The organism is Amycolatopsis keratiniphila subsp. keratiniphila (assembly GCF_001620365.2).
Taxonomy (GTDB): Bacteria; Actinomycetota; Actinomycetes; order Mycobacteriales; family Pseudonocardiaceae; genus Amycolatopsis; species Amycolatopsis keratiniphila.
In genome coordinates this window covers 171,112-227,420 of record NZ_LQMT02000019.1, presented here as the reverse complement: position 1 = coordinate 227,420, position 56,309 = coordinate 171,112, and the positions used below count along the sequence as shown (strand labels likewise).

Genomic DNA, 56,309 nt, shown 5'->3' with positions numbered 1-56,309 from the left:
GGCCGATGTGCCCGCTCTCCCGCATTTCCTCGATACCGGCCCTGGACCTGACGTTGCCATTGCTCCAGCAGTTGCTTCGTGACCGCCTGCGCGGCGGGAGTGTGCCTGCCGATCTCGGTGATCAACACCCCGAGCGGGCAGTGCACGCCCTGCCGCCGGTAGCGCCGGACCACCACGTCGCGCCATTTCCCCCACGCGTCCCACGAGGTCAACCGCCCGAGATAGGGCTGCTGATCCTCGATCACCTGCCCGGCTTCCCATTCGGCCACGGCGAGGAGCAGTTGTTCCTTGCCCTCGGGGAAGTAGTGGAACAGCTGACTCTTGCCCGTTCCGCTACGGCGGCAGATATCGTCGAGGGTCGCCGTGGCTACGCCGTGCTCGCGGATCTCGTCCGCCGCGGCTTCGATGATCCGCTGCCGCGTCGCGGCGCCCTTCTTCGTGAGCACGAAAGCCTCCTGGAATGTACTCGGCGGTCCATTGTCCCTCGTCGGCATCAAGGCATCAGCAGCAGCTTCCCCGAGGTACGACGGGACTCGATGTCGCGTTGCGCCTGTGCCGCGTCGGCGAGGGCGTAGCGACCCCCGATATACGGCGTCACCTGCCCCTTCCGGATGAACTCGAACAGCTCGTTCGCCCGCCGCACCAGTGCCTCGCGAGTGGGCACGTGGTCGACGACGGACGGATAGGACAGCAGGATGCTGTTCGGCAGATCCGCCGGGCGGAACGGGGGATTGCCGTTCACCACGCCGTAGTAGGCGTGCACGCCGTGGCGGCGCAACGCCAGCTGGGACGAGTGGAACGTCGCCGAGCCGCCGCCGTCGTACACGACCTGCGCGCCTTCACCGCCGGTCAGCTCTCGAACCTGTCGCTCGAAGCCACTCCCGGCGGACACCAGCACATGGTCCGCACCGGCCTTCTTCGCCACCGGGATCTTCTCCTCGCGTGACACGAGCCCGATCACGGTGCCGCCGCGAGCCTTGATCAGCTGGGTCAGGATCACTCCGACCCCGCCCGCGGCCGAATGCACGACGGCCGTGTCGCCCGGCTGGATCGCGTACGTCTCCGTCGTGAAATGGTTCGCGGTCAAGCCCTGCATCAGGATGGCGGCCGCGGTCTCGTCGTCGATGTCGTCGGGCACCCGCACCAGCGACCGCGCCGGGATGGCGAGCCGTTCGGCATAGCTGCCCTTGTGATAGCGCCAAGCGACGCGGTCGCCGACGGCGAAATCTTCGACGCCCGACCCCAGCGCCGTGACGATGCCCATACCTTCGACACCCAGCACGGTCGGGACCGACCAAGTGGGCAGCGGCATCTTGCGGGCGCCGGTGTCCATGAAGTTCACCCCGGCCACCCCCAGCCGCACGGCGACCTCGCCGTCGTTCGGCACCGGATCCGGGAACTCCGTCCAGGTCATGACTTCCGGGCCGCCGTATTCGCTGATGTGGATCGCGTGCATGAGGGCAACGTAGGTCCGAAAAAATGGACCGGCAAGTACAGAAGTGATGCCGCGAGACTGTACTTGCCGGTACATTTTTTCGTCGGCATCCTCGGCCGGGTCAACCTCCCCGAACGAAGGAAAGCCGATGGACGACCTCGCCCGGCTGGTGGCGGTGGAGGACGTGCGACGCGTGATGGCTCGCTACGTCTACAGCGCCGACCATCATCGATGGGACGACCTCGCGGCCCTGTTCACGCCCGACGCGCCGTTCGTCGCCTCCACAGTGGACGGATCGATCCAGGCGCGGATGACCGGCCGCGCCGAGATCGCCGACCGGCTCAAAGCCCGCAATCAGGCCGATTCCGTGCTGATACACCACCTGTTCTCCAGCGAGATCGACATCGAGTCGCCGGATTCGGCGGCCGGTGTCTGGGCCATGGAGGACATCGTCACCACACCGCACGACGGCGAAATGCACGGCTACGGCCATTACCGGGTGCGCTTCACCCGCTCTGACGGCCGATGGCTCATCACCGAACTTCACATCACCAGGCTCCGCCTGGACTGGTCCCACCCGGACAAGGAGAACCGATCATGACCCTCGACCCGTTCGTCATCGACGTCCAACAGGACGTCCTGGACGACCTCCGGAGCCGACTCAAAGCCACCAGGTTCGCACCCGACCTGGACAACGAAGATGAAGCTTTCGGGCTGAGTACCGCCTATCTCAAGCCGATCGTGGAGTACTGGGCCGACAGTTTCGACTGGCGAGCCGTCGAAGCCCGGCTGAACGAGTACTCGCACCATCGCATAGACGTCGACGGCACCCCGGTGCACTTCATCCGCGAGCCGGGGAAAGGTCCCGCGCCGATCCCGTTGCTGCTCATGCACGGCTGGCCGTGGACCTTCTGGGACTGGAGCAAGGTCATCCGCCCGCTCGCCGACCCGGCCTCGCACGGCGGCGACCCCGCGGACGCCTTCGACGTCATCGTCCCTTCGTTGCCCGGTTTCGCGTTCTCCACTCCGCTGACGAACGGCAAGGAGAACTTCGTCAGCATGGCCGATCGGTTCCACACGCTGATGACCGATGTGCTCGGCCACCGGCGCTTCGGGGTCGGTGCGGCCGATTACGGCGCACTGGTCGGAGCGCAGCTCGGCCACAAATACGCCGGCTCGCTCCACGGCATCCACCTCGGCAACGAGATGCCGCTGACGATCTTCCAGGGCGAGCGCCACTGGGATCTCACCGGCGGTGCGCCGATCGACGGCCTGCCCGACATGGTCAACTTCGTCGACACCTACGTTTCCCATGTCGCGACGCATATGCTCGACGCGCAGACGATCACGCACGGCCTGAACGACTCCCCGATCGGGATGCTCGCGTGGATTCTCAAGCGGTGGAAGAAGTGGAGCGACCAGAACGGGGTCTTCGAAGACTCCTATCCGGTCGACCACATCCTCACCAACGCGACGATCTACTGGGTCAACCAAGCCATCGGCTCGTCGATCCGCGCCTACAAGAACGTCAACCGGCATCCGTGGCGGCCCTCGCACGACCGCACGCCGGCGGTCGAGGCGCCTGCCGGGTTCACCTTCCATCTCGGCGACGCCGCGCCGCCGGGAGCCCACGACCGCGAACGCCGCGTCGCCGCGTTCAAGGAAGCGGCCGGTCCCGTCTACGCGGACGTCCGGCAGGTCAACGTCCACGAAAAGGGTGGCCACTTCGGCCCGTGGGAAAACCCGGAAGCGTGGATCGAAGACCTGCGCGCCACGTTCCGCCCGCTGCGCTGAGCGGGCGGTCTCACGGCCGCGGGATGTTGCGGAGGTTCGCCCTGGCGAGGTCGATCATCCGGCCGACCCCGCCTTCGAGCACGACCTTGCTCGCGGCCAAGGCGAATCCGCCGAGCTGACCGGCGGTGATGTGCGGCGGGACGGACAGGGCGTTCGCATCCGTCACGACATCCACCAGCGCGGGGCCGTCGTGGCTCAGCGCCTCCTTGAGTGCCGCGCGCAGCCGGGTCGGGTCGGTCACCCGCTCGGCACGCAGTCCCGCGCCACTGGCGATCGCGGCGAAGTCCACCGGACGATGGTCGGTCTGGTAGTCGGGAAGGCCGTCCACCAGCATCTCCAGCTTCACCATGCCGAGCGAGGAGTTGTTGAACGTCACGATCTTGACCGGAAGGTCGTGCAAAGCCACGGTGAGCAGTTCGCCGAGCAGCATGCCCAGTCCCCCGTCGCCGGACATCGAGACGACCTGGCGCCCCGGGTAGGCGAACTGCGCACCGATGGCGTGCGGCAGGGCATTGGCCATCGTGCCGTGCAGGAACGACCCGATCACCCGGCGGCGCCCGTTCGGGGTGAGATACCTGGCCGCCCACACGTTGCACATGCCGGTGTCGACGGTGAAGATCGCGTCGTCCGCGGCGAGTTCGTCGAGGAGGTCCGCGGCGAACTCCGGATGGATGGGCACATGCCGTTCGACGTTGCGGGTGTAGGCGTCGACGACCTGTTCCAGTGTCTTGCAGTGATCGCGCAACATCCGGTCAAGGAAGGTGCGGTCGGTCTTGCGCCGCAGGAGCGGCAGCACGGCCCGCAGGGTCTCCCGCACGTCACCGTGCACCGCCAGCTCCAGCGGGGTACGGCGACCCAGGCGGGTCGCGTCGTGGTCGACCTGCACGGTCCGCGCCTGAGGAAGGAAGGAGTCATAAGGGAAATCGGTGCCGAGCAGGACCAGCAGATCCGCGTCGTTCATGGCCCGATAGCAGGCGCCGTAGCCGAGCAAACCGCTCATTCCGACGTCGAACGGATTGTCGTACTGGATCCACTCCTTGCCGCGCAGGCTGTGGCCGATTGGCGCCTGCACGGTCTCGGCCAGCTCCATCACCTCGGCATGCGCGCCGCGCACCCCGGCACCGGCGAACAAGGTGACGGTTTCGGCGTCGTTGATCAGCTGGGCGAGCCGTGCCACCTGCGGCTCGGGTGGCACGACCGTCCCGTGCTCCGTGACCGGCACGCCGCTCCCGGTGGGCGCCACAGCGTCGAGGTGCGCGACGTCCCCGGGCAACACCAGCACCGACACCTCGCCGCGGGACAAGGCGTGCTGCATGGCGATCCGCAGCACCCTCGGCATCTGGGCGGGCCTGCTGATCTGCTCGCAATAGCCACTGCAGTCGACGAACAGCCGCTCGGGATGGGTCTCCTGGAAGAACCCGGTCCCGATCTGGCCGGACGGGATATGCGAGGCGAGCGCGAGAACCGGGGCTCCCGTGCGGTGCGCGTCGTAAAGCCCCTGCACCAGATGGGTGTTGCCGGGACCGCAGCTGCCGGCGCACACCGCGAGCCGTCCGGTCAGCTGGGCCTCGGCCGCCGCCGCGAACGCGCCGGCCTCCTCGTTGCGAACATGCACCCAATCGATGCCCGGAGTACGGCGGATGGCGTCGACGATGGGGTTGAGGCTGTCTCCGACCACGCCGTAGATCCGCTCCACCCCGGCCTGAACCAGGACTTGGACGAACTGCTCGGCGACGTTGGGCTTGGCCATCAGGACCCCTTCGATGCTTCGGCGGCGGGAACACCTTCATGATCCACGCGCGAGCGCGGCCGCGCAGGTCCTAACCGAGCTCGGCCGCCGTGTCGACCACCACCGCGTAGAGATCACCGATCGTGGCGAGCGCCGCGCGATGCTGTTCCGCGGCGGTCACCGGGCCGTCGACGGACGGGAGCGGCCGCGTGGCACAGGCTGCGGCCACCACTGTCGGGCTGTTCCCGCGCAGGAACGCGCCCTCCGCGGTGAACGTGACACACATATGGGTCATGAACCCGGCCACGACGACGTCCCGGTGTCCGGCGGCGTCGACCAGTTCCCCCAGCCGGGTTCCGACGAACGAGTTCGGCGCGGTCTTCACCACGACCTCCTCGCCAGGGTCCGGGGCGACCCGCTCGTGAATCCGGCCGATGTCCTGCCCGAGGTCATAAGGGCTGCCCTCGCCCCCGTCGTGCATGACGTGAATGACCGTCGCGCCCGCTGCCCGGGCGCGCGCCAGCAACGTAGCCGCCTCGTCGAGCGCCGCTTCCCAGCCGTCGAGTTCCATCACGCCGCGCGTGTAGGTGTTCTGGTAGTCGACGAGGATCACCGTCGCGTCCGAGAGCGCCGCGGGAGTCGTCGGCAGGGTGCTGATTTCGCGGAGAGTGGTGCTGGTCATCGTGTTCCTTCGCTTTCCGTCGGTACGGCTACCATCCTGGCTGACCCGATTCGATGTCGAGATATGTAATCGGGTCAGCCATCGTCGAGATCGGCCGATATCCGTGGGAAGAGGGATCGATGCGTGCTCCGAGAGTGGCCGTCCTGGCGTTCGAGGGGATCAGCCCGTTCCACCTCGCCGTGCCGTCGCTCGTATGGGGCCCGGAATCCCCGGCGGGCGACATGGAGCCGTGGCCGCTCACGGTCGTCGCTGTCGAACCCGGCGCCCTCGCCACGAGCGCCGGATACACCATCGACGTCTCAGCAGGGCTCGATGCCCTCGTGGACGCCGACATCGTCGTCGTGCCGTGGTGGTCCGACCCGGAAACTTCGACGCCCGCGCCGGTCTCCGCCGCGCTGCGGGCCGCGCACGAACGCGGGGCCCTCGTCGTCGGGCTCTGCCTGGGGGTCTTCGCCCTCGCGGACGCCGGTGTCCTCGACGGCCGCGCCGCGACGACCCACTGGAAATGGGTCGAGACGTTCCGGCGTCGCTTCTCCTCGGTCGAGCTGCGCCCCGAGGAGCTGTACGTCGACGAAGGCGACGTCGTGACCGGAGCCGGTGCGACCGCCGGGATCGACACCTGCCTTCATCTGCTCGCCCGCACGGCGGGACAGGTCGTCGCCAACCGTGTCGCCCGCCGGATCGTCGCGGCACCACATCGTCCCGGCGGGCAGGCCCAGTTCATCGAGCTTCCGGTGCCCGCCGTGGACGAGGATCCGCTCACCGAGGTGATGAACTGGGCGCGATCCCATCTGGGCATCCAGCACAGCATCGACGGTCTGGCCGCCCGAGCGCATATGAGCCGCAGCACGTTCACCCGCTCGTTCCGCGCCCGCACCGGGACCACCGTCCACCAGTGGCTTGTCGCCCAACGGCTCGCGCGGGCGCGGCACCTGCTCGAGACGACCGCTCTCGGCGTCGACGCCGTGGCCGCGCAGTCCGGCTTCGGCACGCCCGCCCGGCTTCGCGAGCACTTCGCCACCGCACTGGGCACGACACCGACCCGCTATCGGACCGAGTTCTCCGCCCCGCGCTGACCAGCCACGAGACGCATGAGCAATCCTTTTCCCGCCGCAAAGGACAAGCGGAATCATTATTTCCGCAAAACCCGGCGACACCGCCGAAAGAGCCGTGTCCTACACTTCGTTTTTCACATCGATGAATAGCTCACCCCGGAGGGTGAGCTCAATCGAGTGCATTGCGCGGCGGAACTGGATCGAAGAAGCCGTTCCGGGGCAAGATGATCGGGCACGAGGACCGGCGCGACGGAGGACCATGTGGAGCTGTGCGGAACCCCCATCTTCGACTCTCTCGTCGAGGAGACACGGCGGACCCGGGACGGCGAGGACCATTCCGAATTGAATGGGAAGCACGCCGATTCCGACCAGGAAAACAAATGACGGCCGCCGCGAGGCCATGAATATCCGAATTTGCTTTTTATCCTGATCCAGGTGAATCCGCACGGGTGGAACTCTGCAAATCGTCGAGCAGCTCCAACTGCCCGGCAATGACCCCGGTCAGGATCCCGCGCGCGACGGCGAGCAGTTCGGCGACCGACGGACTGGTCAGGGAGTAGGAGACGGTCGTCCCTTCCTTGCTCGGCACCACCAGGTTGGCCCGGCGCAGGACGGCGAGCTGCTGGGACAGGTTGGCCGGCTCGATACCCAGGTCGGCCAGCAGCTCGGAGACGTGATGGTCCCGCTCGCTGAGCAGTTCGAGCACGCGGATCCGGACGGGATGCCCCAGCGTTTTGAAGAACTCCGCCGTCGCCTGATACAGAGGGCTGTTCATCGGCATCCCTTCCCCGCAGAGCCGGCCGTCCGCACATCCCTAATCGTGCCCGACGACAAGGGCAGCCGAACGTCACCTCACACAGAACGGTCGCGACCACACCCGATCAGGGCACAAATCCCGGTTCTTCCGCGCCAGCGCACATCCATAAATTGCATATTTATGCAAGTTTGCATATCAGGAAGGTGAGAACACCTGTGAGTCACGGCATGCGGGAATCCGCGAGCCTCTTGCCGAGCGCCCGGCCTGTCACGAGGAGCGGACGGTGACCACACGCCACTCCATCCCCGCCGCGGCGACCCGGGCCCATCTGGCCCTCGCCGCGCATGCGGCGGAACTGGCCGATCTCGCGGCGAACGCCGCCAGGGAGGACGAGGGCTCCCCGCCGGACCACGCCGGCCTGATCGGGATGGCGCAGCAGATCGTCGAAGCGGCGGTGGTCGCCGCACGGCTCGACGGAAAGACCTGGCAGGAGATCGCGTGCGGGCTCGACGGGGAGACACCGAAGTCCGCGCGCGCCCGGTATTGGCCCTCGGTCGCGCGGTTCCGGGCGGATCCCTTCCCCGCGCAGGGCTCTCGTCACGAGGGCGCGCCGCTCCGTCTTCGGCGGCTGCCCACCCCGGAGCAGCGATCGGAAACGCCCGCCGAGCCCGCGGCTCCCTCGCCGACCGGGCACCTCGCCCTGGTCACGATCCCGGCCGAGCAGAGCGACCCCGAACCGGCGGCCGTGGACGCCCGGCTGAAGATCGCGGAGCGGCTCGTCGCCGCCTACGAGCGGATCGCGACCAACGACCGGCAGCCGCCGCAATGGATTCTCGACGGCCTGGCCCACGCGCGCCGAACGGCCGCTGATCTCCGCGGTCACGCCGGTGCACCGCCTGAATGATCTGCCGCAGCGGGAAGCTACACCGAGGTCGCGAGATCGGCTTCGCGGTCGAAGTCGTGCTCATCCTCGCTCCGCGTCCGCGACACCATCTTCGCGACCAGGTCGAAGATCGGCGTAGCTTCCTGCGGGAAGGTCACGCTCTGCTGGTTCGCGCTCTCGGCGATCATGAACTGCTACTCCTCAGGGGTGACAACTACAGCGACTGTTCACTCTAACGGCCGGATGTCGATCACGGGCCGTATTCGTCGTTTTGGTCACCGCGCGACGTGATTGAAGGCGTGACTCGCGTGATCAGGGACGTAACTCGCGTGACTGGAGGCCGAACTCGAGTGTTCCGCCCCTGATCACGCGAGATCCGCCTTCAATCACGCGAGTTACGCCTTCGCTCACGTGACGGGACCTGCGGTTTCCTACCGCGGCGGGCCACAGTGCTCGATCGCGTCGAGCAGGATCGCGCAGGCGAGGTCGATCTCCTCGGCGGTCACGGTGAGCGGCGGCATCAGGCGGATCACGCTGTCGTCGCGGCCGCCGAGTTCGACGATCAGCCCGTGCTGCAACGCGTACGCCTGCACGGCACGGGCGTATCCGCCTGCCGGGCGGCCATCGCGTGGATCGGCCAGCTCGATCCCCCACATCAGGCCGAGGCCGCGCACCTCACGGACCCAGACATCGCTGTGCAGTGTGCCGAGCCGTTCGGCGAGTTGCCGCCCGCGCTGCCGGACATTGCCCAGCACGTCGTCACGCCGGACAATGCGGACAGCGGCCGCGCCGGCGGCGAACGCGGCCTGGTTGCCTCGGAACGTGCCGGTGTGCGCGCCGGGCGCCCAGCCGTCCAGCCGCCGGTCGTAGAAGATCACCGCCACCGGCAGTCCCATCCCGCTCAAGGCCTTCGAGGCGATGATCACGTCGGGCTCGATGTCGTAGTGCTCGAACGCGAACCAGGTCCCGGTGCGGCCGCAACCGGTCTGCACCTCGTCGACGACGAGCGGGATGTCCAGCTCCGCGGTCAGCGCGCGGACCCGGCGTACGAAGTCGCGGTCCGCCGGGATGATCCCGCCTTCACCCTGCACCATTTCCAGGATCACCGCGGCGGGCAGGGGGATGCCGCCGTTCGGATCGCGCAGCGATCGTTCCAGCAGACCGACGCAGTTGGTCGTACAGGTGTCCGGCGAAAGCCCCACCGGGCACCGAGCGCAGTAGGAGTACGGGAAGAAGTGCACGCCGGGCACCCCGTTGGCGATCGGCCGTTTCTGGGCGACGAGCCCGGTCAGCGCCATCGCGGCGTGACTCGAGCCGTGGAACCCGCCCTGGAAGGACACCAGGTCACCGCGCCCGGTCGCGGTTTTGCACAGTTTGACCGCGGCGTCCACGGCGTTGGCGCCGCCCGGGCCACAGAAGTGCATCCGCATCCGCGAGCGGAGGGCTTGCGGCAACATGGACAGCTGGGCGTCGACGAACTCGCGTTTCGCCGCCGTCGGGAAGTCCAGGCCGTGGGTGAGTAAGTGCATCTGTTCGGTGGCCGCGTGCACCAGTTCGGGATGGTTGTGCCCGAGGGAGAGCACGCCCGCGCCCGCCAGGAAGTCGACGAAGACGTTCCCGTCCATGTCCCACAGGTAGCTGCCCTCCGCGCCCGCGATGGCGATCGGCAGGTGTCGCGGATACGCCCGCGCGCTGGATTCCCACTGTCGCTGGTGTTCGAGGAACTCGGCCGAGCGTGGACCGGGCAGCGCGCCTTCGACGCGAGGGGCCAGTGCCGGTCTCGCCGTGGGGGTTCGGGTCATGGCAGCCTCCTTGCCGCGGTGGTGGTGTCCGCCGTGTCGAGTTCGACCGCCGGATTGGCGTGCCAACGGGTCCTGGCCGGGGCCGTGGTGCCCTTCATCAGGAACGCGTCCGCTTCGGCGATCGCCCCGTCCGCCATCGTCACTCCATAGTGGACGAAGGAGCCGGTGCTGAGAGTGCACCCCGCGCCGATGTCGATGTAGTCGGATTTGAAGGTGCCGTCTTCGAGGGAATGTCCTTGCACGACGGTGTGCAGGTTGAGCACGCAGTCGTCGCCGATGCTCACCAACGACCGTTCCGGGATCGCGCACCCGTCGTCGAAGACGCGGCGGCCGATCCGGACGCCGAGACGACGTAGCAGGAAGGGTTTGAACGCCGTCCCGTTGAACAGCGCGAGATAGCGGGCAGGGCTGAGCTTCCAGAACCGCTCGTGCCGCCAGAAGACCGGATCGTAGATCGAGCAGAACCTCGGCCGCAGCGTCCGGAAGCCCTGTACGGCGAGTTCCGCCAGCATGAGGAAGGCGACCGAGAACACCAGAGTCGCCACGATACCGCCGCCGACGGCGAGTGGGCCGACCCGCTCGTGCAGGGCGCCGGCCGCCGTTCCGATGAGGAGGATTCCGAGCAGGTGCACCCAGTGCACGAGAAGATAGACGAGGATGGTGACGGTGTTGTGGCGGTTCTTCGACCGCAAGCCCCGGCGCAGCGCGTCGCCGGTGTGGAGATGCTCGAATCCGGTGTCGCGGCGGACGGTCCGGGGGATCTCGAACGCGGGCGACCCGAGCAGCCCGACGTTCTCCCGGACCGGCCCGTCCAGCGGGACCAGGACCTTGGTGGCGAGCAGGCAGTTCCGGCCGACCCGCGCGTCCGGTGGGAAGGCGATCTCGTTGCCCAGGAACGCCTCCGGCGCGACGGACGTCCTTCGCAGACGGAAGGAGGAGGCGGAGAAGTCGGCGTTGAGCATCGAAAGGCCGTCCGAGACCATCGTCCCGGTGCCGACCGTGCTGAGGAACGGCGTCTCGTGTTTGACCTCGACCCCGAAGTTGGATCCGGTCTGCTTGACCTTCGACAGGTCGTACCCCAGCGCGCGCAGGTAGTACACGATGTAGCTGCTGTCGCCGAACAGGTAGGTGTACGCACGCATGTTCGTCAGACGCGCGACCAGCCGCTGGACGGCGAAATGCCTGCCGTAGAGCGGATAAACGCGGTCCGGCCGGAGGAAGAGGCCAAGCAGGCGCGGAATCGTGAGAACGACCGCGAGCCCGGCGAGCAACGCCCCGAAGTACAGCAGTGCCGAGTCGGCGATCCGGCCGCGATAGAAGGCCCAGCTCGTGAAGTCCGTCGTCGTGGTGAGCCAGCGATCGACGAACACGTCGGCCCCGCCCAACGTCACGGGAAGCGTCACCGAGAGCAGAAGCAGCAGGCTGGAGGCACAGAAGGCGATCGGTCTGAGCCTCCCTCGCGGCACCGTCCCCAGCGCCCGGTAGTCCACTGTGGAGAGACGGGCCGGCGACCCGTGCCAGCTTTCGCCATCGGGGACGGACTGCCCGGAGTTCAACGACGACGAGTGGCCGAGTTGCGCGTCGTGGCCGAGTGCCGTGCCGATGTCGAGCACGGTCATTTCGCCGACGAAGGCGTTGTCGCCGAGCGTGACCCGCCCGGTCTGGATCCGGCCCGCCCTGGCGCGGTAACACGAGAAGTACGCGTCCTTCCGGATGACCGCCCCGGCACCGGCACTGAACAGATCGGTGCAGACCGGCGGGTTCCGCGACAGGATCACGGCGCCTTTGCTGATGTCCGCGCCGAGCGCCCGCAGGTACCACGAGTACAACGGCGTACCGATGAACAACATCAGCGGGCTGAACCGGACCAAGGTCTTGACCGTCCAGAAACGCAGGTAGCCGACGCTCCACAGCGGGATCTCCCCCGGCTTCCACCGGCCGACGATCGCCCACTTCGCCAGAATCGGCACCACAGACAGGATGATGAAGACCACGAGGCCGAGCCCGGCGGCGCGTGCGTAGCTCTCGGCGAAACCCGTCGCGGCGGAGATCCAGGCGAATCCCGTGTCCAGGATCCAGCCCGAACCGGCGGCATAGGCCAGAAAGGCCACGAGCTGGAACACTCCACAAAGGACGTAGGACACGGTCGACGCCCTGCGCGGCTCTTCGGCACGAACGACCGTGACCTCGGCCGCGGCGGCGGTCGCCCCGGCGAGATCGCGAACGGTGGGATTGAGGTACACGTCCTTGGCCGACAACGATGCGAGGTCGCCGCGTTCACGGACCACGGCGCAGAACTTCGCGAGCAGCAGGGAGTCGGCGCCGTAATCGTCGAAGAAGTGCCCTGTCGCCGAGATCCGCTCGATCCCGAGGACACCGCCCAAGGCCTCCGCCAACTGGAGTTCGGTCTCGGTCGCCGGTGCCACGTAGCCGGCTTCGCTCCCCGCTCGGCGTGGACCGGTGGGAGCCGGAAGATGTCGTCGATCGGCCTTGCCCGCCGGCGTCAGCGGGATGTGGTCGAGCCTCTCGAGGTAGGCGGGCACCATGTAGCCCGGCAGGAGCTCCGCCAGGCGACGACGTAGCTCTCCGGGGTCGACGTCGGCCTGGTCGCGTCGCAGGCTGTAGTAGGCGACCAGCTCGACGGTGCCGGGTTCCGGATGATGGGTTTCGACTACCGCCTGGGCGATTCCAGGGATTTGCAGGAGAACCGATTCGATCTCGGTGAGCTCGACTCGATAGCCACGGATCTTCACCTGGGTATCGGCGCGGCCGTGGTATTCGATCTCCCCGTCCGGGGTGATCCGGCCCAGGTCACCGGTGCGGTAGATACGCCGGGACGGGTTGTGCCCGATACCGAGGAAGTCCGGGACGAACGCGCGCTCGGTGAGGTCGGGCCGGTTGAGGTAGCCGCCGGCGAGCCCGATCCCGGCGATGCCGATCTCGCCGAGTTCGCCCGCGGCCAGTGCCCTCGGCTCGTCCAGGTCGAGGATGACGACCGAATAGGTGGGCAGGGGCACGCCGATGGTCACCGGACGATCCGGTCGCAGTACCGACCACGTCGCGGTGACAGTGGCCTCTGTCGGACCGTAGACGTTGAGGAACCGTCGGTCCGGGCGATACCAGCGGCGCACGAGGTCTTCGGGACACGCCTCGCCGGACACCAGAAGGAACCTCAGCAGTGGCAGGTCCTCGTCGAGGCTGGCCAGCAGGGTCGGGACACAGCACAGCGCGGTGACCTTGTTCTCCTGCAGGAACTCGAGGAGGTCGTGGCCGACGAGCGCGGCGCCGCCGGGTTTCGGCACGAGCGTCGCGCCGCTCAGCAACGGCACCCAGATCTCCTCGACCGAGAAGTCGAACGCGATCGTCATGCCCTGATAGACCCGGTCGGTGCGCTGGATGCCGTACACCTCGACGGCGACCTGGACGAAATTGCAGATCGAGGCGTGATCGATCGTCACGCCCTTCGGCCGCCCGGTCGAGCCCGACGTGTAGACGACGTAACAGAGTTCGTCGGCCGGAGCGCCCTTCTCGGCCGCGGTGAGCCGCTCGCCCGGCTGCCCGGCGATGCGATCCGAATCCTCGTCGAGGCAGATCAGCTCGACGCTGCCCGGCTCGAACCGGTCACGCAGGGCGGTGGTCGACACCACGAGCCGGACTCCGGCGTCCTGGACGATGTAGGCCAAGCGGTCGTCGGGAAAACCCGCGTCCAAAGGCACATACGCCGCGTTGACCTTGAGCACGGCGAGCATCGCGACGTAGGGATGAACCGGGTCGCCGAACAACAACCCGATACGGTCGCCGGGTCTCACCCCGTGTGCTCGCAGGTGCCGCGCGAGCCGATTGGCCCGCTCGTCCAGGCCGTCGAACGTGAGCTTCTCGCTCTCGGCGTCCACCGCGAGGCGGTCGCCGAGGCCGTCGGTTCGCAACCGGTCGCAGAGCCGCTCGTACAACTCTTCCAGCCGGTCGCCGACCTGCCATCGAACCCGCTGGTCGTGGCCGTCACAGGTCAGCACCAGGCCATCGGTGGTGAACTGGCCCGACGGCTGTCCGTAGGGGCTCATGGTCGGTCCACCGCCAAGCCGAACGAGTCGTGCAGGGCGCGGACGGTCGTGTCGACGGCGTCGGCGGGGATCACGGCGGTGAGGCGCGATGGCGACGTCGTCATCGCGGGCACCGTGACCCGGTGGTCGGCGAGCACCCTCAGTAACCAGGGAAGGAACCCGGGCGGATCGAGCAGCGCGGTGCCGACCACGGACACCGAGCCGAGTTCCTCGAAGACCGTGGAACGCGCGTCCAGTTCCATCGCGAGCCGGGCGATCGGCAGGCCGAGCGACTCCGTCCCCCGGACGGTGAACCGCAGTTCGCCAGGATCGGGCCAGCTCAGGTTGTCCGGCCGCACCCCGCAGGCCGCCAGCGTCGCGAGGACGCGCGCGTAATGGTCCGGGCCGGAGGCGGACACCTCGACCCGGACCAGCCGCACGTCGCGTTCGTGTGCGATGCCGATGACGCGGGGAACGCCTTCCATCGACGCTTCTCCCGCCGTCACGACGGTCGAGGGGCCTGGATCCGACGCGTGCGTCACCCGCACCGCCACTCCGTGACGGCGCGCGAGCTCGACGGACCTGGGATGCAGCACCCTGGCACCGAGCCCGGCGAGTTCGACCATGGCGTCGTACGAGATCGTCCGGACCACCCGGGTGTCCCGCACGATCCGGGGATCGGCCGTGCGAACACCGTGCACGTCGGTCCGGATCTCGCATTCGGAACCACCGAGCGCGGCGGCGAGCGCCACCGCGGTGGTGTCGGAACCACCTCGGCCCAAGGTCAGCAGTTCGCCCTCGGCGTCCCGCCCCTGGAATCCGGCGACCACGACGACCCGCGCGTCACGCAGCCGGGCGACGATCTTGCCGGGATCGACCCGCACGATGGTCCCCGCGCCCGGTTCGCCCGCGACCTCGATCCCCGCCTGGTCGCCTGACAGCGAGACGGCCTCGATCCCACGCTCGGCCAGCGCCATGGCGAGCACCGCGGCGGACACCTGTTCACCGGTCGCCATCAACTGGTCGAGTTCCCGGGGCGCGGGTGGTTCGGCGAACTTCCCGGCCAGTGCGATCAACCGATCGGTGCTGTCCCCCATCGCCGACACGACCAGGACCACCCGGTCTCCCGCTTCGGCGACGGCGGCCACCTCGGCGGCCACCTCGTTCACCATTTCCGGAGTGGCCAGCGACGAGCCACCGTATTTTCGTATGACCAGTCCTTCGCTTCGCGTCTTCAGCAAGGGTGGAGCCGGGTCGACATCGAGCTTCGGGGAAGAATTCACCATTTTCCTTAACAGGTCGCCACGGTGGCCGTGTTCGCGTTCGGAAAACAGACCCGCTGCGAATGGCCGCATTCGCGGTGGGGTATACGGCAGAGTTCGGAAGTACCTGCCGGACAAGATGCCCTGGCGGAGGTGACAGGTTTGGAAAGTAGTGCGGGACACTTTCCACGGGTACCTCCGTAAGTACGAAAGATCGATCGCCCGTTTCTCGCAGGCCATAACCCGGCAACAGCGTGCGAGGTTATGACGGCGAACAGCCGAGTTCGATGGAATTAGGGCAGAAGAATGACGTATTCGCAGTGGCTTCGAAATTCGGGAGAAGGACGGCGTGACAAAACGGAACGAATTTCCCCACTTGCCGGAAGTTACGAGATCCTTTCACCCGCCGAAGCCGAGGAGGAACCCGTCAAAGTGACCACGCCGCACACGGCGGCCGAAACCCAGCATTTTTCCCACTGTTCGGAAAGAGGACATGACGACGGCTCGGTCCCATATCGTGGACCGAGCCGTCGTTTGTCCTTTGTGGAGTTTCGACGCGAAGCGCCTGTGCCTGGAGCCGGCTCAGCCGACCGGCGAGGGACTGCCCAACCGTCCATCGTGGACTTCGACGACCCTGTCGACCCCGGCGAGGTGGGCGCGGTCGTGCGTGACCAGGACGGTGGCGGTCGCCCGCTGGCGGGTCAGACGCGTGATCAGGTCGATGACCGCGGCGCCGCGGTCGTGGTCGAGGGCGCTCGTCGGTTCGTCGATCAGCAGCACGGTGGGCTCGTTCATCAGCGCGCGAGCGATGTTCACCCGTTGCCGTTGGCCGCCGGAGAGCTGGTGGGGGCGCCGCCCCGCCTGCGGTCCGAGCCCGACGGCGTCGAGCAGGTCCATGGCCACACCGCGTGCTCCGGCCGGAGAGCGACCGTCGATCCGGGCCATGACCTGGAGTTGCTCGGCGGCGGTGAGGGAGGGCAGCAGATTGGGTTGCTGGAAGACGATCCCGATCTTGCGACGGCGTAGCCCGGTGAGCTCACCGCGGGTCAGCCCGGTTGTCTCGGTGCCGTCGATGGTGACGGTCCCGTGGTCCGGGGTGATGAGGGTGGCGGCGACGGCGAGCAGGCTGGATTTGCCCGAACCGGAAGGCCCGGCGACAGCGGTGATCGTGCCCGGCGGGACGTCCAGCGTGACATCGTCGAGGGCGGTGAGGCGGGAGTCGCCGTCGGGATAGGTGAGGGTGACACCGGTCAGGTTCAGGCTCATCGGGCACTCCCCAGTGCGGTCAGCGGGTCGACGGAAGTGATGCGGCGGACGGAGAGCGCGGCCCCGAGAGCGCCGAGCAGGATCATCACGGCCGCGGGGACCAGCACGGTCGACGGGGTCAGCAGGAAGGGCACGGCGGATCCGGCGACGACCGCGCCGAGGCCGACGGCCAGTCCGGTACCGATGGCCGTACCACCGACGAGAAGGACGACAGCCTGGCCGAGCGCGTCCTTCAGCAGGAAGGGTGTGCTCGCACCCAGCGCCTTGAGGACGGCGATGTCACCGCTGCGCTGGATCGTCCAGACGGTGAAGAAGGCGCCGATCACGAGCGCGGAGATGGCGAACAGGAAACCTCGCATCAGTTGCAGCGAACCGTTCTCCGAGGTGTAGGAGCCGATGGCGGACAGCGAGTCGCCCTTCGAAACCGTCTTCGTGCCCGCGGCAAGGTCAGCGGCCGCGAGATCGGTGCCGGCCGTGGCGGTCAGCGCGAGCACGGTCGCGTTCGGCTCGCCGCCCGCGGGTGGCACGGTCTTCGCCCAGACATCCAGACCGGCCCACACCACGGGTGTGTGGCTGAACCAGGCGTCCCCCGTCACGGCGGCGACGGTCAGCGGGCGGCCGGCCACGGCGATGGTGTCCCCGCTCCGGACACCCAGAGCGTCGGCGGCGGATGTCGACAGCACCACCGAGCCGTCGGCGATCTTCCCGCCGTCCGGGGCGAGGGCCGAACCCTGCCGGACTCCGAAGACGGAGATCCCGGCACTGCGGTTTCCCGCCGCGGCCTTGGTGGTGGCGATGCCCAGCGGCTCGGCAGCGGTGACGCCCGGGGTTTCGGCCCACTGCCGACGCTGTGCATCGGTGATCGCGGAGTTGGCATAGGACAGGCTCTGCCCATCAGCTGGAGCGGCGAAGACGATCTTGTCGGCGGGCAGGCCAGTGATCGCGGAGATGTTCTGCTCCCCGAGCCCCGCGGTGAGCCCGGACAACAGGCCGACCAGCAGGGTGATCAGCACGACCACCGCCCCCATCAGGGCGAACCGCCCTTTGGCGAATCTCAGATCTCTCCAGGCGACGAACACGGTTCCGGTCTGTCCTCTCCGGCGGGTGGGCTGGTGACCTCTCCACGATCGCCTCCTGGGACCGCGACGACATCTGGCCGGAGATGGCACTTCGCGCGCCGGAAGACGGCACGCCGCTTCTACCTTTAGATAGAGGCGCTCGCTGGTTCCGCTCCGTAATCTGGACGCACTGTGACCACCTCGCCCACTTTGACCCCGACGAGCCGGGTGCTGACCTGGTGTCTGCACCTGCTGCTCGTCGCCCTGCTCGCCCTCGCGGCCGTCCGGGCCGTCGCGGACGGCTCGCCGCGCGCGGGCGCGATCGTCGCGACGGCGCTGACGGGCGCTGTCGTGTACGCGGTCGGCCCGCTCCTGCCGCGCGTCAGGACGTCCCGGCAGGCCGCCCTGTGGTGGTTGATCGCGGTGGGGGTCGTATGGCTTGTCCTGCTGGTGCTCACGGCCGACGGCGTCTGGGTCGCCTTTCCGCTGTACTTCCTGCAGTTGCATCTGTTGCCGCGCCGCCAAGGCCTGGTCGCGGTGATCGCGACCGCGCTGGCGGCGATCACCGCCTTCGCCGCCCACCAGGGCACCTTCGTCCCGGCGGCGGCGATCGGCCCGGCGTTGGGCGCCGCGGTCGCGGTCGCCGTCGTCTGGGGGTATCAGGCGCTGTACCGCGAAAGCGAACGACGCCGGAACCTGATCGAGGAACTGACCGCCACCCGCGCCGATCTGGCCGAAGCCCAGCACGCCGCGGGAGTGCTCGCCGAACGGGAACGGCTGGCCCACGAGATCCACGACACCCTGGCCCAAGGGCTGTCGAGCATTCAACTCCTGTTGCGCGCCGCGGAAAGAACCCTGCCCGACACCGCGGGGAGCGCCGCCCGCTACGTCGAGCAGGCTCGGCAGGCGGCGGCCGACAACCTGGCCGAAGCCCGCCGCTTCGTCGTCGCCCTGTCCCCGCCGGCGCTCGACGACACCACGCTCGCCGACGCGCTGGAACGGCTGTGCGCCACCACCAGTGCCCGGCACCGGATCGCCGCGCGTTTCCGGTTCACCGGCACTCCGGCTCCCCTGCCGACCGCGCACGAGGTCGCTCTGCTGCGCATCGGCCAGGCGGCACTCGCGAACACCGTCCGCCACGCGGGCGCGTCCACCGCCGAGGTCACGTTGTGCTACCTCGACGAGCACGTCACCCTCGAGGTCGTCGACAACGGTGTCGGTTTCCATCCGGAGCACAGCGGCTTCGGTCTGACCGCGATGCGCACCCGGGCCGAAGCCCTGGACGGCACCCTCGATATCGAGTCCTCCCCCGGCCACGGCACCGGGTTGTCCGTGCGGCTGCCCGTCGAACCCAAGGAACGTCTGTGACCGAACCGTCGATCCGGCTCCTCGTGGCCGACGATCACCCGATCGTCCGGGCGGGTCTCCGTGCCCTGCTGGAAACCGAACCCGGTTTCGTCGTCTCGGCCGAAGCCGCGACCGCGGAGGAAGCGGTGACCCGCGCCGCGGAAGGCGGCATCGACGTCGTGCTGATGGATCTGCGATTCGGCCCCGGCATGACCGGCGCCGAAGCCACCGCGGTGATCACGGCGCGGCCGGACGCTCCGCGCGTCCTGATCGTCACCACCTACGACACGGACGCCGACACACTGCCCGCCATCGAAGCGGGCGCCACCGGCTATCTCCTCAAAGACGCTCCACCCGAAGAACTCGTGGCCGCTGTGCGCACCGCCGCCGCCGGCCGCACCACACTCGCCCCGAGTGTCGCCGACCGGTTGATGAACCGGATGCGAATGCCCACCACCGCGCTGACGCTGCGCGAGATCGAAGTCCTGGTCCTCGTCGCCGACGGCCTCTCCAACCGGGCCATCGCGGAACGGCTCCACCTGACCGAAGGCACCGTGAAATCCCACCTCGCCCGCAGCTACACCAAACTCGGCGTCGACTCGCGTACGTCCGCCGTCGCCACCGCGACCGACCTGGGACTCATCCGCCGCTGACCGCCTGCTGCGGCCGGGGTTCCGGCTTCACGTCATGTACCGCAGGGCGAGCAGGGGCGCGGCCGCGTGGTGGGGCACGTCTCGTGAGTGGCGATTCGGCTAGAGCGAAGGGTGCCTTAAGTACCTACTGGATTTGGCTGTGGCTGACCACGGTTCAGGTCCGTGAAGGCCTCCTTGCCTACCCTGAAGGTAGTGAAGGAGGCATTCACTACCTTCAGAGATCGCCACCTGCACCAGCAATCACCGCGGCGGCGCGTGCAGGCCCCCTTCCCTCGGCTCAGCCGAGGAAACTCGACCTTCACACCTTCCCCAAGTACATGAAGGCCCCCTTCCTTGCGCCTAGCGCAAGGAAGGGGGCCTTCATGTACTTGGGGTGCCCAACCCGGTGGTCGCGAGTGGCGTTTCGGGCTAGGGCTAACCATGTCCTGAGTACCTACTGGCGGTCTTGCGTGACTGGACGGACGACTCACGGCGAAGGCTCCGCCGCGAGCGTGTCGTCCACCTGGTCACGTGTGTCGTCCGTCTGATCACACGTGCCGTCCGTCCAATCACGCGAAGCCACCGGCCCGGGACAGTGGTCGTGTGGTGATTCGGATAGCGAACCCGAATCACCACTCACGAGTGGATCAGCCTCCCAGCACGCCGCTGACCTCGTTCGGCGTTCCCGGGATCGTGCCGGTCGCGGTCTTCGTGCCGGAGGCGAGGTCGACCGAGTGGATCTCCTTCTTGCCGGGATCGGTGACGTAGGCGGTCCCGCCCCGGACGAAGATCGCCGGACGCGGCTGCTGCCACTCGATCGGCTCCTGCCAGGTGCCGATGACGGCGATCTTCTTGGTCACCGCACCGGTCACCGGGTCGATCACATGGATCTGGCCATCGGTGCCCAGCACCAGCGCCTCGCCCTGCGGGCCGCGGGCCAGCGAACGGAAGGTGTAGCTGGTCCCGATGTCGACGTGCTTGAGCGTCGCCCTCTCGGTGTCGATCAGGGAAATCCGGGTCGGGCGTTCGAGCTCGGCCGCTTCGTCGACCTTGTAGTCGCCCAAGGTGATCGGCGAGACGTCGGAACCCGCCTGGTTGCCGATACGACCGTAGGCATCCGGGCTGGTCACCTTGGTGATCACACCGTTCCGGTAGATCAGCACGCCGGTCTGGCAGCCGACCACGATCGCCTCCCCGCGTGCGGCGGCTTCACCGTGCACACCGGGGCACTGCTCGTTGCGCGCGATCTCCTTCTTGTCCTTGTCCAGCACCACGATCCCGGACCGCTTGTCCTTGTTCCCGACGGTGGTCACCAATTCGCCGTTCTCGAGTTCGACGGCCACGCCGTGATGTGCTTCCGGCGTCTTGTGCTTCGGCGCGGGGAAGGCCGCGGTGCCGATCGTCTTCGGGTCGAAGACGGTCACTTCGCCGGTCCCGTCGGCGAACAGCACCGTCTTGCCGGCGTGGCGGACGACGTGCCCGGGCTTGGCCGCCTTCACCTCGTTGTCCGTCAGCACGGCGCCGACGGCGTCGAGGACCCGGAACCCGGTCGAAGTCGAGACCATGAGGTGCCGGTCGTTCCCGGCCGGGTTGAGCCGGTTGAAGCCTTCCAGTGGAAGGTTCTTCGCCACCTGCAGGGTCTTCCCGTCGAGCAGGACGATTCCGCCGTCATAGGTGACGGCCACCGGATTCGCGACGACCGGAGCCGGAGCGGCGTCCTTCCCCGGCTCCGCCGCCGGCTGTTCGGTCCCGCAGGCGGCGAGCGCGAGGGTGCTCGCCGTCGTCACCATCAGCGCGAGATATCGGGTCTTCCGTGCCATTTCACTGTGCCTTTCGTCTGTTCCGATCAGGAACGGGTCAAACCGGTGGTGATCGATTCGGTGTTGGCGCGCATCATTTCCAGGTAGGTGGCCGCACCCTGGCCCGGTTCGCTGAGCGACTCGGAGAACAACGGGGCCACCTGGACGTGCAGCCCCGCCTGCTCGGCCAGTACCCGCGCGAGCCGGTCCGGCTGGGAGGAGTCCGCGAAGATCACCGGCACTCCCGCCGCGCGGACGGTGTCGGCGAGCGCTTTGAGGTCCGAGGAACTGGGCGACGCGAGCGTCGTTCCGCCGGGTATCACCGCGCCGACGACTTCGAAGCCGAACCGCTGGGCCAGGTAGCCGAACACGTGGTGATTCGTCACGAGCTTCCGGCGCTCACGAGGGATCCCGCCGAACTTCTCGGTCATCATCCGGTCGAGCGCTTCGATCTCCCCGCGATAGCGTTCTGCGTTCGCACGGATGACCGACTCGTCGACGCCGCCGACATGGGCGACGACCTCGTCCGCGATCGTCTTCACCGCGTCGCGCACCCGTGCCGGATCCGTCCAGAAATGCGGGTCCGGCTTGTTGTCGGCGTAACTGATCGGGTTCACCCGCTCCCCGGCGGGCAGCGCCGGTACGCCGTTTTCCTCGGCTGTGCGGACGGTGCGCAGCATCCCCTCTTCCAGCCCGAGTCCGTTGTAGACGATCAGGCCGGCACGCTCGACCTGCGCGGCCTGCTGCGCGGAGATACCGAAGGAGTGCGGGTCGGCGTTCGGCTTCATCAACACGGTCACTTCGGCCTGATCGCCGACGACAGCGCGCGTGATGTCGCCGAGGATGTTCGTGGTGACGACGACCGACTTGCCGCCCCCGCCGCTTCCGGAGCATCCCGCCACCGCCAGCAGCGCCGCCGCGAGCAAGGCGAGTGCGCGGCGCCTCATCGGCCGGTCTCCACGATGTGGCCCGCCTTGCCGCCGACCTTCAGCGTCCTGGCACGCCGGAGGTTGTCGTTGTAGTCGATTTCGTACACCTCGGCGGACAGCGGGTTGTTGAGGTAAGCGCGCGTCGAATCGACCTGGATCGAGGCGGTGCCGGCGGCGGTCCCTTCCGGGGTCAGGAGCGGGATCGCCGTCTGTTCCTTTCCGGCGCTGTCGAAGGAGCGCAGCTTGCCGTCCCGGGTGAGGACCAAGAGCGGGCCGCCCTCACCGACGGCGTTCACCGCGGCGACCGGCCCGGTCTCGACGTGTTGCCAGCTCCGGCGCCCGACGTCCAACGACCACACGGCGGAGTCACCCGCACGGGCGGCCAGCGTGGCACCACCCGGACGGTGGAAGAAGGCGGTGGCGCGTTCCTGCGCGGTGACGCTGCGTGGATACGGGATCTTCGCCCCGGTGAAAGCACCGTCCTTTTCGGTCACCAGCAGAGCGCCGTCCGCGCATCCGAAGACGACACCACGCCGGGTCACCGCCTGGCCCCGCAGCTCCGGACACGGCTGATCGATCTCGGCCACGGCCTTGCCCTTGCGGTCGTGGACACGCACTCCGCGGGCGAAAGGCTGTCCGGCGTCCGCCACCGTGGCGATGACGTGCTCGCCGTAAGGGATGGCGACGCCGGTATGCGTGATCTTCCCCAGCTCGGTGACGGTCCCCTTGTCCAGCGCGGCCCGGTCGAGCAGTGTCGTCGTTCCGTCCGAATAGGACAGTGCGGAGACGGCGGGATCGCTGTATGCCGCCGACAACTGCTTGCCCGGCGCCACTCCGACATCGCGGACCTTCGCCCGGTAGTAGTGGACGTGGTCGCCGTGATCGACCATCCAGGATCCGCTGTCGATCACCCGGATCGAGCCGTCCCCCGTGGTCAGGTAGCCGAAGCGGCCGTCACCGGTCACCGCCCGCACGCCGTCGACGCGTCCGACTTCGTGGATCTCCTCGGTGATGAGGTCCACGACCCGCACCGCCCCCGTGTCCGAGTCGGCGACGATCAGCCGTGACTGCGCCTCGGCCGCCTCCTCGGCACCTTCGACATAGCCGTGAGGGACTTCCGGGGTCACCTCCTTCGGCTGCTCCCCGCCGCACGCCGCCAAGGTCAGCGCCGCGACGACGGCCGTCACTGCTTTCAGTTTCATCGTGAGCACTCGATCTCCGGTGTCAGGGAACGGAATCGCTGTCGTACGAAGGACAGGAACGCGGAAAGGAAGAACAGGAGGACCGCGCCGGCGGCGATGGTCGCGCCCGCCGCGGTACCCCAATGCCAGGACACGAGCAGACCGCCGACCGTGGCCGTGATACCGAGCAGCGCCGCGATCAGCATGATGGTGGTGATCCGCCGCGACCAGAAGAGCGCCGCCGCGGCGGGGGCGATGAGCAGGCCGAACACCAGCAGTGTCCCCACCACGCGGAACGACGCGACGATCGTCAGTGTGACCAGCCCGAGCAGCACGGCGTTCGCGAGCCGTGGCCGCAGACCCAGGGTGTGTGCTTTGCGGACGTCGAAGGTGAGTGCGGTGAACGCGCGGTGTCCCACCAGCGCCACCACTCCCACGACGAGCAGGGTGATGGCGAGCCCCACCAGGTCGCCGGATCCGACGGCGAGTACGTCACCGAACAGGAATCCCGTGAGATCGACGGCGAACGACCGTGAGTGCGACACGATGATCACGCCGCTCGCGAGCATGCCGACGAACAGCAGCCCGATCGTGGTGTCCTCCGACAACCGCCGCGAACGCCCGAGCGCCGTCACCCCGAGTGCCATCACCCCGGCGCTGATCGCCGCACCGATCAGCAGGTTCACGCCGGTCAGCGAGGCGATCGCCACGCCGGGCAACATGCCGTGCGACATCGCGTCGCCGATGAACGCCATGCCGCGCAGCACCACCCAGGTGCCCACGACCGCGCACACCGCCGAAACGAGCACTCCCGCCACCAGCGCACGCTGCACGAACGACACCTCGAAGGGGATCAGCAACCACTCCACCCGTCACACTATAGTGGTAATGATTGTCATTATCTGAAAGAGGGTGGGATGACCCAGGACACAACGGCACTCACGATCGACCGTGCGCACGCCCATTACGGCTCCCGTGAGGTGCTGCGCGGGATCACCGCCGAGATCCCGTCGGCGCGGCTCACCGCAGTCGCCGGCGCGAACGGCGCGGGCAAGTCGTCGCTGCTCAACCTCGTCGCGGGAGTGCTCCCGCCGACCAGCGGCTCGGTGACCCGCCGGGATCCGGGTCGCGTCGCCTACGTGACCCAGCAGAGCGAGGTTTCGCGATCGCTGCCGATCACCGTGCGTGCCACCGTCACGATGGGCCGCTGGGCACACCGGGGCCACTGGCGACGACTGTCCAAATTGGACCGGGAGATCGTCGGAGAATGCCTGGAACTGCTGGAGATCACGTCGATCGCAAATCGGCCGATCGGCATGCTGTCCGGCGGGCAGCGGCAACGAGCGCTGGTCGCGCAGGGGCTTGCCCAGCGAGCCGCGCTGCTACTGCTCGACGAGCCGTCGGCCGGTCTCGACCTGCACGCCCGCCGCCTGATCGACGAGGCCCTGCGCACCACCCTCGCCGAGGGCACGACGGTTCTGCGGGTCACGCACGACCTCGAAGTCGCGGGCCGGGCCGATCACTGCCTCCTGCTGCAAGACGGCCGCCTCGTCGGCGAGGGCGCGCCCGCATCGGTGCTGACGCCTGAACGAGTCGCGGAAGCCTGGGGACTTCCCGCCGGCATCGGGTCAGGAGCCGCCGATGCTCACTAGGGTGGACCTATGGAAGCGACGTGGCCCCCGGAGCTGGCTGAGCACCTCGAGCGCCTGCAAACCCGCGTCGGCCTCGAACTCCCACCCGAGCTGCTCACCTGGTGGGCCCTCATGGACGGCGTCGGCGACCACGAAGCGGGGATCCGATCCGCAGAGCTGATCCCGAAGGGCTACTCGCCTCTGTCGGTGGCGCACGCCGAGGAGGAGTACGCCAGACAATCGCAGTACCCCGACCCTGACTGTTGCACCCCCGAAGGAACACACCGCAAGCCGGCAGGCGCGAACGGATTCCCTTACTGCACAGCGGTTCTTCCCATCGGCCGGGCGATCGACGGAGGCCTGCTTTGCGTCGATCTCCGGCAGGGCGAGCACCACGGTGTTGTCATGGAGTGGTACGCCAGCGAAGGGATCTACGACTCCGACTGGGCAAGCGTCACCGAAATCCTCGACGAGATCGCCGAGCGGCTCGACAGCGAACGGTGACCTTCATTCGCCGAGCAGCGCCTTGACGGCCTCGCGCGCCTGACGCGCCGGCGCGGGGTCGCCGCTGATGCCCGCTGTCACGATCGCCCCTTCGGCGAGCAGGTAGACCGGTTCCGCGACCGGCCGTCCGGTGGCCCGCACCCAGTTCTCGATCTGCCGGTGGAACGCCTGCTTGTGCGCCCTCACTTCGGCCAGCACCGCCGCGGACGACGGGCCGAATTCGCCGTGGGCGTTGATCCAGGCGCAGCCGCGGAAGCCGGGTTCGGCGAACCACCCGGCAAGCCAATCGAAGATCGCGAGCACCCGCTCCCGGGGGTCCTCGACCTGTTCCACCCGGGCGGCCAGGCTGCCCCGCCAACGCTCATCACGGCGTTTGAGCATCGCCACCACGAGGTCTTCCTTGGCTTCGAAGAACCGGTAGATCCGCTTGAGCGAGAGGCCGGATGCCGCGCGGACCTGATCCATGCCGACCGCCTGGATGCCGTTCTCGTAGAAGAGTTTCTCGGCGGCATCGAGCAGGGCTTCGCGGTCCACGCGGTTCTGCTCGTCGGTGACGGCGGCCGGCATCGGTACTCCCTTGACGTCGAGAACGGTCGTTCCCTATCGTAGGCGCCAGACGTAGAGAACGCACGTTCTCTACCCAAGGAGGTTCGACCATGACGGAAGATCGCCCGCCCTACCCCCCGTTCACCCGGGAGACGGCGCTGCGGAAAGTGCAAGCGGCGGAGGACGCCTGGAACACCCGCGATCCCCGGAAGGTGTCGTCGGCGTACACGCCCGACTCCGTTTGGCGGAATCGCGACACCTTCGTCCAGGGCCGCGAGGAGATCGTCACGTTCCTGACCGCGAAGTGGGAACGAGAGCTGGATTACGCGCTGCGCAAGAACCTCTGGACGTTCACCGAGAACCGGATCGCCGTCCGCTTCCAGTACGAATGGCACGACCGGGCCGGGCAGTGGTGGCGCAGCTACGGCAACGAACTCTGGGAGTTCGACGAGCGCGGCCTGATGAGCCGCCGCGAGGCGAGCATCAACGATGTCGTGATCCCCGAGACCGAGCGACGCATCTTCGGCCCGCGCCCGCAGGAGGAGCACGGCGACGAGTTTCCGCTCCGCTAGTCCATGATCGCGGAGATCTCCCACAGCCCCAGGGACTTGTCGGCGTAGGCACCGCCCTCTTCGGTGCACCCCTCGACCAGTACCGCCAGCGGCTCGGGGAATCCGAACGGTTCCCGGCACAGGTTCAGCGGCCGCCAGTCACCGGTCACGATGTCGGCGTTGGTGCCCAAGTCGGTGAAAGTCGTGGTCAGCAGGTACCGGGAACCGCTCCGCCGGAGGTTGTGCAACGCCCGCTCGATGTCGGCGAAACTCAGATGGACCAGACAATCCCGGCACAGCACGAGATCGGCCTGCGGCAGCGGATCGGCGGTCAGATCGAGCACCCGGAACTCATGGACCGGATCGTCACGGAACCGCTCGGCGTTCAGCTCGACGAGATCGGGCACGATGTCCCCGCCGATGTACCGGTCGAGATCGAGATCCACCTCGCTGAGCCAGCCGTAGTCGCCGCACGGAAGATCCAGCAACGTCCGGACCCCGAGGCGATCGAGCAGTAGGGGCAACTGATCGCTCAGTTCTCGCGTCTGGACGGCCTCGGAGCCAGGCCCGGAGGCCGACGAGGAGCTCCACAACCGGGAGCGGAAGATGTAGGTGAAACGATCCTGGGTCCCCATGCTTTCCAGCTCGCCGGCGACCCGCCGAAAGTTACGCTGCGCCGTGGTGATCGGTCGTTCGTCCACGTCCGCATCGTAATCGATCTCGTGAGCGGCAAAGCCGGTTAGAGTCAACCGTGTCCTCTATGCCTGCTGGTCGAAGACAAGGCGCGTATGCCGTCGAACGGAGTGCGGACTCGGAGTTCGACGACATAGGACGCTCTCCGCGGCACGGTCGAGGGTCGACTGCGCGGCGTGCCAGGTGTCGGCAATGTGGGAATCGGGACGTTGAGTGTCTCAGATCCTCCGTCGATCAAGGTCATGCCGATTGGGGAGGATTGCGGACACTGAACGTCCCCAACTCTCCCCACTCGCCGACAAAGGCTCCGCCGCGGCAACAGGACGGCGTCAAGTCCAGTAGGTAAGTAGATGCCGTCCACCAGAACTGTCCTCGCCACTCACGAGACTGTCGGCTGTGTCCACCCGTTCAGACCAGTCACTCGCTGTTGGTGAGCCGAGCGGGTCGACAATGGGCGACCAAGACCCTGAACGAGTGAACCGAACGTGAGGATGGCTGCTCGAAACTCGTCGAACTTCGATCGTATCCGGCAGTTGCGATCAGCATTTCGCATTTCCCGAAATCGGCACGCACGAAGCAGAGGATCTTGCTCTCGACCAGGGAAGTGGACCACAGCTGCGCATTTCCCGCCAACGCCGGAATGAGCAAGTTGCCGAGCCTTCGACTGCACTGGTCCATTCGGCCTCACCCGCTACTTTTAGTAGTTTTCGGGGTCACCCAGACCGTTGAGCGACGCGTGCATACCGTTCAGCGCGACACACGCTGTACGACTGAACGGTCACAGTCCGCTTTCGCCAAGATGTCCTCAGCCGCACCGGTCAAGAACCGGTAACGCACGCGTGGCCCCCTGCTGTCACAGGAGGCCACGCGGATGTCCGTACGCAAGCTCGCAAGAACAAGGACAGGACGGTCGTGACCATACAGCCTGATAACACGAAGACACCAGACAACGGACCGCCCCAACGGGTCAAAGTCGTCATCGAACACGTCGAGAAGCCGGCTCGGCGAGTCGCGACGTCCGCGGAGATGATCCGCGCGGCGCGGCCGCTGTTGAGGACGCCGGGACGCCATCGCAATGTACAGAGCCGCGACAGCTGGCTCTGCCTGGCGATGGCGGTCCTCGCCGGCTGGGCGCCGACACTGCGGATGTGCCTTCTGCTGACGATCGGCGGCGCGATCGTCGTCGGCGTCGTCGAGATCAGCACGCCGGAGGTCGGTCTATCGGCGGGGACCAGCGTCGGTCTCCTGACTCTCTTCTGCGCCTGGATTGTCAAGGCCCGACAAGGTAAACAGCGGCGAGAGCCGAGTCTGTAGCCGAATACCGCCCCGTGCCCGCCCTATCGCGGGCACGGGGCGCGGCAATGTCGGAAAATCTCCACGCCCGTTCGGTGTCTTCCGGTTGAATGATCGCGAAGTCCCGACATGTGAGGAGATCTCGTGCGGAGAGCTAGAAGACTGGGGGCCCTGGCCGTTTCGGTGCTGGCAGCGGCCACGGCACTGGGCGGCTCGGCGTCGGCCGAAACCGTGCAGTCGTTCCACACCTCGCTCGACCCCGCTTCGGTGCGGGAGTCGGTGCGCTATCTCGTCGAGAACTATCGAGTGAGCGAACAGGAGGCGTTGCGCCGCCTGGAATTGCAGACCGACGGCGGCAAGCTGGACGAGCTGCTGCGCCGCGACCGCGGCGCCGAGTACGGCGGCATGTGGCTCGACCAGGACAAGGGGCAGCTGGTCGTGGCGATGACCAAGCCCGCCGCGGCCGAGCCGTATCTGCGGGCGATGCCCGCCCGTTCCTCCGTTCGCACGCAACAGGTCCAGCATTCGCTGCAGCAGCTGACGGCGGCGAAGGAACGCGTTGCCGCCAAGGTCGGCGCGGGACCGGACGCGGTCTACCTGCCGTCGGTGAGCGAGTCGGAAAACCGTGTCGTGCTTTGGGAACGCGACTGGGTGGCGCGGGAAAAGATCGCCGCCGCCACCGAGACGAACACCGCGCAACGGGCCGCGGCGGAGGAATCCGGCATGGTCGTCTCCCGGGTGCTGAAGAATCCGAACGCGCTGGCCACGCCGAACGTGGATCTCGGCTTCTGTCACCCGCTCTACTGCACCAACTACGGTCCGATGCGGGGCGGCCTCCGGCTGGACATGAAGCGGGACGACGGTACCTGGGGCGGCTGTACCAGCGGTTTCAACCTGCGGTCCACCGGAGGCGGTTTCCCCGGCAAGGGCTGGGTGCTCACCGCCGGGCACTGCATGCGGACGAAGACCAACAACACGCCGACCCAGCACAACGGCAATGACGTCCTGCAGCAGCACGGCATCGAGAAGAGCTCGTATCCGTACGACTACGCGGCCCTGCCGTACGTCAACGACGCGGCGTCGACGAAGTGGCTCGAAGGCCAGACCGGCCGCAACCGGGTGCTGAAGTACTGCCGCAACGGCGGCATGGACAGCAACGGCGACACCCCGTGCGGCGCGCAGGCCACCTCGGTCGACGAGTACATCACCGGCGCGCGCAAGCTCGCCGAGATCAAGGCCGGGTATGTCGTCTGCGCGTCCGGAACGGCGTCGAGCAAGGTGAACTACCCCGATTCCGTCGACAGCGGTGCGGGTGCCGGCTACCTCGTCGGGACCCGCTGCGGGCGGGTCCTCTCCACGGACGTCGGCATCAACACCGACCTGTGCGCTCGTCCCGGCGACAGCGGCGGACCGCTGTTCAGCCAGGCGGACCACGCGGCGCTGGGCATCCTGGTCGGCAACCAGCAGTCCCGGTCGGGCCCCTGCCAGGCCGGTGAGCTGAACAACTACGCGCCGATCGAGACGATCACCACCGATCTCAGCGAGCGGATCGCCGGCCAGGGATCCACCTTCGCGGTGATCACGACTCCGAACGGCTGATCTCCGGAAGGCCCCCTTCATCGCGGACGCGGTGAAGGGGGCCTTCGCGTCACCTGGTCAGCAAGGGGCCTTCGTAGCGCAACGCGTCATCCTCGCCGTACACCCGGACCGTCAACTCCGGCGGCTCCCAGGGCGCGAACACTTCGTCGATCGTCCGGGGCACCGGCCCCAGGTCCACGTCCACGGCGAAGGTGTGCGCCACGATCTCGGCCTGGACGACGACGCCGTCCGCGTCGGTCACCTCCAGCCGGGTCACCCCGGGGTCGATCGCGCCCAGCGCGCCCGGCCGGGCGCTCCACACCGCGAACCCTCGCTCGGTGGTGTCACTCCCGTATCCGGTGCTCATGATGTTGAACAGCGTGCTTTCTCCCGCCCGGAAGATACATTCCGCCTGGACACCCGAATCCTTGTAGGCCAGCATCCGCCCGTCTCCGGTGCTGGTCCCGATCCGGGCTCCGGTGTGCCACCCCTCGTAGGACACCTGCTCCGCCGATCCCGAGGATCGGTAAAGCTCGGTGAGGGCCGTCAGTTCCGCGATCCACTGGTCGGTTTGTTCATCACTTGCCGGGGCCACTACTCGTGTGCCCTCCTCTCCGACTGTCCACAATGGTCACCATCGAGGCTGGCACACCCCGATGTCGATCACATCGGGGTTTCCCCGGAGATCGCTCCGCCGACTGCACGGTTCGGTGCAATCGGCGCCGGCGGCTAGTCCGAGCAGAGCAATCTCGCGGGATCCCCGTCATGGGTGATGCGGTCGCCCGTCGGAGTGTCGCCGGGGCAAACCGGCGACACTCCGACGCAGAGGGGTACGGCTGATGACCGCGCAGCGCACGATCACGGACGAGATCGGCGAAATCGGTGTCTGGCTGATGGGCGAGTTCGGCGGCCGGTTGCCCGCGAACGTGATCAGCCGGGTGCTCAACGCGAGCAAGCGCGACCTCGAAGGCCGCATCGACCCCGAGGAGCTGGGCGAGATGTTCCATACCCTCTGCCGTTTCCGGCTTCAGCGGATCCTTGCCGCGGACGAGCGGATCACGGTCAAGATCCCCGGCGCTCGCCTGTCGTGATGGTCTTCAGCTCGACGTACTGGGCGAGACCCGCCGCCCCGTATTCGCGGCCGATGCCGCTGGCCTTGTAGCCGCCGAAGGGCCCGTCGAAGCCGATCGGCGCCCCGTTGACGGTGACCGTCCCGGTGCGCATCCGCCGTGCGACGGCGAGTGCGCGGGCCTCGTCGGCCGACCAGACGCCGCCGGAGAGCCCATACTCGGAGCCGTTGGCGATGCGGACCGCGTCGTCCTCGTCCGTATAGGGGATCACGACCAGCACCGGTCCGAAGATCTCCTCTTGGGCGATGCGCATCGTGCTGTCGACGTCGGCGAACAACGTCGGCGTGACGTAGTTGCCCTTCTCCAGCCCTTCGGGGATCTCGGAGCCGCCGGTGACCAGCCGCGCGCCCTCGGCGATCCCGATCTCGATGTAATCGCGCACCCGTTGCTGCTGGCCCGGCCGCACCATCGGACCGATGAAGGTCTTCTCGTCGGCCGGGTCGCCGACCACGAGCGACTCCATCATCTCCTTGAGCCCGCTTACGACCTCCTCGTACCGGCTGCGCGGCGCGAGGATCCGTGTCTGCGCGATGCAGGCTTCGCCGTTGTTGAGCAACGATCCGAACTTCAGCCCGGCGATCACGTCTTCGAGGACGGCGTCAGGCAGGATCACCGCCGCGGACTTCCCACCCAGCTCCAGGCTGACCCGCTTCAGCCGCTCCCCCGCCAGCGACGCGATCCGGCGGCCGGCGGCGGTCGAACCGGTGAACGCGATCTTGTCGACGCCGGGGTGCTTGACCAGGTACTCGCTGGTCTCCCGGTCCGCGGGCAGGACACTGATCACTCCGGACGGCAGCCCGGCCTCCGCGAGGAGGTCCGCGAGCAGGTTCATGCTGAGCGAATTCTCCGGCGAGACCTTGAGGACGACGGTGTTCCCCGCGAGCAGCGCCGGGACGATCTTGGCCATGGACGCCGAAAACGGCGAGTTCCACGGGATGATCGCGGCGACCACGCCGATCGGCTCCCGGCGCACGATCGAACGGAACGGCGCAGCCGGGTCCGAGGGCGTGAGCGTCTCCTCCCACCCGAATTCCTCCGCCGCCTTCAGATACGAGACGGTGAGCCGTCCCACTCCGGGCTGTCCGGCCTTGGTGAACCAGAGCGCGGAGCCGTTCTCGGCCGAGATGAGCTCGGCGATCTCGTCCGCGCGGGCCTCTCTCAGCGCGTTCAGCCGCCGAAGCACCGCGATGCGTTCCTCCGGCGAGGTGTGCGGCCACGGACCTTCGTCGAAGGCGGCCCTCGCCACCGCGACAGCACGGTCGACGTCGGCCGGAAGCGCTTGGACGACGCGTCCGAGAACCGACTGGTCGTGCGGGGACACGATGTCCAGTCGTGCCGGATCGCTCGGCGCCGTCCACTCGCCTCCGATGAAGAGCCTGTCGTTCGTGATCATCGTTTCGCCTCCACAAATGTCACATCAAAGTAGCACTTAAGGCGGTTAACGACACAGGTGCGTGATACATTCCCGGCATGAGAGCCGATGCGACGCGCAATATCGAGGCCGTCCTGACCACCGGCGCGCGCATGCTCGCTCACGATCCCTCGGCCAGCATCGGCGCGATCGCCGCCGAAGCGGGTGTCGACAGGCGCACCGTCTATCGCCGCTTCGCTTCCCGCGAAGAGCTCTTGGCCGCGATCTACGACTCACGACTGAACGCGGTCGAGCAGGTCGTCCGTGCCGCCCGGTTCACCGAGACGGCGGTCCCCGTGGCCTTGCACCGCTACGTCGAGGGCATCATCGAGGTCAACCGCGCCTGGCCGGTCGAACTGACCCGGATGCGGGCCGAACCCACCATCCAGGACCGCCGGAACCGGCTCTCCGCCGAGGTGGACACGTTCCTCCAACGGGCCACCGACGAAGGTTTCCTCCGCGCGGACGTGCCGGACGGCTGGGCGGGCAGGCTGTTGATCCAGCTTCTCCACCTCGCATCACAGGAGGACATGGACGCCCCGCGCGCCGCCGATCTGCTCGTCGATACCTTCCTGAGCGGGATCGGCGCTGGCTAAGAACTTCGTCACCCCGCGACCCTCATGGAGCGGCGACGTCACGCAGAGTGTGCGAAGGTGGCGGCATGGCCGCTTCCCCAAGGCGATTCCCGCTGTCCTGGACCACCGTCATGCCGGTCGTCGCCATCGTCGTACTGGCGCTGAGCTGGGGCCGTGACCTGGGCGCGGTGCCGGTGATCATCGTCGCGCTCGCGCTCGGCGGTACGGTGCTGGCCGCGGTGCACCACGCCGAGGTGGTGGCGCATCGCGTCGGGGAACCGTTCGGCTCGCTGGTGCTGGCGATCGCGGTCACCGTAATCGAGGTCGCGCTGATCGTGACGATGATGTCCTCCGGCGGCCCCGAGGCCGGGACGCTGGCCCGTGACACGGTGTTCGCCGCGGTGATGATCACCATGAACGGCATCGCCGGGATCTCGCTCATGGTCGGCGCCCGTCGTTACGGCGAGACGCACTTCAATCCCGAGGGCAGCGGCGGTGCGCTCGCCACCGTGGCGACGCTCGCCACCGTCAGCCTCGTGTTGCCGACCTTCACCACCAGCACCCCGGGTCCGGCCTTCAACGGCACGCAGCTCACCTTCGCCGCCGTCGCCTCGTTACTGCTCTACGGCCTTTTCGTGCTCACGCAGACCGTCCGCCACCGGGACTTCTTCCTGCCGGTCGACAGCGAGGGCTCGGTCAAGGAAGAGGAACACGCAGAGCCGCCGACCAACAAGGCCGCGCTCACCAGCCTCGGGCTGCTGCTCGTGGCGCTGGTCGCCGTCGTCGGTCTGGCGAAGGTCGAATCCCCCGCCATCGAAGCGGGGGTCAGCGCGGCGGGCTTCCCGCAGTCGTTCGTCGGCGTCGTGATCGCCATGCTGGTGCTGCTGCCGGAAACGCTGGCCGCGACCAGGGCCGCGCGGCGCGATCGGATGCAGACCAGCATCAACCTCGCCTACGGTTCGGCGATCGCGAGCATCGGGCTCACCATCCCGACCATCGCGCTGGCGTCGATCTGGCTGGACGGGCCGCTGCTTCTGGGCCTCGGCGCGACCCACATCGTGCTGCTGGCGCTGACGATCGCGGTCAGCGTGCTCACCGTCGTCCCCGGCCGTGCGACCCGGCTGCAGGGCGGGGTGCATCTGGTCCTGCTGGCCTCGTTCCTGGTGCTCGCCATCAACCCGTGACACGAGTCCTCTTCGGACCGGGTTCTGTCAGGGGTCCCGGGTAATCTCAGCCCCGTGAACGCTCGGGACCGCATCCAAGAACTCGCCGATCAGATCGTCGTCCTTCGCGACGCCTACTACCGGGGCTCGCCGAAGGTGGCCGACGCCGACTACGACGCGATCGAAGACGAATTGCGCGGGCTGATCGAGGCGAATCCCGAGCTGACCCCGGAGCCGAACCCGCTCGACCAGGTGGGCGCGCCCGCCGTCCTGCACGCGCCCATCCGGCACTCGCGGCCGATGTTGTCGCTGGAGAAGGCGACCAAGCCCGAGCAGGTCGAGGCGTTCTTCGCCCGGTTCCCCGGGCAGCCGGTGGTCGTCATGCCGAAGCTCGACGGCCTGTCGCTCGCCCTCGTCTACGAAAACGGGCGGCTCGCCAGGGCGGTCACCCGCGGCGACGGGACCACGGGCGACGACGTGACGATGCTGGTCCGCGCGCTGACCGACGGCGTCCCGGACAAGGTCGACGCGCCCGGCCGGGTCGAGGTCCGCGGCGAGGCCGTCATGCTGCGCTCCACTTTCGCCGCCTACAACAAGGTCCATCCGGACAAGCCGCTGATCAACCCGCGCAACGCCGCCGCCGGCACCCTGCGCGCGAAGGATCCGGCCACCGTCGCCGAGCGGCGTCTGCAGTTCTTCGCGTTCGACCTCTCCACGGAGCCCGACAGCGCCGAGACCGATCTCGACGGTGCGCTGCGGACGCTCGGATTCGCCGCCGCCGACATGCGGCACTGCGAAGACGCCGCGTCGGCGCAGGCCGTCATCACGACCATCGAGCAGCAGCGCAACGACCTCGACTACGACCTCGACGGCGCGGTGCTGCGCCTGGCGGATCGCGACGCGTACGCCGCCGCCGGAACCCGGTCCAGCTCGCCGCGCGGAGCGCTGGCCTTCAAGTTCGCCGCCGAAGAGAAGACCACCGTGCTCGCCGACGTCGTCTGGGATGTCGGCAAGACCGGCAAGATCGCCCCCGTCGCGTGGCTGGAGCCGGTGTTCGTCGGCGGGACCACGGTCACGCGGGCGACGTTGGCCAACCAGGAGGTCATCAAGGCCCGCGGCATCAAGATCGGCGACACCGTGCTCGTGCGCCGCGCCGGCGACGTGATCCCGTTCGTGGCCGGCGTCCTCGACGCCGCCAAGCGCACCGGCGAGGAGCGGGAGATCGTGCCGCCGTCGGTGTGCCCGTCGTGCGAAGAGCCGTTGACCGAACAGGGCAACAGCCGGGAACTGTTCTGCACCAACGTCGCCTGCCCCGCCCAGACCGTCCGGCGGCTGATCCACTGGGCGTCGCGCGCGGCCGCGGACATCGACGCGATCGGCGGCGTCTGGATCGAGCGGCTCGCCGAAGCCGGGATTCTCGAACACCCGTCGGATTTCTACCGTCTCACCAAGGAAAAGCTGCTGGAGTTCGATCGCATCGGCGACATCTCCGCCACCCGCATGATCGAGTCGATCGACGCGAGCCGGGCCGTCGGCCTGCGCCGGGCGCTGATCGGCCTCGCGATCCCGATGGCCTCCGAAGGCACTGCCGCGCGGCTGTGCCGGGCCGGGTTCGGTTCGCTGGAAGCCGTCGCCGACGCGGGTGAAGAGGGGCTCGTCGCCGTTGAGGACATCGGTCCGAAGGTCGCCGCGTCCCTGATCGAGCACCTCACCCGGCTCCGTCCCGAGCTCGAGCGGCTGCGCGAGGCCGGCGTCTCGCTGGACGTACGTGAAGAGGACCTCCCGCCGGTCGTCGCGGCCGGCGCGCCGCTGGAAGGCAAGACGGTCGTGGTCACCGGGTCGATCAGCGATCCGCGTTCCGGCGAGAAGGTGCCGCGCCCGACTTTCCAGCGACTGTGCGAAAAGGCGGGCGCGACCATCGCGTCGTCGGTCTCGGCGAACACGGACCTGCTCATCACCGGCGCGGACGTCGGCGCGAGCAAACTCACCAAGGCCGAAAAACTCGAAGTCGAGGTCGTGGACCAGGGCGTGATCTGGGGTCAGCTGATCGAAGCCGGCGTCGTCTGATCACGCATCCAGAGGACTAAACGCTCGGCTTCGTCCGATAGCGCGGGCTGGTCGAGTGCCATTCGAAACCGCCGCCCATCCAGCCCCGCAATCCGCGTAGAAACCGTTGCAGTTCAACGGAGGGAACAGCGCTCAGCTTCTCGTGGGCGGCCTGGAAGTCCCGGACGACGTCGTTGTGCAGCTCGACGGTGATCGCCGTGGCCTCTTCGATCGTGCATTTCCGGTCGTCGGCGATCAGCAGTACCGCGTTGCAGGGCGGTGATTCATCCTCCAGATCCTTGGTGACGGAATGCACGTCGTTGACGAGCACTGCCGCCGTACCCGCCTGGATCGCCGCCTCGCGCACCCGAGGGTCGTAGTAGAGGTTCGCGGTCAGTTCGTAGCCGCCGAGGACGTCGATCAACGTCATCGAGGTGTAGAAACTGTCGTGCTGCCGGGCGGCGAGGTACTCCCAGGCGGGCGGGTACTTCCCGCTGTGCCGCCATGCCGCGTAGGCCGTCCAGCTCACGAACATCGCGAAGGTCGAATAGCAGACACGCTGGACCTGCGCGGCGGTCCCGGATCGCCGCAGGAAGTCCGTCGCCGAGCCGAGCGCCACCAGGACCCGGTCGTTCAGCAGCGTTTCGTCGAGGTCTCGGCTGAATTCGCCCAGCGACGGCACCGGGTCCATGGCTGCCATCGCCAGCGCGAGCTTCGGCGGCAGCTCGGCCGGCACCGCGCCGAGCGACGTGTCGTCGGCGTAGAGGTCGTCGGCCGCCCACCAGGCCGCGTTGAGCTTCGCCGAGATCAACAGTCGCTCGGGATCCTCGCAGTCCGGGTGGGCGAGCATGACGAGCCTGCCGAAGCCCGCCTTGCCGATCTGCTCGCACTCCTCCTCGTCGAATCCGCACTCCCCCGCCCACAGTGTCAGTCGCCGGTCGACCTCCACGGCGAGCGGGTCGTTGATCCGTTCGGTGACGGGGCAGTACAGCGGCGGCGCCGACCCGTCGCCCCACGGCCGGTACGCGTAAGCCGGGTCGAGACCGGGTTCCTCAGGCGGCGGAGCCTCCTGAGGAACCGCGGTCAGCCGGGCCGCCAGCCGGGCGGCCGACGTGCCCAGCCCGCTCGGACCGGCCAGTAGCGTGGCGAGCGCACCCTGTTCGGTCATCGCTTCGCTCTCCAGGTTCAGACGCGGTCCGCGGCGATGAGCAGATAGTGGAAGCTGCCTTCGCGGTAGGCGTCCAGGAACGGCCCTTCGATCCCGGTCGCCACCGAAGACTTCGCCCGCAGCTCCCAGTACGGGATCGTGTCCGGCGTCAGATCCACCACCGAGATCGGCACCAGGTCGTTGGCCGTCATGGCCTTGAAGTACTCGCTGCGCGGATGGATGTTGCACGTGTAGTGCTGGTCGATCTGCGCGACGGCCTTCGACCGGCCGCCGGTCACGTCGTTGTAGCACCCGGTGATGGTGACGTAGCGGCCGCCGAACTCCAGCTGTCGCGCGTGCTCGGCGAACAGTTCGTGGAGGTCCACGTACATGGTGCTTTCGTTGTTCCAGATCGCCTTGCGCGAGCCGGTCTCGAAGCCGGTGTCGAGCATGTTGCGGAAGTGGTAGCGCACCCGGTCGGCGACGCCGCGGATGTCCGCCTGGTGATTGGCGAACTCGACCTGCTTCTCGGAGATCGAGATCCCGTCGACGTGGCAGCCGAACCTCGCGTTGGCCATGATGCTGGTCCCGCCGCGCCCGCAGCCGGCGTCGAGGAGCCGGTCGTCCGGTTTGACGTCGCCGAGGTGATCGAGCAGGACGTCGGCCTGCGCCGTCTCCAGGCGGTGCATTTCGGCGATGATCCGCTCGTCGCGAGTGTCTTCGGGGCCTTCCAGCACCGACCAGTCGACCTCGCCGACCCCGTAGTGGTGGTGATAGAGCCCGTCCACATCGCCCAGCCGCAGGTTGACCGGGTCCTTCTCCTTGTTCCAGTACGACGCCACCGACTTCTGGTACTCGGTGCGCAGAACCTTTGCGGGAGCGGGAGTGCGGGCGATGGTCACGTGGGTGGTCCTTTCTGGAGCGTTGTTGTTCGTTGTCGTCGCGGGGCGAGGGGTCACCGCGCGACCTCGACGTTCTCCAGGACACCGAGCGCGTCGGGCACGAGCACGGCGGCGGAGTAGTAGGTACTGACCAGGTAGCTGGCGACCGCCTGATCGGAGATTCCGTCGAAGCGCACGTTCAGGCCCGGCTCGTACTCGTCGGGCAGGCCGGTCTGGTGCAGCCCGATCACGCCGTTGTCCTCCACGCCGGTCCGCATGGCGAGGATCGAGGACGTGCCGTTCTCGGTGATCGGGATCTTGTCGCAGGGCAGCAGCGGCACCCCGCGCCACGCGGCGACCACCTTGCCGTCGACGGTGGTGCCCTCCGGGTACAGGGCGCGGCGCGTGCATTCCCTCCCGAACGCGGCGATCGCGCGCGGGTGGGCGAGGAAGAACTTCGTCTTGCGGCGGCGGCTGACGAGTTCGTCCATGTCGTCGGGCGTCGGCGGGCCCGACCGGGTCTGGAACCGCGACTTGAGGTCGGCGTTGTGCAGCAGGCCGAACTCGCGGTTGTTGATCAGGTCGTACTCCTGCCGCTCACGCAGCGCCGAAATGGTCAGCCGGAGTTGCTCCTCGAACTGGTCCATCGGGCCGTTGTAGAGATCGGTCACCCGCGTGTGCACCCGGAGCGCCGTCTGCGCGACGGCAAGGTCGTACTCGCGCGGCGAGATCTCGTAGTCGACGAACGTGCCCGGCAGCAACGGCTCACCGTCGTGCCCTGACGACATGCCGATCTCGGCCTCGCCCTTGGTGTTCTGCGGCTTTCCCTTGTGCGACAGCATGTCCTGCACGTGGCGGCGCATCGCCTCCGACCGGCCGTTGAGGTCGGCGAAGTCTTCGGCGCGCAGGGTCAGCACGATCACCGGGGTGACGGCCTTGGCGGTGAACGGCCAGTTCCGGTCGATGCCGGCGAGCATCTCGTCGCCGAAATGGTCTCCATCGGCCATACTGCCGACGGACGCTTCCGCGCCGTACTCACCCGGCACCACCTTGGCGATCTTGCCGTGCGCGACCAGCACGACCTCTTCGAGCGGAGCGCCGTGGCTGACGATCGTCTCGCCGGGCTGGTACTCGTGCTGCACGAACCGGTCGGCGAGCGCGGTGAGCGTGTCCTCGTCGTCGAAACCGCGCAACAGAGCCAATTCCGAGAGTTCCTGCGGAACGACCCGGACCTCCGTGCCGACGTTGGTGAAGCTCACCCGTCCGTCGCCGATCGCGTAGGTCAACCGCCGGTTGACCCGGAAGGTACCACCGGTCGCCTCGACCCAGGGCAGCATCTTCAGCAGCCAGCGCGGCGTGATGCTCTGCATCTGCGGCCGCGTCTTGGTGGTCGTCGCCAGGTTCCGCGCGGCGGCGGGGCCGAGACTGAGCCGCCGGTCGGCCTCCGGCGTCGCGGCGGTCATCCTTCGCGGCCGAGTTCGGCGGCTTCGAGGACGGCCAGCGCGTCCGGTACGAGCACGGCGGCGGAGTAGTAGGTGCTGACCAGGTAGGAGATGATCGCCTGCTCCGAGATGCCCATGAACCGGACGTTCAGCCCGGGCTCGTATTCGTCCGGCAGGCCGATCTGGCGCAGGCCGACGACACCCTGGTTCTTCTCCCCCGTGCGGATCAGCAGCACGGAACTGGTGCTGGTCTGGCTCACCGGGATCTTGTTGCACGGCAGGATCGGGACACCGCGCCACGACGGCACCTTGTGCCCGCCGAGATCGGTGCCGGTCGGGTAGATGCCGCGTTTGCTGCACTCGCGGCTGAACGCGGCGATCGTGCGCGGATGCGCGAGGAAGAAGCCGGGTTCCTTCCACACCAGGGCGAGCAGGTCGTCGAAGTCGTCCGGCGTGGGCGGGCCGGTGCGCGTCGCGATCCGCTGGGAGAAGTCGGCGTTGTGGAGCAGGCCGAAGTCGGTGTTGTTGATCATTTCGTGCTCTTGCCGCTCACGCAGCGCTTCGATGGTCAGGCGCAACTGCTGTTCGGTCTGGTCCATCGGCTGGTTGTACAGATCGGACACCCGGCTGTGGACCCGGAGCACGGTCTGGGCGACGCTCAGTTCGTATTCGCGCGGTGAGGTCTCGTAGTCGACGAACGTGCCCGGCAGCAGCGGCTCACCGTCGTGTCCGGACGAGATGTCGATCTCGGCCTCGCCGAAGTCGTTGGAACGTCCGGAATCCTGTGACGCCTGCTCGATCTGCGCCTGCAGCGATTCGGACTGTTCCAGTACGCGCTCGAAGTCCTGACGGGTCAGGGTGAGCACGGTGCACGCGGTGGCCGCCTTCGCGGTGAACTCCCAGATGCCATCGTCGTCCACGAGTGCCTGCGCGCCGAAGTAGTCGCCGTCCTTGACCACGCCGAGCGCGGTCTCGTCGCCGTAGTGACCGGGACCGGTTTTGCTGATCTTGCCGTGCGCGATGAGGAAGACCCGATCGGCGCGGTGCCCGAATTCGACGAGTACGTCGCCGGCCGCCACTTCCTGCTGTTCGAAACGGCGTGCGAGTTCGGCGAGGACATCTTCGTCGTCATATCCCTTGAGCGGTTTCAGTTCACCGAGTTCCGCCGGGATCACGCTGACCTCGGCGCCCGCCTTCGAGAAGGTCACCCGACCGTCGCCGACCGCGTAATTCAGCCGCCGGTTGACCCGGTAGGCACCGCCGTTCACCTGAACCCATTCGAGGGACTTCAGCAGCCACCGGGACGAAATTCCCTGCATCTGCGGAACGGATTTGGTCGTCGTCGCCAGGTTGCGCGCGGCGGCGCGACCCAAACTCAGCTGCGGGTTTTCCGACCCCTGGACACCTTCGGCGGAAGTGCCCGATTCGGTCACGGTCACAGCAAGGTCCACCCTTCGATAGTCGTGTGAACAAACAAGATCCACAAATCGCGGCGTGCCGGTCATGCCCCGAAGTGCGGCCCCGCAGGATCAACATAGCAAGGGGTTTTTCCCGCACAAGCGCACTATCAGGTAATACGACAAGGCCACCCGAATGCCGGTTTTCCCATTACGCAGGAAAGCTTTTGTTCATCTCACTCGACGTTTTATGACCGCCACGCATTCGGGCCAGTAATTGTTCTGAGGTGTCACGCGGGGCCGCGCCGAAACTCCCCGGCGTGCCCGCGACACGGCCGTTGGAGTGGCCACACAGGACTCTTTCGGGTCGCCTCCGCGTCCTCGTTCGACACTGGCTTGACAGACGGCGACGAAACAGAGGGTCGCGTCCGGACACTCCGTCGGGTCATGGTTCAGCCCTTGCTGACATATCAGCAAAGACTGTACTGTCCTGCGTGTGCTGACATGTGAGACCCAGGGTGCCGCGCTCGCCCGGCTCGGTCGTGCCCTCGCCGACCCGAACCGGTGCCGGATCCTGGTCGCCCTCCTCGACGGGGTGAGCTACCCCGGCAGGCTGGCCGATCAACTCGGCCTGAGCCGCTCGAACGTGTCGAACCACCTCGCCTGCCTGCGTGGCTGCGGGCTGGTCGTGGCGACCTACGAAGGCAGGCAGGTCCGCTACTCCTTGGCCGACGCGCATCTGGCCCGCGCGCTGCGGGAGCTCGTCCAGGTGGTGCTCGCGGTCGACACCGCCGAGCCCTGTGTGGACGAGGTGCTCCGGTGAGTGCGGAGAGCGGCTCGTGTACGGACGGTTGCTGCGCCAAGGAGTCCACAGTGGCCCCGGCTCGGCGTGCGGTGCTGTCCCGGCGCGTCCGGCTCCTGGTCGCCGCGACGATCACCTACAACGTCGTCGAGGCGGTCGTCGCCATCTCGGCGGGCACCATCGCCTCGTCGACCGCCCTGATCGGCTTCGGGCTGGACTCGGTCATCGAAGTCGCTTCGGCCGCGGCCGTCGCGTGGCAGTTCTCCGGCAAGGACCCGGAAGCCCGTGAACGCACCGCACTCAAGGTCATCGCGGTGTCCTTCTTCGCGCTGGCCGCCTATGTCACCGTCGAGTCGGTACGCACCCTGTTCGGAGCCGATCCCGCCGAGCACTCCCCTGTCGGCATCGTGCTGGCGGCGGTTTCCCTGCTCGTGATGCCTTTCCTGTCCTACGCTCAGCGCCGGGCCGGGCGCGAACTGGGCTCCGCGAGCGCCGTCGCCGACTCGAAGCAGACCTTGCTCTGCACTTACCTTTCCGGTGTGCTGCTCGTCGGGTTGCTGCTCAACAGCCTCTTCGGCTGGCACTGGGCCGATCCCGTGGTCGCGCTCGTCATCGCCGCCGTCGCGATCAAGGAAGGCCGCGAGGCCTGGCGCGGCGAGCACTGCTGCTGAAAGGAGCGCCATGACCCCGCCCGCTCGGTGGAACCGGTACTGGGACGATAAATCCCGGAACTACGACCGGGAAATGCAGTTCATGGACCGGAAACTCTTCGGCGATTCGCGGGCGTGGGCCTGCGGGCAGGCCACCGGTGAAGTCCTCGAAGTCGCCGTCGGGACCGGCCTGAACCTGCCGCTCTATCCAGGCGAAGTCACGCTCACCGGCATCGACCTCAGCGACGGCATGCTCGCCATCGCCCGCGACCGCGCCGAACGCCTCGGCCACCCGGTGACGCTACGGCGCGCCGACGCGCACGACCTGCCCTTCGACGCCGATTCGTTCGACACCGTCGTCTGCACCCTCGGGCTCTGCGCCATCCCCGACGACGGCAAGGCGTTGCGGGAGATGGCCCGGGTCCTCCGGCCGGGCGGCAGGCTCATCCTGCTCGACCACATCGTGAGTTCGTCCCGCGCGGTCCGCGGTCTGCAATGGATCGCCGAGAAGATCACCGTGCCGATGGCAGGCGAGCACTTCCTCCGGCGGCCGTTCGACAAGATCGGCGACCTCGGCCTGGCCGTCGAACAGCGGGAGCGGTTCAAACTCGGGCTGGTGGAACGGCTCGTCGCCCGCAAATGAGCCGTGTCATCGAAATTTCATCGGCACGGACGATCCTGATGACGTGACCTACCCCCAGCAGCAGCCGCCCATCTGGCAGCAGTACCCCGTCGCCCCGCCGAAGAAGACGCCCAACACCCCACTGATCGCCGGGATCGCCGCCGCGGCGCTCGTCGTGACCGGCGGGGCCATCGCGGTGACCGTGGCGCTCACCACCGGCGGCAGCGCTCCTGAGGTCGACCCCGACCCGTTTTCGGCACAGGCAGGCGATTGCCTCTCGGCCGACGAAGACGCCGGCTCCAATGGCGCGTTCAGCTCCAGCGCCGTGCGGGTGCACTGTTCGGACAGCTCCGCCAACTACACGGTGATGGCACAGCTTTCGAGCGGGTCCGGTTCGGATTGCAACGCCGTGCCCGGCTACGAGTACGGCAACCCCGTCGTCTACGACTTCACGTCGGGTCAGTCGCGGGAGCTCTGCGTCATGCCCAAGGGCTGAGCGAGGCGCCGTACCTGCCCGGCGTGCAGATCGCTCACCCACTCCCATCCGGGTTCGGCCGACGAGCCGATCCTCGGGTCTTCGGGAGTGCGGCCGTCGCGAACGGCGTGGACATACGCCCGGTCGCGGTCGATCCGTGCGCGCACCTCGCCGGCGCCGCCGACCGCCCCGTGGCCCGGCACGACGACCTGGACGTCGCCCGCGACCTCGTCGAGCAGCCGGAGCCCGGCCAGGTAGTCCGCGAGCGGGTCGGCGGTGTCGTCGAACATCGGGACCAGGACGTCGGAAAGCATGTCGCCCGCGACGAGAACCCCGCTTCCCCCGATCACCAGCGCCGCATGGCCGGGAGCGTGGGCCGGATGCTCGATGAGCCGCAGTTCCGGGCCGTCCCAAGGAATCCGCGTGTTCCCGGCCGGCAGAGCGGTGATGAGGCCGAACAGATTCACCGGCACCTCGCCGGCGATCTCCGGCGGCAGCCCCTCTGCGAAGTCGGACTTCCAGTCCGACTTCGACCGCAGATCTCGCAGATAGGCCGCGCAGCGTTCCGTGCCGTAGCGCGGCACGTCGCCGAACGCGGGATGCCAGAGCGCGTGATCCCAATCGGGATGCGTCGCGAAACCCGCCACCACGGTCCGGCCGGACTCGGCCAGGTCGTTCGCGAGGCAGGCCATCTCGTCTTCGGTGATCCCGGGATCGACGAGCAGCACACCTTCCTCGCCCTCGACGACGACCGTATTGTTGCGGAGCAAGGCGCTCTGGTGGACCAGCACACCCGCCGCGACCTGGGTCAACATGCTCCGGTCACCTCCCAGGCCGCTTCGATCATCCGGAAGATCTCGTCCACCGCGGCCTCCGGATCGGCCGCCTCCCGGCCGATCGAGTAGGCGTCGATCACGAACCTCGCGATGGTCCGGCAGGCGGTCGCGGACCGCGCCGACTCCGGATCGGCAGCGATGGCCGCCGCCAGGGACTCCGCGTGGCGCAGCCTCATCGAATCCTCGTACTCCCGCAGAGCGGGCGATCCGTCGATCATGCGCCAGATCGGGGCGGCGCCGTCCGCGGTGCAGTGCCGCACCATCGCGTGAACCTCGCGGCACAGCGCGGGGATGAGCGGCTCTCCTGGCTGCCTTTCGGTGACCGCCCGCGTGAGGCCCTGCTCGAAGTTCGCGTCCTGCTCGAACACCAAAGCCTCTTTCGAGGCGAAATGCGAGAAGAGCGTCGTGACGGCGACATCGGCCTCCGCGGCCACCTCGCGGATGCCCACCGCGTCGTACCCGCGCTCCAGGAAAAGCCGCAGGGCGGTCTCGGCGATCTTCTGACGGGTCGCGGCCTTCTTCCGCTCGCGACGCCCGGTCGGCGCTGTCATGCGGTGAAGCTACCAGATACGAAACAACAACCGTTCCAAAAGGCTAACGGTTAGTGCTATGGTCGGTCGCATGAAGCAAGTGATCTTCACCGAGTTCGGTGGACCGGAAGTCCTGCGACTCGTCGACGCCGAAGAGCCGCACGCGGGGCCGGGCCAGGTGCGCATCGCCGTGCGAGCGGCAGGAGTGAACCCCGTCGACTGGAGAATTCGCGAAGGCCAGGTCCTCGGCGCGCATCCGACCGTGCTGCCGTCCGGGGTGGGCCTCGACGCCGCCGGCGTGGTGGACGAGGTCGGCGAAGGCGTCGATGGGGTCGCGGTCGGCGACTCCGTGTTCGGCGAGGGTGCGAGCACCTATGCCGAGTTCGCCGTGCTGTCGGCTTGGGCGGTGATGCCCGACGGGCTCACCTTCGAGGAGGCGGCCGGATATCCGTCCGTCGTCGAGACCGCGCTGCGTCTCATCCGCGAAGCCGATGTGCGGCCGGGCGAGACACTGCTGGTCAGCGGCGCGTCCGGCGGGGTCGGCTCGGCCGTACTGCAGATCGCGCGCGAACGCGGCATCACGGTGATCGGCACGGCGAGCGCCGCGAACCAGGCCTATCTGCGCGAGCTGGGCGCGCTCGCCACGACCTATGGCGCAGGTTGGGTGGACCGGGTGCGACAGCTCGGCCGGATCGACGCAGCCCTCGATCTCGCCGGGTCGGGCGTGATCGCGGAACTGGTCGAGCTGACCGGCGATCCGGGGAAGGTGCTCTCCATCGCCGACCTCGGTGCGCCCGAGTTCGGTGTCCGCTTCTCCGGCGTGGCCGGGAGCGTGCCGGACGCGCTGGCCGAGGCCGTCGACCTCATCTCGCGGGGGAAGCTGCACATCCCGGTCGAGAAGTCCTATTCGCTCGCCGACGCCGCGGCGGCACACGCCGACAGCCATGCCGGGCACACCCGCGGCCGCCGGGTCATCGTCGTCTGAGCGGGTTCGGGTTCAGGCAGCGGGAAGGATGACGACGCCGTCGTCATCGGAATAGAGCGTGTCGCCGGGAGTGAAGGTCACTCCCCCGAAGCCGACCGGGACGTCGACAGCGCCGGCGCCCGCCTTGGAGCTCTTGCGCGGGTTGGTGCCGAGCGCCTTCACCCCGAGCGGAAGCCCGGCGAGCTCGGCGCTGTCGCGCACCGCACCGTTGACGACGATGCCCGCCCAGCCGTTGTCCACCGCGGACTTCGCGATCATGTCGCCGGTGAGCGCGCTGTGCAGGGAACCGCCGCCGTCGACCACCAGGACGGCGCCGTCACCCGGGGTGGCCAGGAGTTTCTTGACCAGGCCGTTGTCCTCGTGACAGGAGACGGTGCGGATCGGGCCTGAGAAGGATCGGTGCCCGCCGAACTGACGGAACTGGGTGTCGCAGACGCGCAGCCGGTCGCCGTGTTCGTCGACCAGGTCGGCGGTGGTGAAGGAATCGATCACGGTTCCCGAGTGTAGGGCGGAAAGAGCGTGTCCAGAACGTGGGTGAGGATGGCAGCGGGATCCGCGGCGGGGGCGACCGTCTGCCGCAGCGCGAGCCCGATGCCCAGCGCGCCCAGCATGACGACGGCCTGATCCAGTGGCATCGCGGGTTCGAGACGCAGGCGGCGGGTGTGTTCGGCGAGCAGGGAGGCCACCTCGTCGTCGTGCCGTCGCTGGATCGCCGCGATCAGTGCGGCCGTTTCCGGCTGCTGCGCCGTCGCCGCGAGCACCTCCGCGGCCGCCGCGCTCCACTTCGCCGCGTCCTTGTCCGCCACGTCGACGGGGTTGAGCGCCGCGATCACCTCGTCGCGCGAAGTGGCTTGGGCCAGCGCTTCGCGCAGTCCGCGCAGATGGCCGTCCGCGTCGGCTTCGATGATCGCCAGCCACAGCCCTTCCTTGCCGCCGAAGTGCTTGTAGACGGCGCCGCGGGTGTACCTGGCGTCGGCCGCGATCTCCTCCACCGTCGCCGCGAGGAAACCACGCCGCAGGAAAACCTGGCGCCCCGCGGCAAGCAGGTGTTCATGGGTCCGGCGCTGCTGCTCGGCCCGCGTCAGCCTGGTCATCGTCTCCCATTCAGTAACATCGTGTTTCTGGAAACGCGACGTTACTGTACCGTCGTACGCATGGACCTCCTGGCACCCGTGGCGGCGTTTCTCAGCCTTCCCCTCTTCCTGGCCGGGTTCGCTTGGTACGCCGTCCGTGCCCGGCGTTGCGGTGTCAGCCAGTCCTTGCTCGCGCCGATCGAGGAGATCTGGGATCCGATCGCGCACAAGACGAATATCGAGATCCAGATCGAGGCCGAACGGAGTCCGGAGACGCCCTCGCCGGGCGACCCTCCCGAACCGAAGTGGCGACTACCTCGGTAGCCGACGCGGGGTGACCTGGCCCGCGACGATCGAGGCCAGCGCGAGCGCGAAGCCGACGAGCTGGATCAAGTCGAGCGACTGCCCGAGCAGCGCGGCGCCGAGCAGTGCGGCGACCATCGGCGAGAGCAGGCCGAGGACGGCGACCGAGGTGACCGGCAGCGACGTGATGCCGCGGAACCACAGGACGTAGGCGAGCAATCCGCCGACCAGGCCGAGCCAGAGGTAGCCGAGAGCGGCGTTCAGGTCGATGGCGGGCGGTGCTCCTTCGAACAGGAAGGTCACCGGCACCAGGAACAACCCGCCCGCGGTGAGCTGCCACGAGGCGAACGCGGTCGGCCCGACGTCCACCGGGCGTCCCCAGCGTTTGGTGAGCGTGACGCCGAGCGCCATCGTCGCGGCGCCGCCGAGACCCGCGATCACCCCGATGAAGTCGAAGCCCGCCGCCGGCCCGAGCACCACCAGGCCGACACCCACGATCCCGACGACTCCCCAGGCGAACCGCCACGCGGACGGGCTCTGCCGCAGCACGGCCACGGCGAGGATCGCGACGAGCAGCGGCTGGGCGGCGCCGAGCGTGGCGGCGACGCCGCCGGGCAGCCGTTCGGCGGCGACGAACAGCAGGGGGAAGAACATCCCGATGTTGAGGACACCGAGCGCGGCGGCCTTCAGCCACCAGCTGCCGCGCGGGAGGCTGCGGGTGATGGCGAGCGCGATGAGCCCGGCGGGCAGGGCGCGCATGAGCCCGGCGAACAGCGGGTGCCCTGGCGGGAGAAGTTCGGTGGTGACCACGTAGGTCGTCCCCCAGACCAGGGGAGCGAAGGCGGTTAGCGCGGTACCGGCGAGCCCGGCGGCGAGCGGTGTGGTCGTCAGCGTTTTCACGCTTCTCAGCTTCGACGCTGCCGATCAATGAGTCCAACACATGTTTGTCACGTGATCCATCGTGATTCAAGATGGATCCATGGAGCTTCAGCAGATGCGGTACGTCGTGGCGGTGGCGGAGACGAACAGCTTCACGCGGGCCGCGCAACGGTGCCTCGTCGTGCAGTCGGCATTGAGCCACCAGATCGCCCGGCTGGAACGGGAACTCGGCGCGCGGCTGTTCGAGCGCACGAGCCGCCGCGTGCGCCTCACTGCCGCGGGCGAAGCGTTCCTACCCGCCGCCCGGCAATGCCTCGAAGCCGCCGAGCGGGCGGGCTCGGAGGTCGCCGCGGCCGTCGGCGAGATCCGCGGACGGCTCACCGTCGGAGTGATCCCGACCGTCGCGGCGGTCGACGTCCCGGCCGCTCTACAGACCTTCCGCAGCCGGTACCCGCATGTCCGGATCGGGTTGCGGGTCGGGGCGAGCGGCCAACTGGTCGAGCAGATCAAGGAGGGTGCGATCGAGGTGGCGTTCCTCGGCCTCCCGGTGACCGATCGACCGGACGGCGTGGGCACCTGCGAACTGGGCCGCGACGACCTGATCGCCGTTGTGGCTCCGGGGCATCCACTCGCTGTCGAGTCCGAAGTGGACTTGAAGCGGCTTTCGCCCGAAGTGTTCGTGGACTTCCCGTCGGGCTCGGCGGGGCGGGCTCAGACCGATCAGGCCTTCGCCGCGGCGGGAGTGACCAGGGAGGTCGCGTTCGAGGTGACGGCCGCCGACTTCATGGCGCGGCTCATCCATCAGGGACTGGGCGTGGCGCTGCTGCCGTCGAAGTACGTGCCGAACCTGACCGATGTGGTCACCGTGCCGGTGCGGGACGCGCCCGCGCGGATCGAGCACCTGGTCTGGAACCGCTTCACCGTCACTCCGGCGGCGAAGGCCTTCCTGGAGGTGCTGGGGGTCGCGAGTGGGGAGGACAGCGACCGCGCGTGAAGGCCCCCTTCCCTCGGCTCAGCCGAGGAAACTCGACCTTCACACCTTCCCAAGTACGTGAAGGACCCCTTCACTGCGCTAGACGCAGTGAAGGGGTCCTTCACGTACTGCGGCTGCGAGCGAAGGGCGGGCGGCGTGAGCAAAGGCGGATCTCGCGTGATCAGGGACGTAACTCGCGTGACTGGATGCCGAACTCGCGTGTTCCGCCGCTGAGCACGCGAGTTACGGCTTCGATCACGCGAGTTCGGTGCCACGTCCTCGTGAGTGGCAATTCGGGTTAGAACCGTCCTGACCACTCACGAGCGCGGGTCCCCTACTTGCCCTCCGCCTTGATGATTTCGTACAGGCTGGTCCACGAGCTACGCCCGTGGCCCGCGGCGATCGCCCGGTCGTAGTGGGACTTGACCGCCTCCGGCAGGAGCACGTCGACGCCCGCGTCCCGGCTCGCCTGGACGATGTGGTCGGCCGTCGCGCCCATCATCGTGACGTTGGCGTCGTCGCCTGGGTGATCGCCCTTCTCGATCTGTTCGGCCGCGGCGTCCAGGTAGAAATCCATCATCTTGAAGTTGTCCTTGGCGTAGGGGACGAACTTCTCCGCAGGCACCCCTGCCGACCGAATCAGCGCGCTCGCGTGCAGGAACACCGAGAGCGAGGTGAGGAAGATGTCCAGCTGCGCCTGGTAGAACAGCTGCGCCAGCCGGACGTCCTCGCCGAGGTAGTCCGGTCGCCCGATCAGCGCCAGGGTGTCGCGGTGCTTCTCGAACACGTCGGTGGGGCCGCTGTAGAAGACGTAGGCCTCGTCCTTGCCCACCAGTTCGGCGGGCACCATCACTCCGCCGGCGACGAACCGCGCACCGCGGGCCTCGACCCACTCGGCGGCTTCGCGGGTCTTCTCCGGGGTGTCCGAGCTGAGGTTGACGATCACCTTGCCCGCCAAGGCGTCTTCGGCCTTGCCGAGGATGTCGTACATCGCGGCGTAGTCGGTGAGGCTCAACAGCACCAGTTCCGACGCCGACACCGCGTCCGCCGGGGTCTCCGCACGCACGGCACCGGCGGCGACGACGCCGTCCGCGCGGGAGGCGGTGCGGTTCCAGACGGTCACTCCGTGGCCGTTCTCCAGCAGCACGCGGACCATGGCCTGTCCCATCGGTCCGAGACCGATCAATGTGATCATTGTGTTTTCCTTACTTCTTGAGGAGTTCGATGACGCCGATCAGGTCTTCGGCGCCGTGTCCGTCGGCGACCCGCTTGTCCATCAGCGGCTGCAACGGGGTGAGCAGTTCGGCACTGATGCCTTGGTCCGCCGCGGCTTTGGCGAGGTTCGGGAAGGCCGCGGCCTGCATCTCGATGTTCGACACGACATCGGTCACGTAGTCGCCGTCGTCGATCTGTTCGGCCGAGCGCTCCAAGAAGCCGCCCATCGCGTCCAACCAGCCGCGGAGCAGCGGCGCGAATTCCCGTGCCTTGACTCCGGCGGAGCCGACCAGCGCGTATGCCTGGATGACGCCGACGAAGTACCCGTACATCCCGCTGAGCAGCGCGATGTCGTGCAGTGGCGCCAGGCCGGGGTCGGCACCGAGGTAGTTGACGCCACCGAAGGTTTCGAGCGCGGTGCGCGCCCGGCCGAAGACGGTGCCCGATCCGCTGTAGAAGATGAACGCCGCGGGCGTGCCGATCATCGGCGGGACGGCCATGATGCCGCCGTCGAGGTAGGCCGCGCCCAGTTCCTCCGCCCAGGCGTTCATTTCGCGCGCCTGGCCGGGGGTGCCGTTGGTCAGGTTGATCAGCTGCCGTCCCGCGAGCTCCGCCGCCACCGGGTCCAGGACCTCGTGCACCGAGTCGTAGTCCAGCAGGCAGGCGATCACGATCGCGTTCGTGTCGGCCGCGAGAGCCTCCGAGACGGTCGAAGCGACCGAAGCTCCCTTCGCCGCCACCGCCTCGGTCCGGCTCGCGGTCCGGTTCCACACGGTGACCGGATGGCCCGCCGTCAGTAGTGCTTCTACGAGCGCGGTTCCCATCGCGCCCAGCCCCAGTACCGTCACCGGGGTCTTGCCGTGTTCGCTCATGGGACCACCGTGACGCGGCCCGCGCACGGATCGCTGCGGGTTCACGCACGGTCTTGTCGGTGGTCCACGCTAACGTCGGTTTCGTGCGTTTCGGAGTGCTTGGGCCGCTCGCCGCGTGGACGACCGCGGGCGAGCCCGTCGCCGTGCCCGAGGCGAAGGTCCGCCTCCTGCTCGCCGCGCTGCTGTCCCGCGAGGGCAGGGCGGCGTCGGTGCCGTCGCTGACCGACGATCTCTGGGGCGAGCATCCACCGGGCAATCCCGGGAACACCCTGCAGACCAAGATCTCCCAGTTGCGCCGCGCCCTGGACAAGGCCGAGCCGGGTGCCAGGGAGCTCGTGACGCACCAGCCGGCCGGTTACGTCCTCGCCGTGGAGCCCGGAGACCTGGACGTCCATCGGTTCCGCGCGCTCACCGCCCGCGCCCGTGACGCGGTCGATCCGCGCGCCCGTGCGGCGCTGCTGGCCGACGCGCTGGCGTTGTGGCGAGGGCACGCCTATGCCGGCTTCGAGGACGAACTCTTCGCCGTCGCCGCCGCCCAGCGGCTGGAGGAGGAAAGACTGCTCGCCGAGGAGGACCGTGCCGAAGCCCGGCTGGCGCTCGGCGAACACGGCGTCCTCACCGGGGAGCTGGCCGGTCTGGTCTCGCGGAATCCGCTGCGAGAGCGGCTGCGCGGCCTGCTGATGCGCGCGTTGTACGCGGCCGGTCGGCACAGCGAGGCGCTCGAAACCTATGCCGAGCTGCGTGCCCGCCTGCGTGACGAGTCCGGGCTCGAACCGGGCCCGGACCTCGCTGCGCTCCACCAGGCGATCCTCACCCGCAGCCCGGAGCTTGAGCCGGCTCGCGCGGCCGAGCCGGTGCGCGGCAACCTCCCGGAGGCGCTGACCGAGCTGATCGGCCGCACGAACGCGGTCAAGGAGGTCGAGGCGCTCGTCACCGACACGCGGCTGGTCACCCTCACCGGCCCCGGCGGTGTGGGCAAGACCAGGCTGGCCATCGAAGCCGCGTCGAAGCTCGCGATGGCCGACGGCACCTGGCTCGTCGAGCTGGCCGGGCTCGACGTCGTCGAGTGCCCGACGTGCCCGCCCGAGGATCTCGTCGCCGTGGTCGTCGCGGCCGTGCTGGATCTTCGCGAGGAGGCGACGTCCACCGGAACGCTGACCCAGTCGATGGCCGCCGCCTTGCGGGACAAGGAGATCCTGCTCGTCCTGGACAACTGCGAGCAGGTCGTCGAGCCGGTCGCGGCGATGGTGGAGCGGTTGCTCGCGGCGGTGCCCCGGTTGCGCGTGCTCGCCACCAGCCAGGAACCGCTCGGGCTGCCCGGAGAGAACGTCTGGGCGGTGCCGCCGCTCGAACTGCCCGAGCACGCGGATTTCGCCGCCGTGCGGGAGTCGAGCGCGGTCCGGCTGTTCGCGGCCCGTGCCGCGGCGGCTGCGCCGGGGTTCGCGCTCGACGCGGAGAACGCCGCGGTGGTCGCCCGGATCTGCCACACCCTCGACGGCATCCCACTGGCGCTCGAACTCGCCGCCACCCGGGTCCGGACGCTGGGCGTGCACGAGCTCCTCGCCCGCTTGGACGACCGGTTCGGCCTGCTGTCCTCGGGCAGACGAGGCGGGCCACGCCGCCAGCAGACCCTCCGCGCGATGATCGACTGGAGCTGGAGCCTCCTGAGCGAGCCCGAGCAGATCGTGCTGCGCAGGCTCGCCGTGCACGCCGAGGGGTGTGGGCTCGACGCCGCCGAATCGGTCTGCGCGGGCGGCGAGATCGCCGCCGGTGACGTCCTGGATCTGCTGTCCCGGCTCGTCGACAGGTCGCTGGTGGTCAGCAGGCCGGGCAGCTCCGGCGAACCGCGGTTCCGGCTGCTGGAGTCCGTTTCGGCGTACGCCTTGGACCACGCCGAGCGAGCGGGCGAACTCGACGAGCTGTACTTGCGGCACGCCCGCTTCCATGTCGAGCTGGCCGAACGCGGTGACGCGGGGTTGCGTGGCCGGGAGCAGCGCCGTTGGCTCGACAGGCTGGACGCCGAGGGCGCCAACACTCGGCGAGCGCTGGAAACGCTGTTGAGGCAAGGAGAACACCGGCTCGCGGCACGGCTGGTGAACGCGACGGCCTGGTTCTGGTTCCTGCGCGGACGGCTCACCGAGGCCCGGCGCTCGCTGGACCTCGTGCTCGCAACGGAGGTCGACGCCGGCGACGAGTACGCCCAGGCTCTCGGCTGGCGCACCGGGATCGCCGTGCTCGACGGCACCGGCACGGACGCCGCCGTGGAAGAGACCGTGCGGGGCATCGCCGACGCCGGTGTCCGGGCACGGATGTCGTGGTTCCTCGGCTACGCGTGGTCGACGGTCGGCGACCTGTGCCGGGCGGAGAAGCTGACGCTCGACGCGTTGGAAACCGCCCGCGACATCGGCGACGACTGGAGTGCCGCAGCGGCGCTGAGCGACCGGGCGTCCCATCTGATCTCCGGCGGCGACCTCACCGGAGGCGGCCGGATCGCCGCGCAGAGCGCCGCGATCTTCGACGGACTCGGCGAACGCTGGGGCTGGCTGCAGGCGTCGTTCGTCATCGGCATGCTGGCCTCGATCGCCGGGGACTACGACCACTCCGCCCGCGTCCATCGGGAAAGCCTCCGCCGCGCGGAGGAACTCGAACTGTGGCCGGAGGTCACCTACAAACTGTCGTGGCTGGGCCGGACGGCGTTGCTCACGGGCCACTTCGAGGAAGCGAAAGAGTTCCACGAGCGGGCCAGGGCGCTGGCAGTCGAACACGGTTTCAAACCCGGCGAGGTCTACGCCGAAACCGGGCTGGCGCTCGGCGCGCGGCGCGAAGGGCTGTTCGACGAGGCGGAGCGGCGCCTGCTGTCCATATTGGACTGGCATCGCCGGGTGGAATCCGAAGCGGGCAGCACCCTGGTCCTCGCCGAGCTCGGGTTCATCGCCGAGCAGCGCGGAGACGCGGTGGCGGCGAAACGACTCCAGCTCGAGGGCCTGGCGATCGCGCGCCAGAGCGAAGATCCGCGCGCGATCGCGCTCGGCCTCGAAGGTCTCGCCGGCGCGGAAGCGGCGGCGGGCGCGCATCATCTGGCCGCGCGGCTGCTGGGTGCGGCGGCGGCTTGCCGTCGCTCGGTGGGTGCTCCCCTGCCGAAGGCCGAACGCGGCGACGTCGACCGGATCACCGGCTTCGTCGTCGCGGCGCTCGGAGAAACCGCATTCTCGGCGGAGACCGAGGCGGGTGAAGCCACTCCGATCGATCAATTGGTGACGGACAGTCAGTAGGCAGGCACCCGTATCACCATAATGGACCATGCCTTACTTCACGTCCGCAACAAACGGTGATTTCTTTCTGTCGCCCGGGCGCCTCGACCGGTAGCGTGCGTATCCATGCGGGTGAGGTGGGGGGCTCCCGGCGGGCCCAGGGTGACAATGCCGTGGCGAGCGGCTCCGAAGGCGGCGCTGACCAGTCCACTGACTTTGATCATCGCCGCGGTGACCGCCTTGCTGGCGTGTTTCCTGGGCACGGCCGCCGTCCTGCAGGCTTCGGCCGCGGGCGGCGCGGCCGTCACGTATCAGTCCGACATCGTGTGCCCGGACTACTACGGACCCGTGTTCAGCAAGGACAACGTTCCCGCCGCGGTCGCTCCGCAGGTGATCGACTCGGTCCGCCGCAACGCGCCGGCACACGGTTTTCCCGCGCCGGTCACCTCCCGCTACACGCCGTACCTGTTCGGAACCGAGTTCAACGGCGATCCCAACTACAAGGTCGTTCTCGCTCATCGTGATCAGGCGCTTCAGGGCCATCTCGATGTGGCGGGCGGTTCGACAGGCGCCGGATTCCTGCTCGGCACCGTCGTGGCCGGGGCGGAGAACATCAAGGCCGGCGCCACCCCGAGCATCAAGGGCACGCCGATACCGCCGGTGACCGGGCTGTATCGCGACCTTCCCGACCCCGCGCCGCGCTGGTGGTGCTCGCAACAGCGGAACGCCGTCGTCAGCAGGCTCGCCAACGACCCGCTCGACTCGGTCATGTTCGCCAACGACGGCAAGACCTTCGACGACACGGTCCGCGCGCTGAACATCCCGACGATCAAGACGCTCCACATGTCGTTCTACGACGCCCCGCCCAAGACCGTTGGCGAGGCCGAGGATCTCCAGGAACGCGGGAAGGCGCTCATCGCCGCGGTCAAGGCGGATCTGGGTTCGCGCGGCCTCGGCGACGCGATCATCGGGTCGCTGCCGTTCGAGCGCTCCGTGGAGATCAGCAACCAGGCGGAATCGAACGTCCTGGTCTCGATCCTGCCGCTCGCGGCCATCAGCATCCTGGTCGGCTGCGCCGGGATCGGCACTGTCGCCCTGCAGTGGTACCAGCGGCGGCATCCGCAGCTCAGGCTGCTTTCCGCCCGCGGCAGCGGTCCGGGAGCGCTCGGGCTGCTCGCGGTGGCCGAGCTCGGGCTCCCGATCG

General features: G+C 68.3%; 53 protein-coding genes and 1 pseudogene (2 of these 54 only partly in view). 24 read left to right on the top strand and 30 right to left on the bottom strand.

Going from position 1 to position 56,309, the window contains the following annotated elements:
- Together AVR91_RS19060 and AVR91_RS19055 are read right to left on the bottom strand one after the other, a co-directional pair.
- Window positions 1–446 (bottom strand): annotated as a pseudogene (locus AVR91_RS19060) (TetR/AcrR family transcriptional regulator) (it extends 137 nt beyond the left edge of the window).
- A gap of 47 nt (window positions 447–493) precedes the next feature.
- Window positions 494–1,456 carry a quinone oxidoreductase family protein gene (locus AVR91_RS19055; RefSeq protein WP_063275440.1) on the bottom strand — a complete coding sequence of 321 codons (963 nt, stop codon included), beginning with the start codon at window positions 1,454–1,456 and terminating at the stop codon, window positions 494–496.
- Window positions 1,457–1,583: 127 nt separating this feature from the next.
- Between AVR91_RS19055 and AVR91_RS19050 the strand changes: the two genes are divergently transcribed.
- Window positions 1,584–2,036, top strand: coding sequence for a nuclear transport factor 2 family protein (locus AVR91_RS19050; protein WP_063275441.1), 453 nt, complete (start codon window positions 1,584–1,586; stop codon window positions 2,034–2,036).
- Window positions 2,033–3,229, top strand: coding sequence for an epoxide hydrolase family protein (locus AVR91_RS19045; protein WP_063275442.1), 1,197 nt, complete (start codon window positions 2,033–2,035; stop codon window positions 3,227–3,229). Before AVR91_RS19050 ends, AVR91_RS19045 begins: the two co-directional genes overlap by 4 nt.
- 10 nt (window positions 3,230–3,239) lie before the next feature.
- On the opposite strand, the gene AVR91_RS19040 is transcribed toward AVR91_RS19045, so the two are convergent.
- Together AVR91_RS19040 and AVR91_RS19035 are read right to left on the bottom strand one after the other, a co-directional pair.
- The gene (locus AVR91_RS19040; RefSeq protein ID WP_063275443.1) at window positions 3,240–4,979 is read right to left on the bottom strand and encodes a pyruvate dehydrogenase; all 1,740 of its coding nucleotides are present in this window, start codon (window positions 4,977–4,979) and stop codon (window positions 3,240–3,242) included.
- A 70-nt stretch (window positions 4,980–5,049) separates the two neighbouring features.
- A complete protein-coding gene (locus tag AVR91_RS19035; protein WP_063275444.1) occupies window positions 5,050–5,640 on the bottom strand; it encodes an isochorismatase family protein in 591 nt (196 codons plus the stop codon).
- 119 nt (window positions 5,641–5,759) lie between these two features.
- Here AVR91_RS19035 and AVR91_RS19030 point away from each other — a divergent pair, with 119 nt between their 5' ends.
- Window positions 5,760–6,716: a helix-turn-helix domain-containing protein gene (locus AVR91_RS19030; protein ID WP_063275445.1), complete on the top strand. Its 957-nt coding sequence runs from the start codon at window positions 5,760–5,762 to the stop codon at window positions 6,714–6,716.
- Between the two features lie 400 nt (window positions 6,717–7,116).
- On the opposite strand, the gene AVR91_RS19025 is transcribed toward AVR91_RS19030, so the two are convergent.
- Window positions 7,117–7,470 carry an ArsR/SmtB family transcription factor gene (locus AVR91_RS19025; RefSeq protein WP_063275465.1) on the bottom strand — a complete coding sequence of 118 codons (354 nt, stop codon included), beginning with the start codon at window positions 7,468–7,470 and terminating at the stop codon, window positions 7,117–7,119.
- Window positions 7,471–7,735: 265 nt separating this feature from the next.
- Between AVR91_RS19025 and AVR91_RS19020 the strand changes: the two genes are divergently transcribed.
- Window positions 7,736–8,356, top strand: a complete 621-nt coding sequence (locus tag AVR91_RS19020) for a hypothetical protein (RefSeq protein ID WP_063275446.1) — start codon at window positions 7,736–7,738, stop codon at window positions 8,354–8,356.
- Between the two features lie 17 nt (window positions 8,357–8,373).
- Here the strand turns inward: AVR91_RS19020 and AVR91_RS43360 are convergent, their stop codons facing one another.
- The 6 genes from AVR91_RS43360 to AVR91_RS18995 form a co-directional block, all read right to left on the bottom strand.
- The gene (locus AVR91_RS43360) at window positions 8,374–8,523 is read right to left on the bottom strand and encodes a hypothetical protein (protein WP_170064555.1); all 150 of its coding nucleotides are present in this window, start codon (window positions 8,521–8,523) and stop codon (window positions 8,374–8,376) included.
- Between the two features lie 243 nt (window positions 8,524–8,766).
- On the bottom strand, window positions 8,767–10,137 hold the full coding sequence (locus AVR91_RS19015; protein WP_063275447.1) for an aspartate aminotransferase family protein: 1,371 nt from the start codon (window positions 10,135–10,137) through the stop codon (window positions 8,767–8,769).
- Window positions 10,134–14,198 (bottom strand): Pls/PosA family non-ribosomal peptide synthetase, encoded by a 4,065-nt coding sequence (locus AVR91_RS19010; RefSeq protein ID WP_063275448.1) that lies wholly within the window; start codon window positions 14,196–14,198, stop codon window positions 10,134–10,136. The genes AVR91_RS19015 and AVR91_RS19010 overlap by 4 nt, the downstream gene beginning before the upstream one ends.
- Complete coding sequence (locus AVR91_RS19005) at window positions 14,195–15,463, bottom strand: aspartate kinase (protein WP_076857375.1); 1,269 nt, start codon at window positions 15,461–15,463, stop codon at window positions 14,195–14,197. Before AVR91_RS19005 ends, AVR91_RS19010 begins: the two co-directional genes overlap by 4 nt.
- 558 nt (window positions 15,464–16,021) lie before the next feature.
- Entirely contained in the window at window positions 16,022–16,705 is a 684-nt protein-coding gene (locus AVR91_RS19000; protein ID WP_063275449.1) for an ABC transporter ATP-binding protein, read from the bottom strand.
- Window positions 16,702–17,784: an ABC transporter permease gene (locus AVR91_RS18995; protein WP_063275450.1), complete on the bottom strand. Its 1,083-nt coding sequence runs from the start codon at window positions 17,782–17,784 to the stop codon at window positions 16,702–16,704. The genes AVR91_RS19000 and AVR91_RS18995 overlap by 4 nt, the downstream gene beginning before the upstream one ends.
- A 171-nt stretch (window positions 17,785–17,955) precedes the next feature.
- Between AVR91_RS18995 and AVR91_RS18990 the strand changes: the two genes are divergently transcribed.
- Entirely contained in the window at window positions 17,956–19,131 is a 1,176-nt protein-coding gene (locus tag AVR91_RS18990; RefSeq protein ID WP_063275451.1) for a sensor histidine kinase, read from the top strand.
- Complete coding sequence (locus AVR91_RS18985) at window positions 19,128–19,763, top strand: response regulator (RefSeq protein ID WP_063275452.1); 636 nt, start codon at window positions 19,128–19,130, stop codon at window positions 19,761–19,763. Before AVR91_RS18990 ends, AVR91_RS18985 begins: the two co-directional genes overlap by 4 nt.
- A 626-nt stretch (window positions 19,764–20,389) precedes the next feature.
- On the opposite strand, the gene aztD is transcribed toward AVR91_RS18985, so the two are convergent.
- Genes aztD through aztB form a run of 4 tightly spaced genes read right to left on the bottom strand, consistent with a single transcriptional unit; the run spans window position 20,390 to window position 24,520 of the window.
- Window positions 20,390–21,562 (bottom strand): zinc metallochaperone AztD, encoded by a 1,173-nt coding sequence (gene aztD / locus AVR91_RS18980; protein ID WP_063275453.1) that lies wholly within the window; start codon window positions 21,560–21,562, stop codon window positions 20,390–20,392.
- Between the two features lie 26 nt (window positions 21,563–21,588).
- A complete protein-coding gene (gene aztC, locus AVR91_RS18975; protein WP_063275454.1) occupies window positions 21,589–22,488 on the bottom strand; it encodes a zinc ABC transporter substrate-binding protein AztC in 900 nt (299 codons plus the stop codon).
- Window positions 22,485–23,672, bottom strand: coding sequence for a WD40 repeat domain-containing protein (locus AVR91_RS18970; protein WP_063275467.1), 1,188 nt, complete (start codon window positions 23,670–23,672; stop codon window positions 22,485–22,487). Before AVR91_RS18970 ends, aztC begins: the two co-directional genes overlap by 4 nt.
- Window positions 23,669–24,520 carry a zinc ABC transporter permease AztB gene (gene aztB, locus AVR91_RS18965; protein ID WP_063275455.1) on the bottom strand — a complete coding sequence of 284 codons (852 nt, stop codon included), beginning with the start codon at window positions 24,518–24,520 and terminating at the stop codon, window positions 23,669–23,671. Before aztB ends, AVR91_RS18970 begins: the two co-directional genes overlap by 4 nt.
- 48 nt (window positions 24,521–24,568) lie before the next feature.
- On the opposite strand from aztB, the gene aztA reads away from it, so the two are divergent.
- Together aztA and AVR91_RS18955 are read left to right on the top strand one after the other, a co-directional pair.
- The gene (gene aztA, locus AVR91_RS18960) at window positions 24,569–25,303 is read left to right on the top strand and encodes a zinc ABC transporter ATP-binding protein AztA (protein WP_063275456.1); all 735 of its coding nucleotides are present in this window, start codon (window positions 24,569–24,571) and stop codon (window positions 25,301–25,303) included.
- A gap of 9 nt (window positions 25,304–25,312) precedes the next feature.
- On the top strand, window positions 25,313–25,786 hold the full coding sequence (locus AVR91_RS18955; RefSeq protein WP_063275457.1) for an SMI1/KNR4 family protein: 474 nt from the start codon (window positions 25,313–25,315) through the stop codon (window positions 25,784–25,786).
- A 3-nt stretch (window positions 25,787–25,789) separates the two neighbouring features.
- Here the strand turns inward: AVR91_RS18955 and AVR91_RS18950 are convergent, their stop codons facing one another.
- A complete protein-coding gene (locus AVR91_RS18950) occupies window positions 25,790–26,353 on the bottom strand; it encodes a TetR/AcrR family transcriptional regulator (RefSeq protein ID WP_063275458.1) in 564 nt (187 codons plus the stop codon).
- Between the two features lie 89 nt (window positions 26,354–26,442).
- Between AVR91_RS18950 and AVR91_RS18945 the strand changes: the two genes are divergently transcribed.
- Window positions 26,443–26,904: a nuclear transport factor 2 family protein gene (locus AVR91_RS18945; RefSeq protein WP_063275459.1), complete on the top strand. Its 462-nt coding sequence runs from the start codon at window positions 26,443–26,445 to the stop codon at window positions 26,902–26,904.
- Here AVR91_RS18945 and AVR91_RS18940 read toward each other — a convergent pair.
- Window positions 26,901–27,584, bottom strand: a complete 684-nt coding sequence (locus AVR91_RS18940; RefSeq protein WP_063275460.1) for a class I SAM-dependent methyltransferase — start codon at window positions 27,582–27,584, stop codon at window positions 26,901–26,903. The two genes, AVR91_RS18945 and AVR91_RS18940, sit on opposite strands and share 4 nt — an antisense overlap.
- Before the next feature lie 904 nt (window positions 27,585–28,488).
- Between AVR91_RS18940 and AVR91_RS18935 the strand changes: the two genes are divergently transcribed.
- Window positions 28,489–28,890 carry a hypothetical protein gene (locus tag AVR91_RS18935; RefSeq protein WP_228709240.1) on the top strand — a complete coding sequence of 134 codons (402 nt, stop codon included), beginning with the start codon at window positions 28,489–28,491 and terminating at the stop codon, window positions 28,888–28,890.
- Window positions 28,891–29,013: 123 nt separating this feature from the next.
- The gene (locus AVR91_RS18930) at window positions 29,014–30,468 is read left to right on the top strand and encodes a trypsin-like serine protease (RefSeq protein ID WP_228709239.1); all 1,455 of its coding nucleotides are present in this window, start codon (window positions 29,014–29,016) and stop codon (window positions 30,466–30,468) included.
- Between the two features lie 49 nt (window positions 30,469–30,517).
- On the opposite strand, the gene AVR91_RS18925 is transcribed toward AVR91_RS18930, so the two are convergent.
- Entirely contained in the window at window positions 30,518–30,949 is a 432-nt protein-coding gene (locus tag AVR91_RS18925) for a hypothetical protein (protein ID WP_228709237.1), read from the bottom strand.
- A 337-nt stretch (window positions 30,950–31,286) separates the two neighbouring features.
- Between AVR91_RS18925 and AVR91_RS18920 the strand changes: the two genes are divergently transcribed.
- Entirely contained in the window at window positions 31,287–31,538 is a 252-nt protein-coding gene (locus tag AVR91_RS18920) for a hypothetical protein (RefSeq protein ID WP_063273976.1), read from the top strand.
- Here the strand turns inward: AVR91_RS18920 and AVR91_RS18915 are convergent.
- Window positions 31,510–32,970, bottom strand: a complete 1,461-nt coding sequence (locus AVR91_RS18915) for an aldehyde dehydrogenase (protein WP_063273975.1) — start codon at window positions 32,968–32,970, stop codon at window positions 31,510–31,512. The two genes, AVR91_RS18920 and AVR91_RS18915, sit on opposite strands and share 29 nt — an antisense overlap.
- Window positions 32,971–33,047: 77 nt before the next feature.
- Here AVR91_RS18915 and AVR91_RS18910 point away from each other — a divergent pair, with 77 nt between their 5' ends.
- The 3 genes from AVR91_RS18910 (at window position 33,048) to ligA (ending at window position 36,793) form a co-directional block, all read left to right on the top strand.
- A complete protein-coding gene (locus AVR91_RS18910; RefSeq protein ID WP_063273974.1) occupies window positions 33,048–33,584 on the top strand; it encodes a TetR/AcrR family transcriptional regulator in 537 nt (178 codons plus the stop codon).
- A 65-nt stretch (window positions 33,585–33,649) separates the two neighbouring features.
- Window positions 33,650–34,747 carry a calcium:proton antiporter gene (locus AVR91_RS18905; protein WP_063273973.1) on the top strand — a complete coding sequence of 366 codons (1,098 nt, stop codon included), beginning with the start codon at window positions 33,650–33,652 and terminating at the stop codon, window positions 34,745–34,747.
- A gap of 54 nt (window positions 34,748–34,801) precedes the next feature.
- Window positions 34,802–36,793 (top strand): NAD-dependent DNA ligase LigA, encoded by a 1,992-nt coding sequence (gene ligA, locus AVR91_RS18900; protein WP_063273972.1) that lies wholly within the window; start codon window positions 34,802–34,804, stop codon window positions 36,791–36,793.
- Window positions 36,794–36,809: 16 nt separating this feature from the next.
- On the opposite strand, the gene AVR91_RS18895 is transcribed toward ligA, so the two are convergent.
- The 4 genes from AVR91_RS18895 to AVR91_RS18880 are packed head-to-tail and all read right to left on the bottom strand — an operon-like array spanning window position 36,810 to window position 41,681.
- Window positions 36,810–37,940 (bottom strand): family 2 encapsulin nanocompartment cargo protein terpene cyclase, encoded by a 1,131-nt coding sequence (locus tag AVR91_RS18895; RefSeq protein WP_063273971.1) that lies wholly within the window; start codon window positions 37,938–37,940, stop codon window positions 36,810–36,812.
- A 17-nt stretch (window positions 37,941–37,957) separates the two neighbouring features.
- The gene (locus AVR91_RS18890; protein ID WP_063273970.1) at window positions 37,958–38,821 is read right to left on the bottom strand and encodes a geranyl diphosphate 2-C-methyltransferase; all 864 of its coding nucleotides are present in this window, start codon (window positions 38,819–38,821) and stop codon (window positions 37,958–37,960) included.
- 53 nt (window positions 38,822–38,874) lie between these two features.
- Window positions 38,875–40,263, bottom strand: a complete 1,389-nt coding sequence (locus AVR91_RS18885; protein WP_063273969.1) for a family 2B encapsulin nanocompartment shell protein — start codon at window positions 40,261–40,263, stop codon at window positions 38,875–38,877.
- Window positions 40,260–41,681 (bottom strand): family 2B encapsulin nanocompartment shell protein, encoded by a 1,422-nt coding sequence (locus AVR91_RS18880; RefSeq protein ID WP_063273968.1) that lies wholly within the window; start codon window positions 41,679–41,681, stop codon window positions 40,260–40,262. Before AVR91_RS18880 ends, AVR91_RS18885 begins: the two co-directional genes overlap by 4 nt.
- 454 nt (window positions 41,682–42,135) lie before the next feature.
- On the opposite strand from AVR91_RS18880, the gene cmtR reads away from it, so the two are divergent.
- Genes cmtR through AVR91_RS18860 form a run of 4 tightly spaced genes read left to right on the top strand, consistent with a single transcriptional unit; the run spans window position 42,136 to window position 44,209 of the window.
- Window positions 42,136–42,462, top strand: coding sequence for a Cd(II)/Pb(II)-sensing metalloregulatory transcriptional regulator CmtR (gene cmtR, locus AVR91_RS18875; RefSeq protein WP_063273967.1), 327 nt, complete (start codon window positions 42,136–42,138; stop codon window positions 42,460–42,462).
- The gene (locus AVR91_RS18870; protein WP_211282734.1) at window positions 42,459–43,112 is read left to right on the top strand and encodes a cation transporter; all 654 of its coding nucleotides are present in this window, start codon (window positions 42,459–42,461) and stop codon (window positions 43,110–43,112) included. Before cmtR ends, AVR91_RS18870 begins: the two co-directional genes overlap by 4 nt.
- A 10-nt stretch (window positions 43,113–43,122) precedes the next feature.
- Window positions 43,123–43,734, top strand: coding sequence for a class I SAM-dependent methyltransferase (locus AVR91_RS18865; RefSeq protein ID WP_063273965.1), 612 nt, complete (start codon window positions 43,123–43,125; stop codon window positions 43,732–43,734).
- 43 nt (window positions 43,735–43,777) lie between these two features.
- A complete protein-coding gene (locus AVR91_RS18860; RefSeq protein WP_063273964.1) occupies window positions 43,778–44,209 on the top strand; it encodes an LppU/SCO3897 family protein in 432 nt (143 codons plus the stop codon).
- Here the strand turns inward: AVR91_RS18860 and AVR91_RS18855 are convergent.
- Window positions 44,173–45,003 (bottom strand): MBL fold metallo-hydrolase, encoded by an 831-nt coding sequence (locus AVR91_RS18855; protein ID WP_063273963.1) that lies wholly within the window; start codon window positions 45,001–45,003, stop codon window positions 44,173–44,175. The two genes, AVR91_RS18860 and AVR91_RS18855, sit on opposite strands and share 37 nt — an antisense overlap.
- Window positions 44,997–45,575, bottom strand: a complete 579-nt coding sequence (locus AVR91_RS18850; protein ID WP_063273962.1) for a TetR/AcrR family transcriptional regulator — start codon at window positions 45,573–45,575, stop codon at window positions 44,997–44,999. Before AVR91_RS18850 ends, AVR91_RS18855 begins: the two co-directional genes overlap by 7 nt.
- Before the next feature lie 70 nt (window positions 45,576–45,645).
- Here AVR91_RS18850 and AVR91_RS18845 point away from each other — a divergent pair, with 70 nt between their 5' ends.
- Entirely contained in the window at window positions 45,646–46,539 is an 894-nt protein-coding gene (locus AVR91_RS18845; protein WP_063273984.1) for an NADP-dependent oxidoreductase, read from the top strand.
- 12 nt (window positions 46,540–46,551) lie between these two features.
- Here AVR91_RS18845 and rraA read toward each other — a convergent pair whose 3' ends face one another.
- Complete coding sequence (rraA, locus tag AVR91_RS18840; RefSeq protein WP_063273961.1) at window positions 46,552–47,031, bottom strand: ribonuclease E activity regulator RraA; 480 nt, start codon at window positions 47,029–47,031, stop codon at window positions 46,552–46,554.
- Window positions 47,028–47,633, bottom strand: coding sequence for a TetR/AcrR family transcriptional regulator (locus AVR91_RS18835; protein ID WP_063273960.1), 606 nt, complete (start codon window positions 47,631–47,633; stop codon window positions 47,028–47,030). Before AVR91_RS18835 ends, rraA begins: the two co-directional genes overlap by 4 nt.
- Window positions 47,634–47,693: 60 nt before the next feature.
- Between AVR91_RS18835 and AVR91_RS18830 the strand changes: the two genes are divergently transcribed.
- On the top strand, window positions 47,694–47,936 hold the full coding sequence (locus AVR91_RS18830) for a hypothetical protein (protein ID WP_228709235.1): 243 nt from the start codon (window positions 47,694–47,696) through the stop codon (window positions 47,934–47,936).
- Here the strand turns inward: AVR91_RS18830 and AVR91_RS18825 are convergent.
- Window positions 47,925–48,815, bottom strand: a complete 891-nt coding sequence (locus AVR91_RS18825) for an EamA family transporter (RefSeq protein ID WP_076857373.1) — start codon at window positions 48,813–48,815, stop codon at window positions 47,925–47,927. The genes AVR91_RS18830 and AVR91_RS18825 overlap by 12 nt on opposite strands.
- 79 nt (window positions 48,816–48,894) lie before the next feature.
- Between AVR91_RS18825 and AVR91_RS18820 the strand changes: the two genes are divergently transcribed.
- Window positions 48,895–49,788 (top strand): LysR family transcriptional regulator, encoded by an 894-nt coding sequence (locus tag AVR91_RS18820; RefSeq protein ID WP_063273959.1) that lies wholly within the window; start codon window positions 48,895–48,897, stop codon window positions 49,786–49,788.
- Between the two features lie 313 nt (window positions 49,789–50,101).
- Here the strand turns inward: AVR91_RS18820 and AVR91_RS18815 are convergent, their stop codons facing one another.
- On the bottom strand, window positions 50,102–50,962 hold the full coding sequence (locus AVR91_RS18815; RefSeq protein WP_063273958.1) for an NAD(P)-dependent oxidoreductase: 861 nt from the start codon (window positions 50,960–50,962) through the stop codon (window positions 50,102–50,104).
- Between the two features lie 10 nt (window positions 50,963–50,972).
- The gene (locus AVR91_RS18810) at window positions 50,973–51,854 is read right to left on the bottom strand and encodes an NAD(P)-dependent oxidoreductase (protein ID WP_063273957.1); all 882 of its coding nucleotides are present in this window, start codon (window positions 51,852–51,854) and stop codon (window positions 50,973–50,975) included.
- Window positions 51,855–51,937: 83 nt separating this feature from the next.
- On the opposite strand from AVR91_RS18810, the gene AVR91_RS18805 reads away from it, so the two are divergent.
- Together AVR91_RS18805 and AVR91_RS18800 are read left to right on the top strand one after the other, a co-directional pair.
- On the top strand, window positions 51,938–55,126 hold the full coding sequence (locus tag AVR91_RS18805; protein ID WP_063273981.1) for a BTAD domain-containing putative transcriptional regulator: 3,189 nt from the start codon (window positions 51,938–51,940) through the stop codon (window positions 55,124–55,126).
- Between the two features lie 147 nt (window positions 55,127–55,273).
- Window positions 55,274–56,309 carry the 5' portion of an FtsX-like permease family protein gene (locus AVR91_RS18800; protein WP_083715252.1) on the top strand. The gene runs 1,541 nt beyond the window's last position, so 1,036 of the gene's 2,577 nt are visible here — the first part of the coding sequence; the start codon lies at window positions 55,274–55,276; the stop codon falls past the right edge of the window.

Bases quoted from the DNA above. Each gene is read 5' to 3' on its own strand.
- AVR91_RS19055 (WP_063275440.1), bottom strand. From the start codon at position 1,456: ATGCACGCGATCCACATCAGCGAATACGGCGGCCCGGAAGTCATGACC.
- AVR91_RS19050 (WP_063275441.1), top strand. From the start codon at position 1,584: ATGGACGACCTCGCCCGGCTGGTGGCGGTGGAGGACGTGCGACGCGTG.
- AVR91_RS19045 (WP_063275442.1), top strand. From the start codon at position 2,033: ATGACCCTCGACCCGTTCGTCATCGACGTCCAACAGGACGTCCTGGAC.
- AVR91_RS19040 (WP_063275443.1), bottom strand. From the start codon at position 4,979: ATGGCCAAGCCCAACGTCGCCGAGCAGTTCGTCCAAGTCCTGGTTCAG.
- AVR91_RS19035 (WP_063275444.1), bottom strand. From the start codon at position 5,640: ATGACCAGCACCACTCTCCGCGAAATCAGCACCCTGCCGACGACTCCC.
- AVR91_RS19030 (WP_063275445.1), top strand. From the start codon at position 5,760: ATGCGTGCTCCGAGAGTGGCCGTCCTGGCGTTCGAGGGGATCAGCCCG.
- AVR91_RS19025 (WP_063275465.1), bottom strand. From the start codon at position 7,470: ATGAACAGCCCTCTGTATCAGGCGACGGCGGAGTTCTTCAAAACGCTG.
- AVR91_RS43360 (WP_170064555.1), bottom strand. From the start codon at position 8,523: ATGATCGCCGAGAGCGCGAACCAGCAGAGCGTGACCTTCCCGCAGGAA.
- AVR91_RS19015 (WP_063275447.1), bottom strand. From the start codon at position 10,137: ATGACCCGAACCCCCACGGCGAGACCGGCACTGGCCCCTCGCGTCGAA.
- AVR91_RS19010 (WP_063275448.1), bottom strand. From the start codon at position 14,198: ATGAGCCCCTACGGACAGCCGTCGGGCCAGTTCACCACCGATGGCCTG.
- AVR91_RS19005 (WP_076857375.1), bottom strand. From the start codon at position 15,463: ATGGTGAATTCTTCCCCGAAGCTCGATGTCGACCCGGCTCCACCCTTG.
- AVR91_RS19000 (WP_063275449.1), bottom strand. From the start codon at position 16,705: ATGAGCCTGAACCTGACCGGTGTCACCCTCACCTATCCCGACGGCGAC.
- aztD (WP_063275453.1), bottom strand. From the start codon at position 21,562: ATGGCACGGAAGACCCGATATCTCGCGCTGATGGTGACGACGGCGAGC.
- aztC (WP_063275454.1), bottom strand. From the start codon at position 22,488: ATGAGGCGCCGCGCACTCGCCTTGCTCGCGGCGGCGCTGCTGGCGGTG.
- AVR91_RS18970 (WP_063275467.1), bottom strand. From the start codon at position 23,672: ATGAAACTGAAAGCAGTGACGGCCGTCGTCGCGGCGCTGACCTTGGCG.
- aztA (WP_063275456.1), top strand. From the start codon at position 24,569: ATGACCCAGGACACAACGGCACTCACGATCGACCGTGCGCACGCCCAT.
- AVR91_RS18955 (WP_063275457.1), top strand. From the start codon at position 25,313: ATGGAAGCGACGTGGCCCCCGGAGCTGGCTGAGCACCTCGAGCGCCTG.
- AVR91_RS18950 (WP_063275458.1), bottom strand. From the start codon at position 26,353: ATGCCGGCCGCCGTCACCGACGAGCAGAACCGCGTGGACCGCGAAGCC.
- AVR91_RS18945 (WP_063275459.1), top strand. From the start codon at position 26,443: ATGACGGAAGATCGCCCGCCCTACCCCCCGTTCACCCGGGAGACGGCG.
- AVR91_RS18920 (WP_063273976.1), top strand. From the start codon at position 31,287: ATGACCGCGCAGCGCACGATCACGGACGAGATCGGCGAAATCGGTGTC.
- AVR91_RS18915 (WP_063273975.1), bottom strand. From the start codon at position 32,970: ATGATCACGAACGACAGGCTCTTCATCGGAGGCGAGTGGACGGCGCCG.
- AVR91_RS18910 (WP_063273974.1), top strand. From the start codon at position 33,048: ATGAGAGCCGATGCGACGCGCAATATCGAGGCCGTCCTGACCACCGGC.
- AVR91_RS18905 (WP_063273973.1), top strand. From the start codon at position 33,650: ATGGCCGCTTCCCCAAGGCGATTCCCGCTGTCCTGGACCACCGTCATG.
- AVR91_RS18895 (WP_063273971.1), bottom strand. From the start codon at position 37,940: ATGACCGAACAGGGTGCGCTCGCCACGCTACTGGCCGGTCCGAGCGGG.
- AVR91_RS18885 (WP_063273969.1), bottom strand. From the start codon at position 40,263: ATGACCGCCGCGACGCCGGAGGCCGACCGGCGGCTCAGTCTCGGCCCC.
- AVR91_RS18865 (WP_063273965.1), top strand. From the start codon at position 43,123: ATGACCCCGCCCGCTCGGTGGAACCGGTACTGGGACGATAAATCCCGG.
- AVR91_RS18855 (WP_063273963.1), bottom strand. From the start codon at position 45,003: ATGTTGACCCAGGTCGCGGCGGGTGTGCTGGTCCACCAGAGCGCCTTG.
- AVR91_RS18850 (WP_063273962.1), bottom strand. From the start codon at position 45,575: ATGACAGCGCCGACCGGGCGTCGCGAGCGGAAGAAGGCCGCGACCCGT.
- AVR91_RS18845 (WP_063273984.1), top strand. From the start codon at position 45,646: ATGAAGCAAGTGATCTTCACCGAGTTCGGTGGACCGGAAGTCCTGCGA.
- AVR91_RS18835 (WP_063273960.1), bottom strand. From the start codon at position 47,633: ATGACCAGGCTGACGCGGGCCGAGCAGCAGCGCCGGACCCATGAACAC.
- AVR91_RS18830 (WP_228709235.1), top strand. From the start codon at position 47,694: ATGGACCTCCTGGCACCCGTGGCGGCGTTTCTCAGCCTTCCCCTCTTC.
- AVR91_RS18820 (WP_063273959.1), top strand. From the start codon at position 48,895: ATGGAGCTTCAGCAGATGCGGTACGTCGTGGCGGTGGCGGAGACGAAC.
- AVR91_RS18815 (WP_063273958.1), bottom strand. From the start codon at position 50,962: ATGATCACATTGATCGGTCTCGGACCGATGGGACAGGCCATGGTCCGC.
- AVR91_RS18810 (WP_063273957.1), bottom strand. From the start codon at position 51,854: ATGAGCGAACACGGCAAGACCCCGGTGACGGTACTGGGGCTGGGCGCG.